A 56,922-nucleotide genomic window follows, 5' to 3' on the forward strand; every position below is an offset into this window, starting at 1 on the left:
AGTTAAAATCATTTTGCGTCTTTCTTAAAGAACAAGACGCCAATTCTGGCTCATCAATTACTGACAAATTCTCTCAAATAAACTTCGAGTAATTTAAACCAATTAATTAATGATAATATTTCGATCAATCAATTGGTAAAAATCCACACAAGTTGTTCTTCTATTTTCTTAATGATCTTCTTCATGCTTCGTCAGCATCAAGCTAGGTCGGCTATATTACTCTCAATCTCTTAAAAGTCAACAGGCAATTTAGATATTTTTAAAACTCATTTTACTCAACCAAAATATCAATCAAATCCTTCAAGACCCAATCAACACCCTGTTTTTCAACAAGTTTTATCCGCATCACCGCCGATGAGTGCGCATTCTACAGCATTCCATAACCAACGCAAGCCTTATTCTGGTTTTTAATTTTCAAGTGCTTATCTTTTAAACCAAATTACATATAAGCCAATGATTTTAATTGTTTAATTTATTTTAGTTTTTTAAGTAAGCTAAAATCATTTTCGATAGTTCATTCTTAAGTTGCTGTTCTTCAATCAAAAAATCATTATTACTGACGTAGCGCATCATAGTAAATAAAGTGCTATTAATAATCACAAAGGATTTATGTTTTAGGGTTTCAAAGTCCCACTCTCGATAAAAACGATTAAATACATACAAACCAACTTCAAAAAAATGCTGTTCTAAAACCTGAGCGGCTTTTGAATGGTTATAGCCATGCCAATGTTTAAGCACTTCAATAAAAAACCCCTGATCGGCTTTCATCATATCAAAACCAAATTGAACACTCAGTGGAATAATCTCTTCAATCGTGAGCTGTTCTTGCGTCACCACAAGTTGTTTAAGCGCCAGCCCTAATGTTTCACTTTTGCGCAACAGTAATTCCTGAACGATTTGTTCTTTATTTTCAAAATATTGATAAATTGATCCGACACTAATTCCTGAACGCTCTGCAATTTTAGGTGTCGTGAGTTGCAACAGACCATGTTCAGCAATACATAATTGGGCTGCATGTAAAACAGTATCAACCAAATAAATGGCGCGTTGTTGTTGTGGCTGCTTTCTCATGGGATGTTCTTTTCAAGATGCGAATTGAATACGAATAATTATTCGTATTAGAGTTTGATTAAACAATAATCAGGCACCAACTTCAAATGCAAAATACAACCCCCTCAAGATTGTCTTCTTTTGAACGCATGTCCGAGCAGAGCTGGTTGAGTCGTGTTTTATCACGCATCAATAAACGTCCGATTCAACCCAGCTTTGAGGAATACACCGCACTGGGTCAGGCCTTGCAGTCGGGCGATCATGAGATGGATCAGCTCATACTCTGGATAATGAAAAATCCACGTTTACATCGTCAGCTCTTTGAAACAGCCTTGTTTCAGGGCATTGAGCAACTGCCAGAGTCGATCCAAGAACTTGAGCATTTCTTCGCACATGTCACCCAAGCGCCTGTTTGGCTGGAACAAGATAAGATCGATGCTGCATTAGCTTTTACACATAAGCTAGGTATTAATAATGGTTTTATTCTTCGGGACTTATCGCTTATGGCGGGATATTTATATCCTGGATTTAATCAACCTTTGATGCTAACGGGGGCCTTAAAAAAACAGGCAGGAACACGTTTAGCTGAAACGACCAAGTGGTGGGTTGATATTACTGAACCTAATAGTTTACAACGTTTTAATGCAGGTTTTACCTCAACCATTTATGTACGGTTTATTCATGCATTAGTCCGTCATCAGTTAGGTAAATCAGAACGTTGGGATGCCAGTACTTGGGGCTTACCGATTAATCAGTTTGATCTGGCCATGACCAATATTGCTTTTAGTGGCGTGGTATTACTCGGAATTCGTGCGCTGGGAATTTTACCCAATCAACAAGAAGTCGAAAATTTTCTGCATTTTTGGAAATATATTGGTTGGCTGATGGGCGTCGATGAAAAATGGCTGGTGGATCAGGAAAGTCAGGGTTGGCGATTGTTGTATTGGATGCAGTTTGCCCATCCTCAATCTGATGATTCCAGTTTTGCACTTGGACAGAGTTTATCGAAAGAGCCTTTTGAACGGCGTTATCGTTATCTTCGCCCCTTACAACAAAAAATAGCTTATCGACAGCATCTGCAAGTGACTCAGTTTTTTATTGGTCGAAAGCGTATGCAAAAGTTAGGCTTAGAACATGGTTCAGCGGCTTGGTTTGCTTATTATCTGATGATTCGCAATTTGGTGTTATACACAGGGGCTAAATTTGTGCCCAAACTGGATCAAACTTTGCGAGCAAAAGGACGAAATATTCAAAAACTGGGACTCGCTTTATATCAAAGTGAATCGGAACAATTGGCCAGTATGCATCAATAAGACAAGAGGGAGTTTAAACTCCCTCTTGTCTTTTAACGAACGCTTTTAATGTGAAGATGATGGGTCATGTTGATGATCCATCGGCATATCTTTCATATCCATCGGCATAGCATCATTTTTTTCAGACTCAGACTGCATCTGATGCTGCATTTGCATCTGCTTTTGTTTGTGCATTGGCATATAGTCAGGCTCATTATTCATTGCCAAATAAAATACCCACATAAACAAAAAGGCTAAAATAATCGCGATGATCAGGAGTTTCCAACCCCAAATCGATTTTTCGGGTGACAGTTTTTCACGCATGGACATTCTCCATAAAATTGAAACGATGTTTATATCCAGAAAATCAGAATTTCATACTGACACGCGCCCAGTAGTTACGACCAATGTTATTAAACTGTTCATTGGCAGCATAACCGAACAAGGCAGCACCCGATTTATTCAAGTGTTCGCTATAAGCTTTATCGAATAGGTTATCAATCCCGACTGAGAAGTCGAGTGCTTCACTGTACTTGTATGTTGCATTCATGGCTAGCGTCGAAAAGGCTTTGCTTTTCCCCATATCATAGCCCACGATGTTACCGTCGTTTAGGCTAATCCGATTCTGTTCAGCTACTGCACGCCATAACAGACCTAAGCTGTATTTTTCCTGTACATAACGTAGATTCAAACGCCCTTCCAACGGTGCAATTTGGGGCAAAGGTTTATTGTCCGTGGTATTTTCACCCCATGCATACATTGCAGAAAGATCAGCCTGAAGATGCTCATTAAATTGATAACCCACACCTGCTTCTGCACCTGCAATCGTCGCATCAACATTATTTGCCAATGGATACATTTGGCTTGCGTTTGGCGCATTATACCTGACCAGAATAAAATCATTGATCAACCCCGCATACGCTGAAGCCCATGTGTTCCAAGCACCATGTTGCTGCTCAAACCCGATATCCAATTGAGCAGTTTTCTCGGTCTTTAAGTTATTTAAATTATTAACCATTAAATAAGAAGACTGACCCATCATATTGGTTGAACCGTTTCCATGATCCGTCGCGGTGCTATACAGCTCCCAATAATCTGGACTACGTTCAACATAACCTATTCCGGCATAGGTTTTAAAACCATGCTCAGGCAAGGTGCTTTCGATACGAATAAAACCACTTGGATTGGTATCGGTTCGTTCCTGATCATTTTCAGCACTGTCCGCTTTGACATGGTCAAAACGTGCACCAGCAACCAGTTTATTGTTTGGATTTAAACGATAGGTCCATTCGCTAAACGCACCATAAGATTCAAAGCGTAAATCTCCATCTAACGGTGGAATTGGATTTGCATCGCGCATGTACATATTGCCCGCATGCTTATTTTCCTGACGATCAACACCAGAAATCACACTAAAATTATCCCACTCTGTAGTGATCGCTGCTCGTGTATTAAGTGTACGGCGCGTAACTTCCATGGCCATAGGCATCATGGGTGGGGTACGCATTTTATAATTATCCATGATGTGATCGTTGTAGCTATAATCCACTTGAGCTTCAACTTTTTTAATCACATCGGTTAGGTTTTTTTGTTCTGCGTGTAATCCTAAACTTTCACGCTGAAACTGTGTTCCGTCCATCGTACGTCCAGCATATGCCGCTTCGCCATCGCCTTTTCCACCTTTCAGTTCAATCCATGAATCTTGTGTCGGTTTCCAACCTAGAGCTAAATCGGCATTCCAACGTTCCCAATTAGAATGAACTTTGTCACCATTGCCATCGTGATAATCATTGGCTACTGAACGATTGGCGTTAATACGCGCATATTTAGTTTCATCGCCAATCGCCGCTTCCACATTATGATCGAGTCGCCCATAAGATCCCATCAAGACACTGGCCTGTCCACGATAAGGTTGATTGGCCGTTAAATTTTCTGGTTCCCGATCAAAAATCACGGTTGCCGCAGAACCTGTATTGGCATATTGAACCGTTTGTGGCCCTTTGATCACAGTAATTCGATCATAACTTTCTGGATTAATATAGGAAGTGGGCGCATCCATACGCGCTGGACAAGCACCCAGATTTTCTGTGCCATCGGTCAAAATTTTGATGCGCGAACCAAACATGCCGCGAAAGGTGACATCACCATTAGTTCCACCATTTTTAATCGCATTAAAGCCCATAATGCTTTGTAAATAATCGGCACCATCGGTTGCAGGTACAGGCTGGATCGGCTGTTTAGGATCCGCTTGAACAATCAAACCATTTGATAGGCGATTATCCTGAGCCGTCACCACGATGGGTACCATTTTCTTGGTTTGAATATCATCTTCTGCAAACACGCCACTTGAGCTTAGGGCGATCAAAACCGCAGCCGAAAGCGGCTGTAATAAAAATTGAGTTTGAGTCATGTCTGTTTATCTCAAAACATAAATACGGAGTGGCCTAAACTGCGCAAAAACAGCTTAAGCATGATGTAAGCTTTAAAACCTAGAAAGCTAAAGGTATCTAGTTATGCGAAAACAGGCGGGGCTCGGCCCTGAGGTAGTAAAAAAAGTCGCTGAAGCGCGAAGTAAATATGCCGAAACGTTTGTTGATATGCCAATAAGCGAATCTGAATCCGGACTAAAACTTCTTTAACTTCGAGTTCAGGAGGTAACACCAGATTGCCATAGACCGTACAATACTGACATTGATGATTCAGATCATGATGGTCATGACCCTGTACAGGCTTGGATGGTGCAGACATATCATGATGCATATGCTGCATCGCTGAATGCGAGGAATGATCAGAAGAAGATGATGCAGTTAACCTTAACACTTGGGTAATAGTTTCACAGACCGGAGCAATTTGATATTGCTTCGGTAATAGCGGTTGTAAAAATACCGCGACCTGTAAACATACTGCGGTAAAACCCAGCAGCAACCCTGTGCGTAACAGCAAAACGTTCATCTCAACATTTTTTCGTCGGCAAGTATAACAAAGCCCAATCAAAATTGGGCTTTTAGTACAACAGCTTTTGCCAAAATTAGCGTTTTACCGCCACTTTTTCACGTTGACGCACTACTTTTTCAACTTTTTCACGCGCTCGTTGACGTTTTAGTGGCGATAAATAATCCACAAATAACTTGCCATTTAAGTGATCCATTTCATGTTGGATACAAACAGCGAGAAGTTCGTCAGCCTCCAACTCAAATGCTTGACCATCAAGGTTAATTGCCTCTATTTTGACACGTGACGGACGCTCAACTTTATCGTATATTTGAGGCACTGAGAGACAGCCTTCTTCGTACGGCTGAGTTTCTTCGGTGAGTGGGGTAACTTTGGGGTTAATAAATACCATGGGTTGGTCTTTATTTTCAGACAAATCCATGACAATCAGCTGAATATGACGATCTACTTGTGTCGCAGCCAAACCAATACCTGGTGCTTCATACATAGTTTCAAACATATCAGCTGCAAGTTGACGAATTTCATCGGTCACTTCTTCAACTGGCTTAGCAATGGTGCGCAGGCGGGGATCTGGGAAACTTAAAATAGGTAATAAGGCCATATGGTTATCCTCACTTATGCCATTGATCGAAAAACCAATGAAGAAAAAGCTTCATCAAAAAAATGTGTGTATTGTGCTGATTATAACGCAACTACACACATAATTTTTAGGAATTATGATAATGAAAAAGGTTTTGCACGGCATTCGATCATTTAATGCCTTGGGGTTGAAAAAACATTGTATCGCTGTGGCGATTTGCGCTGGACTCGGGATGACGGGACTCAGTGCAATCTATGCAGCAAGTCCAAACGTGAATCCACCTTCACTCAGAGCAAGCGCACCAAATGTTTATGTCGTTAAAAAAGGCGATACATTGTGGGATATTTCAGGAAAATTTCTGGATAAACCTTGGCGCTGGCCTGAAATCTGGGCAAGCAATAAACACGTTAAAAATCCGCACTGGATTTATCCGGGTGATCGCTTATTGTTATGTACGCTAGATGGACGTCCACTGGTAGGCCGTGACGAAGGTGATGGTTGTGAAGGTATTATCCGTCGTTATTCGGGACGAACTACTCTACAGCCTCAAGTTCGTATTGAACAACTCAGTAATACGATTCCTGTGATTCCACTGGACAATATCAAACAATGGTTAGATCGTACCGCCATTGTCGCGAGTGACAGTATCGAAAATACGCCTTATATTTTAGGGACAGCAGATCAGCGTGTACTGGCAGGGAAAGGGCAAAATGTTTACGTACGCGGTCAGGGTCTAACTTCGGGTCAACGCTATGCGGTCTATCGTAAAGGCGAACCTTATGTGCTGACGGATGCAAATGGCAAAAAACACACCGTGGGCTTGGAATTACTACAAGTCGCTTCAGGTATTGTGACTCAAGTCGACCATGATATTGCCACCATGGAATTGACCGATAGCTATAATGCCGAAGTTCGTCGTGGTGATCTGGTCATGTTTGAACAAGAAGCCATGTTACCAACTTTGTTCTATCCAACAGAAGCCAATCAGGTAACTCAAGGTGGACAAATCGTTCGGGTAATGGGTTCAATCGGTTCTGCTGCTAAAAATAGTGTAGTCACCATTGATCGTGGTCGTCTGGATGGTGTGCAATCAGGTCATGTTTTTGCAATTTATCAACAAGGTGAAACGGTTCAAGACCCTAAAACTAAAGAAAGAGTCAAATTGCCAAATCAGAAAGTCGGAACCTTGATGGTATTTAGAACTTTTGACCAACTAAGCTATGCCTATGTGTTAGAAAGTTCCCTACCAATTAAAGTGGGTGCTGAGATTTTGCCTCCCCGTCTTGACGATTAAAAATTCATCTTATGCTAAACAATTTGAATCCTCATCACTACCACACCATTGCGGTGTGGTATCTGGTGCAACATTCTCTTTCTGCATTTCAAAAAATCAAACATCATTTTGGTGATTGTGAACAAGCCATGTTGCCCCAACATTTGGCGCAGTGGTCACAGTTGGGCTTACATGCCAGTCATCTGAAACGTGTTCAAGAATATCAAAGCGATGCTGGACAACAGGTTTTTGCCAGACTGATTAATTTGGTAAAACAGTACACCGATTTTATTGTTACACCCGATGATACGCTATATCCATCGCAACTGCTTCCTTATGAAGATCGCCCACCGATTATTTTTGGGCAGGGTAAAGTTGATGCCTTACTACAACCGCAAATTGCAATTGTGGGAAGTCGAAAACCTAGTCCACATGGTCGACAGGTGGCTTATGATTTTGCTTTTTATTTAAGTGAAAAAGGCTTCTTTGTTAGTAGCGGTCTGGCACATGGGATTGATGAAGCAGCACATCAGGGTGGTTTACAGCATCAGCGTAGTATCGCGGTCATGGGTACTGGTCTGGATACGACTTATCCGACAGCCAATCAAGATTTACGCCAACAAATAGCACAACAAGGCGCAGTCATTAGTGAATTTTTACCGCAAACCTTGCCCTTACAACGTCATTTTCCACGGCGTAACCGAATCGTGAGTGGCTTAAGTCTGGGAGTACTGGTGGTTGAAGCCAAACAGCAAAGCGGCTCATTAATCACTGCCAATGAAGCAGCCAAACAAGGCAAACTCATTTTTGCGATTCCAGGTCATATTTATAGCGAATTTCATCAAGGTTGCCATCAACTGATTCGGGAAGGTGCAATTTTGGTTGATCATCCTGAACAGATCATTGAAGATTTAGCGCTGCCAACACAATGGCACATCAATCAGCAAGTGCAACCTGACTCAACTGAGCAAACTCATCATATCCCAGAGCATTTAATTGACTTATATCAACAACTGGACTGGATCGGACAAAGTATCGATCAACTCGCTCAAAACTTTACTGGATCAACTGCCGAATTAACTGGTCAATTGATGGAACTGGAACTCTTAGGTCTATGTCTCCAGCAAGCAGGTTTATATCAACGTTGCCGACCAAACTATTAACGTTCACAATATCCACTGTTTTTATCCAAGCAGGACATCATCATGCTGACCACCTCCGTTGTAGAAGCAGCACAAAGCTTAAAACAGGGCAATGTGCTTGCCTATCCTACTGAGGCCGTATGGGGATTAGGTTGCGATCCTTTTAATGAACAAGCCTTTCATAAAATTCTCAGCCTAAAACAACGCCCGATTGAAAAAGGGGTTATTTTACTGGCAGGTCATATCGATCAAGTTCGACCTTTACTTCTGAATCTTGATTCAAAACGACAACATCAGGTGATTCAAAGCTGGACCGATCGCAGCGTGACTGAACGTGCGACCACGTGGCTACTTCCGGTCAATGCAGCACAAATTCCCAAGTGGATTACCGGACAGCACAGCCAAGTCGCGGTAAGAGTTACGACACATGCCTTGTGTGTGGCACTGTGTCATGCATTTAATGGTTTTATTGTCTCCACCAGTGCCAATCCCGCGGGATTAGAACCTGCACGTTCTTTGCAGGATGCGAGTCAATATTTCGACTCAAAAGTTGATTATCTCAATGGTGATTTAGGCTTGAGTCAAGAACCAAGTCGCATTATTGACGCTCTGACAGGGCAAGTTATACGCGCTTAGAGCAACCCGAAGTACTGATCGTTAATTTGTCTAAGTCCAGTTTGCTTATTTAGTGCTGAAACATTGATCTTTGAAAATAAAAAAAGCTCAACCACATAGAATGGTTGAGCATAAAAAGGATGCATTTCAATTACATCCAGAGGGTAAACTAAATCTGATTGCAATGACTGATTAGAATTTAAGTCATATTTTGCAATGAATGTATTATGGATGATTCCTTTATCTTATACAAATATATTATTTATCTTATAAAAACCTATAAATAATGAGCATTATTATTCAATTATACTTAATAATTAAAATTATCATTCTATTTTCATTCATTTTTTTAAAATTTTGAATTTATTGTCATATTTCAAATTTATTTAAAAATCATATAGAAACAACAATTAAACGGCTCTTTAAGCAAATTATTTTAAAAGATTTAACTCTGATGAATAGATCTCAGAGTACGTGATCTATTCATCATTAGGGTTCTTGTTTTTAGAAACCTTAAGGAATAAATGATTTACCTAAAGAGGCAGGCAAATTCATTTGCAGCAATTTTTTATCTCGCGAAATGACCACCAACACTAAAATAGTTGCCAAATAAGGTAAGGATGCCAACAGTTCAACAGGTAGGTCTAAACCCAAAGCCTGTGCATGGAACTGTAAAATCGTAACACCGCCAAATAAATATGCACCAATCATCAAGCGTGCTGGCTTCCAGACTGCAAATACCACTAAGGCAATCGCAATCCAGCCACGACCTGCCACCATATTTTCCACCCACAGTGGCGTATAGACGGTCGATAAAAATGCACCGCCAATTCCCGCCATTGCACCGCCAAACAGAACTGCACCGTAACGAATCAATAACACGGGATAACCCATGGCATGTGCCGACTCTGGCGATTCTCCAACAGCTTTAAGCAATAAACCCAGCTTAGTTTTTGCCAAAACCCACCAGATCACAAAAAACGTTAAAATCGACAAATACACGACATAGTTTTGATGGAACAAAATCGGGCCAATAAAAGGAAGCTCGGAGAGCACTGGAATATCTAGCGCTTTTAAGCCTTCCAGACTGTTACTCACAAAATGTTGTCCTACAAATGCTGATAAACCTACACCAAAAATGGTCAGTGCGAGACCACAGGCTGCCTGATTGGCTGCTAGAGATAATGCCAAAATTGCAAAAATTAAGGCGGCTGCCATCCCTGCAATTGCACCTGCGATTAAACCCGCGGCAGGCCCTAATCCCGTGCTTGCACAAAAAGCAAAACCTGCAATTGCGCCAATCAACATCATTCCCTCAACGCCTAGATTGATCACACCTGTACGTTCTACCACTAACTCTCCCATCCCTGCAAAGATCAGTGGTGTACCTGCAGCCAGCGTTCCGGCCAAAATTGGAACTAAATCAATCATGTCTGACTCCTAAGCTGTTTCAGTTGATGCAAGGGAAGCTGTATTTTTTTTCATGGTTTTAGACTTGCCAAAACGATAGCGATTCTCAATAAAAGCATCGGCTGCCAATAAGAAAAACAACAACATGCCCTGAAATAATCCTGTAATTGCGGCAGGGAGTTGTAAATTGAGCTGGGCTGTTTCCCCACCGATATAAAGCAGAGCCATCAAGAAGCCTGACAGTACAATTCCAATCGGATTTAATCGACCTAAGTACGCGACAATGATTGCTGCATAGCCATAGCCTGGAGAAATATTAGGATTAAGCTGTCCGACAGGCCCCGCGACTTCCCCCACTCCTGCAATACCGGCCATAAAACCTGAAATCATCAAGCTAAACCAAATCGCCTGTTTGGCAGAAAAACCAGCGTAACGTGCCGCATCAGGCGCTTGTCCACCCACTTCGAGCTTGTACGCCAGAAAACTACGTTTACTAAACAACCAAAATGCCAAGACTGCAAAAATGGTAACCACGATCAAGGCATTAATCCGTGTGCCCTCAAATAAAATTGGAAATAAGGTTCCATCATCGAACATTACCGATTGTGGAAAATTCATACCTGCTGGATCTTTCCACGGCCCATTAATTAGGTACAGTAAAATGAAGGTCGCGATATAATTCAGCATTAACGTGGTCAGCGTTTCCTGTGCATTAAAGTGGGTTTTTAATAAAGCAGGAATGGCTCCCCACAACGCACCACCGATTGCCCCTGCAATCACCATACATGGCAATACCCAAAATCCTGAAACTCCCTGACAGGCAATGGCAAGTCCCCCCCCAAAGATCGCCCCTATAATCAACTGACCTTCGGCACCGATATTGAAAATACGGGCTTTAAATCCAACAGATAAACCTAATGCAATTAAAATTAAGGGACTGGCTTTAATTATCAATTCACTCCAGCCATACCAACTGGATAATGGCTCGATAAAAAACACCTGAAATGCTTCAAGTGGATTTTTCCCTAGTGCCATAAACAGCAAGCCACCAATAGTGAAAGTCGCGACCAGCGCAATGATAGGTGAAAGCCACTTCATTAATGTCGATGGATGATCACGTGGTTCGAGTAAATGCATATATAATCCCCGTTAAAATGAAATGGTCTAAGCTGTTGCGCTTAAAACACTTGAGTTTTCAGCTTGCCGATTTAATCCTGACATCATCAAACCAATGGCTTCTGCATTGGTTTCGCTGACAGGTTGAGCTTGGCTCAGGCGACCTGCCGCCAGAACAGCAATTCGATCACTGATCTCAAATAATTCTTCCAGTTCTTCAGAAATCACGATGATGGCAACCCCTTGACGGGATAAATCAATCAAAGTTTGCCGGATAAAAGCTGCGGCTCCGACATCGACGCCCCAAGTCGGTTGTGCCACCACCATGACCTTTGGCTGTTGTAAAATTTCACGTCCTACAATGAATTTTTGTAGGTTACCGCCCGATAAGGAACGAGCAGCAGCTTCAGTGCCAGAAGCTTTTACTGCAAATTTTTGAATACAGTCCTGTGCAAACTGACGTGCTTTTTCATAACTGACCAGTCCATAACGAACAAAGCCTTGTCGAAATGCAGTCAACAATGCATTTTGAGTTAAACTCATGGCAGGCACTGCACCACGTCCCAAACGTTCTTCGGGTACAAAGCCAAAACCCAGTGCACGGCGTTGTCCTGCATTTAAATTCCCAATCGCACGACCTTCTAACAGGACACAATCTTTGGCTGTAGTGATTTCACCAGACAAAGCGGTCAAAAGTTCAGCCTGACCGTTTCCAGAAATCCCTGCAATCCCTAAAATCTCACCTGTTTTTACACTGAGCTGAATATTCTCAAGGGATGTTCCAAAAATATCGGGTGCCTGTACATTGAGCTGTTTGATTTCAAATATAGGCAGACTTTCACCTGTATAAACTGGATGTTCGTAAGCAGGAAGATCACGACCTATCATCATTTTGGCCAGACTAGCGGTACTTTCTTGTTTTGGAATGGCCGTACCTGTAACCTTTCCACCACGTAAAATAGTGGCACAGTCACAGAGCGTTTGTATCTCATTGAGTTTATGACTGATATATAAAATTGACACGCCTTCGCTGGCCAGACGACGTAGGGTTTCAAATAAGGTCAACACTGCTTGAGGCGTCAGCACTGAAGTCGGTTCATCTAAAATGAGCAATGACGGGTTTTGTAATAAACAGCGGACAATTTCAACACGTTGCCGTTCCCCAACCGATAAACTATAAACCGTTCTTTTTGGATCAATAGGCAATCCATATTTTTCAGACACCTCAATCACGCGTTTGGATAAGGCGTTTAAATCAAATTTTTCATCCAAGCCCAATGCAATATTTTCCACAACGGTCAGGGTTTCAAATAACGAGAAATGCTGATAGACCATCCCAATACCCAAACGTCGGGCTGCGGCAGGACTTTCAATACTGACCGAGCGACCATTCCAGACAATTTCTCCTTCATCGGCTTTGACTGCCCCATAAATAATCTTCATCAGGGTGCTTTTACCTGCGCCATTTTCTCCAAGCACTGCATGGATTTCACCTGGTGCGACCTGTAAGCTAATTTGATCATTGGCGACTAAGCTACCATAGCGCTTGGTAATATTGATCAGTTCCAGACGATTTTGCTGCATAATAGGCGTTGACTTGTTGCTCGTCGTATTGAAGACAGGATCAACAGAGATTGTATCGGAAGGTAGTGCCATCATGTCATCTCTTTGGTTCAGGTGATTGAAATGAAGCAAGGGACATGCCATGCTAAAATCACATTGCTTTGGTAGATATAGATCATTTAAAAAATAAAATAATGATCAGCTTCAGGCTTGTATCAAGACCAGAACCCCTGATGGGCTTGTGCTGCTTCTTCACTTAAACACGGTCCAATCACTTGTATAGCTCGTTGTCCACTGGCAAAGACCTGTCGGCAAGGTAAAGATAAAGTTGGGTTTTCTGGATGATTACCCGTGATTTCGAGTAATTGCCCCTCACTCATGCCATAAACCACGCGACCAATGCCCGTCCAATAAATAGCACCTGAACACATCGCACAGGGTTCTGCATTGGTATATAACGTGCAACCTCGAAGCTGTTCTAAGGGTAACAGTCGCGCAGCCTGTCCTGCGGCTACAGTTTCTGCATGGCGAGTCGGATCACCTGTGGGTGGTAATGAGTTATTGCCTGCCTGTGTCACGATTTCCCCTTGTGCATTCACGACAATTGCAGCAAAGGGATGTAAGCCTTGTTGTTTGGTTTGTTCTGCCAGTTCAAAGGTTTTTCTTAAAAAAAACAGGTCTTGAGCTGTGGCCTGATCATGTGTTGTCATTTCGCTGTCCCTTGGGATTCAATGGCGTTTGAGCATGAGCATGGAGCGTAAACAAGCTAAGGTCTTGTTGCTTACGCTCAACCTGCATCCTCAATACATTTTAGAAGTGGTAGTCCACACGAACCATTGGAGTACTGGCTGTTGCGCCTTTTCCGGCAAAACCATCGGTATCATTGCCGAATTTATTTTTCCAGTACTCATAACCTGCACCAGCACGCAACTTACTGCCTTTAAGACCTATCACTGAACTTAGGTCATACATCACCCGTGCATCGATATGGGTTTCAGCTTTGGTATCGCCACCCGATTCATTTTTTCCTTTAGAGTCAATCCAGAGTGCATAACCTTCAAAAGATAACGGTGTTTTTGCAATTGGAATGCCCCAAGTGAATTGAGCTGCTGCATGTGTATCGTAAGTATAGCGACCAGAAGAATAGCCAAAACGTGGTGTATCTGAGGAAGGATCATTACTTTCAAATAATGCCAAGATGCTAAAATCTAGAAAGCCAGGCACATCAAATTGAATCGTTGGTCCAACCACCCACATCCGCTTTTTAGAACTATAGCTATCATTCTTGGTATTCCAGTCCAAACCTGCTGTTAAACCCGCGCCACGAATGTAGCCTGGTACAGATAAGTTGGTTTTGGTGATTGCACCTAAATCCAGATAGCGACGGATGACTACATAAGCTTCCTGAGTGCCTTTATTGTTGGATTGCGTGCTATTTGGCTCATCATTAGACTGAAGTAAATCGACATTAAAGAAATTTGAACCATATTTATCGCTACTGGCATGGGTCAGGTTAAAAATCTGTTTGGTAATATCAGTACGGCTGCCATCTGCATCATTTTTATACGGTTCAGCAAATTGAGTGCCGTAGCGCCAACCAATCGAAGTATCACTCCATGTTGCGGCCTGTGCAGATTGCATGGCACCTACTCCCCCTAGAATAGTCGCCATAGCAGTCATTAACGTTTTAAGTGCATTACCTTGTTGTAATACTTTCATTACACATTTCCCCTTATCACCTTGTTAAGATCAAAGCGCACAATATTCTTTTCAAGATACTGATTGATTGCTTTGTTAAAATCACGTTTGCCCCAATGCAAAACGATCTGACTCAGAGATAAAGGCAAATTTCCTACCAAAGATTGGCATATTAAAAATGTACAATGTTGCTTATGTTAAAATAGATATAAACCCGCCATTCAGTCTTTTTTTTAATCGAATTTCATGAAAATACAGAGCATTAAAAGCACAGGGCAATAGCTGTACGATTTCCCTGTGCTTGAACGTAAGTGATTGAGAGAAAGAAACTGCAAAGAATTAATTAATTGACCACATGACTATCGTTTCTCAGCACCGAAATCACCAAATCACGGAACCAGCGAAATTCAGGAGAGCGGTGCTGGCGTTCATGCCAAAGTAGATAATAAGAAATTTTAGGAAACTGAATCGGTGCTGTCGAAATCGTCAACGGTAATAATGCACTATAATGGCGAGAAAATGAGCGCGGTGCAGAGAAAATCGCGTCAAGTTGTAGCAACATGTACGGAATCATCCCAAAATACGGAATAAATGCCACAATATTACGTTTCAGTCGTTCTTTAGATAAATGTAAATCGATGACACCACGCTGGCCAACCGTATAGGGTGTGGGTGCAATATGATCAGCATTTAAATAATCATCCATGGATAAAGGTTTGTTGGCGAGTGGGTGTGACTTACGCATCAGGCAAACGACTTCATCTTCAAACAGTGGCGCAAGCCGTAAATATTCTGGAGGTTGCGGCCAATTGCCAATCACCGCATCATACATGCCACTTTCGAGTGCATGGGCATAATCCACATTGTGTCCCATCGAATGCATAATCACCGTACAATGCGGAGCTTCCACATGAATCCTACGCAGAATTTCACCAATCGCGATCGGATTTAAATAATCGGATGCCGCCAGATTAAAGACTTGGCGCGATTGCGCAGGATCAAAATTGACTTGCTGAGTCGCGATCAGTTCGAGTTGGCTGAGTACCTGACTCACAGGCTCAAGTAGAGATAATCCGCGCTCAGTTGGAGTCATGCCATTTCGACTACGCACCAAAAGTTGATCACCCGTAATTTCCCTGAGTTTTTTTAAAGCAGTACTAATGGCAGGTTGTGATTGATTCAGTCGTTTGGCTGCATTAGATACACTTTTTTCAGTCAAGAGCACATATAACACTTGCAATAAATGTGCATCCAACGCTTCCCATTTGTTTGTAGGATGAATCACCAAGCTGTCCTTATTTTACTAAAACGAAGTTTATAGGCAAAATTTATACCATCTCTGGCATACAATAGAACAGCACTATTCACAATGATGAAAATAAAAACAGTTTTTTTATGAATTATTTCAATTGACAGCCAATAAACCCGCCATAGGAATAAAGTGGCTTTGATGACGAATACGATTGATCCAGCGACGAATATGCAAAAATGGCACTAAGCTCAGTCCTGCATCCCATGCCAGCGCGACTTGTGGAAAGATCATCAAGTCGGCAATCGTGGGGTGTGAGCCCAATAAATAGCCCTGCCCAATAACGGTTTGCTCACATAAGTGATCATCTAATTCGCGTAATTGTTGCGTTGCCTGTTGGATTAGCTGTTCCTCATTAGATAAAAATTGATCGACCGACAAATTCGCCTGACGTAAGATTCCTAAACTGAGTTTAAGTGCTCCATTAAAATCAGACCAACCCTGTATTTGTGGTGATAAATTTTCAGGCATCCATTGCGATTGAGTTTGTGTTATTTCAAGCAGTTGTTTAAAAATAGGCATCAACCCAGAACGGTTTGACGTGGAATCGAACAAAACAGGACATTCAAATTTTTGATCGAGTTGCTCGACATCTGCATAGATGGATTGATAAGGAAGCTGTAAAAACTCAAGTAGCAAACGAATGCTGTAACAATCCGTAGATAATGGATCATCTGCGAGTTGAAAAGCCGCTTGTGATTGATTTAAGTTCATGCCACATGCTCCCTGTGGGTGTTTTGATGTACACCATAACTCCAGTTTTTCGCGATCAACCATTTACGATAGGCGGTCGCCAGTGCATCGGCTTTAGTTGGAATTTCCAATTTTTCAAGTGGAAGTTTCAAAGGCAGATGATTTTCCAGAATCGGTTTATCCTGTGTAAAAATTTTCTGCTGAAATAACACCATATCGGTCATGCTACTGGTCTGATCATCCAGAATCATGAGTAAATGCGCTCGAATATGAGTTTCACTCAAGGGTTGAATAAACAGACACACCACATCGGCAGGAATAATTCCCTCAGCCGCAGTATTCACTTTATATAAAATCGCATTTAAGGGGGAAGCAACACGATAAACATATTCAGTTTCCTGTGGCTGAGGAGAACTCGGTGCAGCAAGCGGTTGAGTAAAAAAACATTCCGTTGCCCAAATTTCATCGACCTCTTCACGCCATTCAACTTGATAAGGTTTGACGGCGGTTTCTGGTTCAGCACCCAATATGCCTGTATGTACGTAAGGAAAATGTGCCATATCCAGAAAATTTTCAATACCACGCAATGGCGAAGTCCTCACACCATAAGCGCCACAGGGTACACGGCGGGCGGCGGCAACATCATATTCTTGTAGCTGAAATAGTGGTTTTTTCTCAGTGCCAATACACAACCAGACAAAGCCATAAGCCGCTTGTACTGCAATATCTGATGGAGCAATATCGAGTGCATCAAATCGGATCTGATACACTTTTTCAGCATGGATAATATCTTGCTGGATCGTCAAATTATGGCCATCCAAACGAGTTTTGATCTGTTGCTGCTGAACAAACTCCTGTTCAGATGCCACCACAATCCACTCGCCAACCAAGCTTGGTGCAAGTGATGGAAGATGCTGCTGATTAGACATAACTCAATTGCTCCAACTCCAAATCCTGTCGCATCTGATTTAACAAAGGATGACGCTGGGTTGCATGTTCTTCTTGCAATAACATGGTATGTATCGTCACCACATTGGACTGAGTAGGTGTTAAATAAATGCGTAGTGCGGAATCTTTAGCATGACCTTGCCACACTAACCGATTGTGACTAACGCAGTCACTTACCCCCAGTTCAGATAGATAATCCTGTACCTGAGACAATGTCGTCGACAGTGTGACCGAACCTGCATAAACGAACGGCACCTCCTCCAAAGGAAGATCAGCACAATAATCAGCATCACCGCCATACCAAATCATGCCTGACTTTTCAGTGACAGCATAAGACTTGGCACATAAACTTTTCGGCGCACGTTGATCAGGTTGAGCAGGTATTCGCTGACAATGCCCATCTTCAGCAGCAAACTGCCAACCATGATAGGCACACACGAGACTTTCGCCTTGTACTTGTCCCAGACTTAAACGCACACTGCGATGCGGACAACGATTTTCCCAAATTTGGACATGACCTTGCATAGAGCGCCATACGGCAACATCTTTATCTTCCACCAGAAATTGTTCCACCTCACCCGCTTCGATCAACACCGAAGGAACTAAAGGGATCCATTGTCCTGTGATCATGTCCATCTTCCTCAGAAAAACCATTGACTTAAATTTTACAGTTTATTTTGGCAATACGCCCTGAACACCTTGTACATAGAAGTTCATCTTATCCAGTTGTGCTTCGGTATAAACACTGCCTGCCTTCACAAACTCTTTGCCAGCTTGTGTATACAGTGGACCTGCAAATGGATTCAGTTTACCTGCCTTAATGGCATCACGACGAGCCAAAACCATTTTTTTAGCGTCAACCGAAACTGCTTTTCCAATATTTTCCACATTGACCGTGCCTTCTTTGACACCATAATAAATCGGCGCATTGGTCCATTTGTTCGCAGCAACATCTTTCAGCACTTTTTCATAAATCGGATCCCAATGCAGTACCGCCGCAGCTAATTGCGCATCGCCACCAAATTTACCCATATCCGAATTCCAACCGAGACCCCAAACCCCTTTTTGCTTGGCCGCCTGTACCACTGCTGGCGAATCCGTATTTTGCAATAACACATCGCATCCTTGTGAAATCAAGGCTAAAGCAGCATCACGTTCTTTACCTGGATCAAACCAAGAACTGACCCAGACCACTTGGGTAGTAATTTTTGGATTGACACTACGCGCACCAATAGTAAACGCATTAATATTGCGCACCACTTCTGGAATTGGATAAGAACCTACAAAACCAATTTTACCAGTCTTGCTCTTACTTCCTGCCAACACACCAAGCAAATACGCACCCTGATAAGTACGAATATTATAGTTGCCCATATTTTTGCCAGATTTATAACCTGTGGCATGCATAAACACCGTATTTGGATAAGTACGTGAGACTTTCTCCATTGCATTCATATAACCAAATGACGTACCAAAAATGACCTTATTGCCTTGTTGCGCGAGGTTACGAAAAACACGTTCTGCATCACCTGTTTCAGGCACATTGGCCACAAAAGTGGTTTTCACCGCCCCTTTAAAATCTTGTTCGGTACGAATACGCGATTGATCATGTGCGTAAGTCCAACCATGATCCCCCGGTGGGCCTATGTAGACAAAAGCAGCTTTGAGCGGATCAGCGGCATGTGCAGTCGTTACGACTGTGGCTGTCGTCGATAAAGCACCGAGTGTGAGTAAACCGCTACTGGCTGCACAAAATGCAGTCTTTTTGAATTTTGAAAATAATTTGGAAAATAAACCCTGTTGGCTTTGATCGTGAAGCTGATTTGGATTTTTGTTCATTTCAACAGACATCGCACTACCCCATTTTTGTTATGGTATAAAGACACCAGAAAATAAACTTACGCTGAACCAAAGATTTATTTTCCAGAACACATCAAGCTAAAATGCAACCTTTGCGCCAACATGAGCTGTGTTGTTTTTAATTGATCATTTTTAAATAAAGGTTATATAAAAACTAAAATAGAGCCAATGAATCGATCAAATCAAAATTTAAATAAAACAAAAATAATCAATAGGTTATTTAATGCTTCCGTTGCAATGTGACTTTAGCTTATTGCTTGATAAACATTTAAGAATCGCCATCGTTTGGATAGCGTAGAGATTCTGCACAAGTGTGGAACATCCCTGTCCACCCCACTGTTTAAAAGCTATGTATCTAGCTTGGAATGATCTTTTTGGTTTTTATTGATGTTTTCTTTTGCGCCAAAATGATGCCCAACAAGATCATCACTCCACCCAGTGTATGATAAATCGTCCAGTGTTCTGACAACCACAGACTGGCAATAATTGCCGTAAATACAGGCATCAGATTCATAAAAATACTGGTTCGATTGGGTCCAATTTGCTGAACAGCCACCATCCACAATAATGGTGCAATCAGTGATGGAAAAATGCCCGCATAAAAAACACTTGGTCCATTTTGGAGATTAATCGGATCTAGTCCCAACCACACAATAAAGGGCAGGTGATAAATCAGAGCAAAACCGATTTGCACATATAGACTGATCAATAACGGAATCTGTAACTGCCATTTCTTTAAAAACACCCCATAAAATGCATAGAAAAACACCGCAACCACCATGATGGCATCGCCCCAATGCCCACCACTTTGCAATAAGTTGGCAAGATGTCCCTGACTCATGACATACATGAGACCGAAAAAAGAAATCAAACTCCCGATCACAGCAAATTTATTGGGAATATCCTTTAAAATAAACATTGAGACAAAAATGGTAAACACTGGAATAAAGGCATTGATAATCCCCATATTGGTCGCAGTGGTATAATGTGCAGCACTATAAGCCAGTCCTTGATATAGCACCATCCCAAAGGCACTTAACACCGCCAGTTGCCCCAAATGCCGCCGTACCAGCATCCGTTGTTTCCAGACTTGAGGCAGGATAAAAGGTGTCAATACTAAAAATGCCACCAGCCAGCGATAAAAACTAATGCTCACTGGAGAAATATAATCGGCCACATAGCGAGTCACTGTAATGTTCAGCGACCAAATTAATACAGCCAGCATAGGCAGTAACAATGCCCACCAATGAACTTTTGCAGCGTCTTTCATGAATTTTTCAAACTAAATGAGAATAAATCTATTTTATCCTTGTCGAGATAAATTGAAATATCGCAAATCAGACATTTGTATCGCAGTTAAGACATCACTTATTGATCAAAATCGGTTATTGATCAAATAAGTCCCATGCTTTCATGGCATGTTCCACCACATGATTCAATTCATCAATTTCTGCGCCATCCCGTGCCTGCACCGTTAAACCTTGAATCACAGTGCAATAAAAATCAGTCATCGTTGCAATAGGTGCATATTTAGATAAATCACCCTCCTTAACTCCTTGCTCCAGACGCTCACATAGTTTTTGTTTGGTCGCTAAACGCTTTTCAAGTAGGTTATGTTGTATATCCTGCGCTTGTTCCGAGCCATTCATGGCAGCAGTAATTAACATACAACCTTTGGGCTTATTGGGTTGAGCCAAACGTTTGACGTTGTCATATAGATACAGCTCAAATGCAACTTTAGCGGTTTTGGCTTCTAAAAAAATGCGGAGGATCGGACAAGCTTCATGAGCCAGATAATAATCAATACATTGATAGAACAGCCCAGCTTTGTCACCAAAACTACTGTATAGACTCGGTGCCGTCAGTTCCAACGCTTGAGTAAGATCACTGATTGAGGTGGCTTCATAACCATGCTCCCAAAACAACAACATGGCTTTTTCCAAGGCCTGTTGCTCATTGAAGCACTTTGGTCGACCGCGTTTTTTCTTTGCTAACGCAATCGGCTCATCCAAAACCAGTGTTTTATCTAATTTTGTCATAAAGCTCACAGCTATTTTTATAACAATCATTATTAAATTAATTGACGCTGATATTTTTTTCAACTATTTTTATTTTCATAGTGATCACTATGAAAATAAATTGACGCATTTCTATTTCCTACAAAAAGGCTGAAATTCAATGGATAGCTCAACACCCATTCCGCCCAGTCCTGCCCCACAAGGTAGCTGGCTGGCCATATTGGCAGTTTCGATTGCCGCATTTGCTTTGGTCACCAGCGAATTTTTACCGATTGGTGTGCTCAATAGTGTGGCCAGCGATTTAAATATTTCAACAGGTACGGCTGGGCTGATTATTACCCTTCCAGGTGTAATGGCTGCTTTTGCTGCGCCTTTACTACCTGTGGCAATGAAACAACTCGATCGTCGTTATGTGCTGATTTTACTCACCTTCATAATGGTCATTGCAAATACGATTACTGCATTTTCTGACAATTTTACCCTGCTGTTACTCAGTCGATTAGTTCTAGGGATTTCAATTGGAGGTTTCTGGGCGACTGCAATTGCCCTGAGTGGCAAACTGGCACCCAAAAGTTTACCTATTGCCAAAGCCACAGCCGTCGTCATGGCAGGTGTGACACTAGCCACCGTGCTAGGTGTTCCAATTGGCACATGGTTAAGTGAGTTTTATGGTTGGCGCAGTGCCTTTGCGATCACGGCAGTCATTGGTTTTATCGTGCTCGTGCTTCAAGTCGTATTTTTACCGCCATTACGCCCTGATGCTGCCATTCATTTACGTGACTTGCCTGCTTTACTTCGTATTCCGAAAGCTCGTAGTGGCATGTTAATTGTACTGCTGATTGGGCTGGCACATTTTTGTGCTTATAGCTATTTGGCACCATTTTTTAAACATATTGCAGGCTTTGATGGCACGACCATTGGTATGTTGTTATTACTGTATGGCATCGCGGGTGTTTTCGGTAATGCGTTTGCAGGTTATAGCGGTAATTTAAATATTCGTTATACCTTAGCATTTGTGGGAATCTGTTTTGCTATTGTATTCTTTGGATTTCCTGTGTTTGCCATTCATAAAACAGGCGCATTTATCTTAACTGCTTTATGGGGTTTTGCGTTTGGTGCATTTCCAACCTCAGCCAATATCTGGATGTTTGTACATGCACCGCAAGCCGTCGAAAAAGGAATGCCGTTATTTGTTGGCTTATTTCAGGTGATGATTGCCAGTGGATCATTACTTGGTGGTTTTGTGGTTGATCATTTTAATGAAAATATTTTAATTTATGGTGTACTCAGTTTTATTCTTTTAGCTTTGCTGTCTATTTTCACGTTAGCTAAAGGTTTAAATAATCCGAAAATCAGCTGTGAAAATGAAGCATGAATGATGTAATTTCTCCAACACAGAATACCTTACAAAATCTGGCTCAACAATTGGAAATTCACGAATTCTTTTTCCATCCGCATGACAGTGTGTGCCCGCATTCTTCACTGTGGGGAGATTTCAACTTCAGTTTAAATGGGGTGCTTGAAATTCAGGTGGGTGAACGTACCTTCTTGGCACCGCCTAATTATGGTTTGTGGTTACCGCCACAAACCAGTCATTTTTGTGTTACAGTCGATCAGCCGACGCATTTTATTTGTATCAGAGTCCATCCTGATCTTTGTTCACAGTTTCATGCTAATCCCAAAACCCTCGAAATCCGACCTTTTTTTCATGCCTTGGTGAAAGAGTTATTACATGATCAGTACTCTCCAGATTCGATAGAATATCTGCGGTTATTACAGGTCTTGTTCGATCAAATGTTGGCAGCAGATTGTTATGACCATTATTTACCCCAAACCACGCATCCAACTCTCGCGCCCATTTTGGATAAATTAGGGCAAGCCCAGTTGTTTAATTCTAGTTTGCAGCAGATTTTACAAAGCTTTCAAATTAGTGAACGTCATGCACTACGTTTGAGCCAGCAGGAATTACAATTATCTTTATCAGAATGGCGTAATCGCGCCAAAATTGTGTATGCGATTGGTCAAATTCAGCAAGGGACCGCGATTAAACGAATTGCACTGGATTTAGGTTATCAACATAGCTCCAGTTTTATTGAATTTTTTAAACGTTATACCGGTCAAACTCCCCTTCAAATGAAATAAACAGAGTGCATTGTGGATAACTTCACGGTTATACACAGAAATCCAGAGTAAAACACTTGCCTTTCTGCATAAATCTCCTTAAAACAAGATATCTCTTTTATGTATGCAACTTTAAGGACTTATATGAGCAATTCAGTCTACGACATTCCAGTCAACACGATCTCAGGGGAAGAAGCCACTTTAAATCAGTATCAAGGCAAAGTGCTATTGATTGTCAATGTAGCATCCAAGTGTGGTTTAACACCTCAATATGAAGGACTGGAAAAACTATACCAGTCACAAAAAGAGCATGGTTTAGAAATTCTGGGGTTTCCAGCCAATAATTTTTTGGAACAGGAGCCTGGTACAAATGATGAAATTCAACAGTTCTGCTCGTTGACTTATGATGTACATTTTCCCATATTTTCCAAAATTTCTGTCGTAGGTGAAGATAAGCATCCGCTTTATCAAACTTTAATCACTGCACAGCCTGAACGTATTGGTGAAGGACCGTGGTGGCAAGATTTAGTTGAATATGGCCTAACCCCAAATCCAAAGCCTGAAGTATTGTGGAATTTTGAGAAGTTTTTAATCAATAAAAAAGGTGAAGTGGTGGCACGTTTTGCACCCGATATCACTGCGGATGACTCTCGTTTAGTCGATGCCATTCAGGCAGAGTTAGCAAAATAAGATTTTACTGCAAAGATGACAAATCCTATGTTTTGTCATCTTTATTTTTATAAAAATAAAGTATATTTAAAAAGTAAAACCAATCACAAAATAATAAAAAACCAAATATTCAATCACATTAAAATATTATATTTCTCATTGATTTGTCGTATAAATAGATTAATTTATATTCAGATAATGACCTCTTAAAACAAAAACTGGAATGGCTAAAATGAAACGAATGCTACGCTGTTTACCACTCGCCCTGATCGGACTATTGGCACATACAACCCATTCGGCAAGTCCTGCTCAGGTAACTTATCTAATTAAATTTAATACGCCTGTGACCGATCGTTTATTAAACTCCATCAATTTTAACCAACAATTTCAGGGGAAAATTAAATTCATTTATCAAAATGCTTTTCAAGGCGTTGCTGTTCAAATTCCACAAAATGTAGAACAGGAATTCGTTCGTATTTTAAAATTAAATCCCACAGTCAGCCTGATCGAAAAAGATCAAGTATTTAAAAGCAATGCCACGACTCAAACCAATGCGACTTGGGGATTAGATCGCAGTGATCAGCGTAACCTTCCCTTAAATTCGACCTACAATGCCGATGGTAATGCTCAGGGTGTACCCGTCTATGTGGTTGATACTGGGGTGCTGGCTTCTCATCAGGATTTTACTGGTCGAGTGAAGGCGGGTTATACGGCAGTATCTGATGGTAATGGCACGACGGACTGTAATGGTCACGGTACACATGTTGCAGGAACGATTGCAGGTACAAAATATGGTATTGCCAAATCTGCTTCTATCATCCCTGTTCGGGTACTGGACTGTAATGGTTCTGGAACAACATCAACAGTCATTGCAGGATTAGATTGGGTTGCCTCTCAAAACCCAAAGAATGCGGTGGTTAATTTGTCACTTGGTGGTGGAACTTCAACTGCACTTGATGATGCAATTAATCGGGTTGTGAATAAAGATATTGTCGTGGTGGTCGCGGCTGGTAACAACAATGCCGATGCGTGTAACTATTCTCCATCACGAGTCCCGGCAGCGATTACAGTAGGCGCAACCACCAATCAGGATCAACGCGCCAATTATTCTAACTACGGAAAATGTCTGGATGTCTTTGCGCCTGGCAGTAATATTACTTCGGATTGGTATTCTAGCAATACAGCGACAGCAACGGCCAGCGGTACCTCGATGGCAAGTCCACATGTGGCGGGATTGGCCGCTATTTTACGAGCAATATATACAGGTGAAAATGTACCACAAATTACCAATCGTATTCTCAATAAAGCGACAACGAATAAGGTAACAGATAGCCAGACAGGCTCACCTAATCGCTTGCTTTACACGCGTTTATAACCTTTCTTATTTCTTGAATACAAACCTTGATAGATGAAGGTTTGTATTCAGGGTATTTTTGCTTTTGTTATAATTTTGCAAATCTCAATTCTCCCTCCATGTTTTCATCATATTCTAAGAAATTAAATACTGATTTTTTTGATTATGACATTTTTTTCTGGTCGATCTCTGCTGATCTCCGCTCTTATCGTAACCACTATGGTTTCATTACAAGGTTGTGATCAGCCTCCCACAAATAATGTGCAGGAAACGACGGCATCAGATCATGAGGCAACCAGCCAAATCACTGATCAAGCGGCTACAGACACCCCATCTTCCGATTTTAAAAGTGGTAATTTCTTTTATATCGCTCGTGATGTCGCAGATCTGCAACTACGCGCAGGTGATTACATTCAACAACTAAAACAAACTCAAACTGAACTACAGCAAGCCATTCAAGACAAAGATAGTCGTCAACTACAGCAAACCGCCATGACCTTGCAGCAGCAACTCCAAGGCTTTAATCAGGCATTAAACAGCTTAAATTTAAAAAGTCAGGAAATTGAAGATGTTCGTAAAAAAATACTGGAGAGCAACCAACAGGTATTAAAAAGTCCGTTTTTAAATGGACAAGTCAACTGGGATCAGATCAATTTTAAACAGATCGAACAGCAAATGAATAATGTTCAAACCGAAATGTTAAAGTTGGCAAGCATGATGATTCCGCAATCAGATTCCGCTCAATCTGAAACATCTCAAGAAGCTTCTGATACTGACTCATGAAATGATAAAACCCAGTCTTAAAAGAATGGGTTTTGATTCGATTCAGTGGTGAAAAATTTTATTTTTTAAAATCAATCACAATACGGCCATCGATTTTACCGTGTTCCATCCGATCAAAAATATCATTGATATTTTCTAGCGGCTCCACACTGATGTGTGCTTTGACCTTACCACGTGCTGCAATATCCAGTGCTTCTTTCAAATCTAGTCGTGTACCGACAATCGAACCACGCACGGTAATGCCATCCAGCACCATATCAAAAATAGAGAGATCAAATTTGCCCGGTGGTAGGCCATTCAAGACCATGGTTCCACCGCGACGAATAATCGAAACTGCTTGTTCAAACGCCTTCGGTGAAACCGCCGTAACCAATACGCCATGACAGCCTTCACCAGTGGCTTTTAATACTTCTTCTTTTACATCTACCTTAAGTGCATTAATTCCAACATCAGCACCTAATTCTTTGGCCAATGCCAGTTTACTGTCATCGACATCGATGGCAACCACATTAAATCCCATGGTCTTGGCATATTGCACCGCCACATGACCCAAGCCACCAATACCTGAAATAGCCACCCAATCCCCTGTTTTGGCTTCAGTCATTTTCAGGCCTTTGTAAACGGTCACGCCTGCACATAAGATTGGCGCGATTTCGAGTAAATCCACACCATCTGGAATCACACCGACATATTCACCATCCGCCAGACAATATTCGGCAAAACTTCCATTGACCGAATACCCTGAATTTTGCTGTTCCTTACATAAGGTTTCCCAACCAGCATAACAATGGTCGCAATGTCCACAAGCCGAATATAACCATGGGATACCGACTTTATCGCCCACTTTCAGGTGAGTAATTCCTTCACCAATCTCTACAACTTCACCCACGCCTTCATGACCTGGGATAAACGGTAGACTTGGTTTAATTGGCCAATCACCATGCATGGCATGTAAATCAGTATGGCAAACCCCAGTCGCAATCATCTTGACCAGAACCTTACCTGCGCTGACTTTTGGAATGTCTACATCCTTGATTTGTAGCGGTTGATTAAACTCGGTGACCACCGCAGCTTTCATTGTGCTTCCCATTTTATTATCTCCGTCTTATGTCATATTAAGAATTTGTTCATTATTATAAGAACCATTCTCAACTATAAATCACAATAAAATGACTAAGGTTGGAGTTTGGTAGGTTATTTGAGCGGGATGGGAATACAGTTACAGTTGCATAACAATTCGTTTGAATTGAAGTCGTTTAACGCTGTGTTTTTTGTTGCTGCCAAACCTTAAATGTCTCATGCATCATTTGCTGCTGTTGAGGAGAAACGCTACATTGTTCAAGACGAGTAGAATCACCGCGATAGATCTGTGCCACAAACTGCTCAGCCAGGGCTTGAATTGCATCACGACCTTGCATTTGATAGTGCAAGGTATCTTCATTGCTTAAAATGATATCCCAACAAGACACAACCGAACTTAGATCAATCGCAATACTCAAAAATAACTGTTCATCTTGCCGATACAGTTCCCAAAAATGTGGTTCAATTTCAATTAATTCCATGTTGATCTGATGATCTCTTATTCCTTTTAAACCTTATAGCATAAAAAAAGCCACCTTTCGGTGGCTTTTTAAAAACGGGCAACTTACATTGCACGGTTTTTAATTTTACGGATGGTTTCAAGCTGACCCGCAATCTCAGAAAGAGATGCCAGTGCAGCCGCAGAGTCCAAATCACTCTTTTGATTGGCAAGCAATTGTTCAGCCTGTTTACGGGCTTCTAAAATTGCTGCTTCATCCAAGTTGTCGGCACGAATTGCAGTATCTGCAAGAATCGTCACGACATGCGGTTGAACTTCTAGCACACCACCTGATACATAGACAATTTCTTCTGTACCATTTTCCAACTGAACACGAATCGGGCCCGGCTGGAGCAAAGTCACTAGTGGTGCATGTCCAGGTAAAATACCCAGCTCACCACCCGCACCTTTTGCGATCAGCATGGTCACTGTTCCAGAGTAAATTGACTCTTTAACACTGACTACGTCACATTGCATCGTCGCCATGAGAATCTCCTAAATTAGGGTTGCTAATTAAAGTTTCTCAGCTTTAGCAATCACTTCGTCAATACCACCCACCATGTAGAACGCTTGTTCTGGGATGTGATCGTATTCACCAGCAAGAAGACCTTTAAAGCCACGAATCGTTTCTTTAAGCGGTACTAATTTACCAGGAGCACCAGTAAATACTTCAGCTACGTGGAACGGTTGAGAGAAGAAACGCTGGATTTTACGCGCACGGTAAACCACCAATTTATCTTCTTCTGCTAACTCATCCATACCCAAGATCGCGATGATGTCTTTAAGCTCTTTATAACGTTGCAATACGTTCTGTACAGAACGTGCAATTTCATAATGCTCAGCACCAACAACTAAAGGGTCTAGCTGACGTGAAGTTGAATCCAGTGGATCGATCGCTGGGTAAATACCACTTGACGCGATGTCACGGCTCAATACAACTGTTGCGTCCAAGTGAGCAAACGTGGTTGCTGGAGATGGATCCGTCAAGTCATCCGCAGGTACATAAACCGCCTGAATCGATGTGATCGAACCAGATTTAGTTGATGTAATACGTTCTTGAAGAACACCCATTTCTTCTGCAAGTGTAGGCTGATAACCTACCGCAGATGGCATACGACCTAACAATGCGGATACTTCAGTACCTGCAAGTGTATAACGGTAGATGTTGTCAACGAACAAAAGAACGTCACGACCTTTACCATTTTCGTCTTTTTCATCACGGAAATATTCCGCCATGGTCAAGCCAGTCAACGCTACACGTAGACGGTTACCAGGTGGCTCGTTCATCTGACCGTAGACCATCGCTACTTTGTCAAGAACGTTAGAGTCTTTCATTTCGTGATAGAAGTCGTTACCTTCACGAGTACGCTCACCAACACCAGCAAACACAGATAAACCTGAGTGAGCTTTGGCGATGTTGTTGATCAACTCCATCATGTTAACGGTTTTACCAACACCCGCACCACCGAACAGACCAACTTTACCACCTTTTGCAAACGGGCAAAGTAAGTCGATGACTTTAATCCCTGTTTCCAAAAGATCAGTAGACGCTGCTTGTTCAGCATAAGAAGGCGCTTGACGGTGAATCGGTAAACGCGCTTCAGTTGCAACAGGACCTGCTTCATCAATCGGGCGACCAAGTACGTCCATGATACGACCCAAAGTCGCAGGACCTACTGGTACAGAGATTGGCGCATGGGTATTTGTTACATTCAAACCGCGTTTAAGACCTTCAGTTGATCCCATCGCAATTGTACGAACAACACCATCACCAAGTTGTTGCTGAACTTCCAAAGTCGTTTCAGTTCCGTCAACTTGGAGAGCGTCATAGATCTTAGGAACGCTGTTGCGCTCAAACTCGACGTCGATAACCGCGCCGATGATCTGAATGATATGACCGCTACTCATTGCTGTCTCCTCAATTCAAACTAATAATGTTAAACGGCAGCGGCACCACCAACGATCTCAGAAATCTCCTGAGTAATCGCGGCTTGACGCAGCTTGTTATAAATAAGTTGTAGGCTCTTGATCAGTTCGCCCGCATTATCAGTTGCTGCTTTCATTGCAACCATACGTGCAGACTGCTCACACGCGATATTTTCAATCACGCCCTGATACACCATCGACTCGATATAGCGAACCAATAAACCATTCAGCAGTTCTTCCGCTTCAGGTTCATAGATATAGTCCCAACCGTAAGTACGGTTTAAACTTTCGCTTTCTTCAGCCGCAGCCAAAGGCACCAGTTGTTCTACTTTCTGGTTTTGAGTCATGGCATTAACAAAGCCGTTTGATACCAGATAAATACGATCTAACTCGCCTTTATCAAACGCATCCAACATCACCTGTACGGAGCCAGTTAACTGTTCCAGACTTGGAGTATCACCAATATTGGTGGTTGCACCAAGTACTTTTCCGCCGTAGTTTTTAAAAAACGAAACCGCTTTTTGACCAATCAAAGCAAATTGAACTTCAATTGACTGCTCTTGTTGTTGCTGAACGTGTTTAACCACTTTTTTGAACAGGTTAATGTTCAAACCACCAGCAAGACCACGATCTGAAGACACAATGATATAGCCAACGCGTTTTACAGGGCGTTCAACCATATAACGGTGTTTGTATTCAGGATTCGCTTGTACCAAATGAGCAATTACACGGTGCATATTTTCGGCATACGGACGGCCCTGAGCCATGCGCTCTTGCGCACGACGCATTTTTGAAGCAGCGACCATCTGCATCGCACGCGTAATTTTCTGCGTGGATTTGATACTGGCTACTTTGGCGCGAATTTCTTTTAAATTTGCCATACGCTTAACCTAGTCGTCGAAGGCTTTTAACAGCCTTCGAAGGGTTGATTCCGTGAACCAAACTTAAGCTAAAAAATTAGTAAGTTTGAGTCGCTTTGAAGTTCTCGATACCGGCTTTGATTTCAGCTTCGATGTCTTTGTTATAATCACCAGTGTCATCAATTTTTTGCATCAATGCCGCGTGTTCTGAACGGAAGTACGCGATTAATGCAGCATCAAAGTCTACGATTTTCTTCACTTCAACGTCAGCCATATAGCCTTCGTTAGACGCGTAAACAGAAACAGCTTGGTCAGCAATTGAGTAAGGAGCATATTGTTTTTGCTTCATTAACTCAGTTACACGTTGACCATGTTCAAGTTGTTTACGCGTTGCTTCATCAAGATCAGAAGCAAACTGAGCAAACGCAGCCAATTCACGGTATTGCGCTAGAGCAGTACGGATACCACCAGACAATTTTTTGATGATCTTGGTTTGAGCTGAACCACCTACGCGAGATACCGAAATACCTGCGTTCACAGCAGGACGAATACCTGCGTTGAATAATGATGTCTCAAGGAAGATCTGACCGTCTGTAATCGAAATTACGTTGGTTGGTACGAATGCAGATACGTCACCCGCTTGAGTTTCAATGATCGGTAAGGCAGTTAAAGAACCAGTTTGACCTGTTACTGCACCGTTCGTGAATTTCTCAACATAATCAGCAGAAACGCGCGAAGCACGCTCAAGAAGACGTGAGTGAAGATAGAATACGTCACCTGGATACGCTTCACGACCTGGTGGACGACGAAGAAGCAATGAAATTTGACGGTAAGCAACAGCTTGCTTAGACAAATCATCATAAATGATCAGCGCATCTTCACCGCGGTCACGGAAATATTCACCCATGGTACAGCCAGAGTACGGAGCCAAATACTGCATTGCAGCAGGATCAGCAGCCGCAGCAGCGACAACAGTGGTATATGCCATAGCACCAGTTTCTTCTAGCTTGCGTACCACGTTTGCGATGGTCGATTGTTTTTGACCAATTGCAACGTAGACACATTTAATACCAGAGTTTTTCTGAGCGATGATCGCATCAATCGCCATTGCTGTTTTACCAGTCTGACGGTCACCAATGATCAACTCACGCTGACCACGACCAACAGGAATCATGGTATCTACTGATTTATAACCAGTTTGAACAGGTTGGTCGACTGATTGACGCCAAATAACACCTGGTGCTACTTTTTCGACTTTATCAGTCAATTTAGCATCAATAGGGCCTTTACCGTCAATTGGGTTACCCAAAGCATCGACCACACGGCCAAGAAGCTCAGGACCAACTGGAACTTCTAATACACGACCTGTACAACGAGCTTTTTGACCTTCTTGCAGGCTTAGATAGTTACCTAAAACAACGGCACCCACTGAATCCTGTTCTAGGTTCAGTGCCATACCAAATAAGCCGCCGTCGAATTCGATCATTTCACCGTACATTGCATCAGCAAGGCCGTGAATGCGCACGATACCGTCGGATACCATGACAATGGTACCTTCGTTTTTAGCGGTCGCGCTGGTGTCCAGATCTCCGATACGCTGTTTAATGAGCGCACTGATCTCGGATGGATTCAGTTGTTGCATTGCGCTATTCCTCAATCTTTTTTAAGTTCAGTCTTTTTGCGGTTAAGCAAGAAGACGAGTCCGCATTTTTTCAAGCTTGTTAAGCGCAGAGTCATCTATCACTTGATCGCCTGCACGAATAACCACACCTGCAATAAGCGCAGGGTTAACTTCTACTGACACAACCACAGAACTATTAAAACGCTTTTCCAAAGCATGGGTTAATAACTGCTCTTGTACAGAAGTTAAAGGAAATGCCGATTCAATCACGACATCTACTGTGTTGCTATTCTGTGATTTAAGCTGTTCGTACTCTACTGCAATCTCAGGTAACAGAATCAAACGATCATTTTCAGCAAGCAATGTCAAAAAGTTCGACACTGCCTGAGTTTGTTCTTCACCTAAAACTTTAGAAAAAAGTCCGACTTGCTCCACAGGAGTAAGCTCAGGGCGATTTAAATAAGCGGAAAATGCTTCGTCTTGCACCGTAGCACTGAGCACTTGTAACGCATTCGACCAATTGTCAGTTGCACCTTGCTCAGAAGCGTAAGCAAATGCTGCTTTGGCGTACGGGCGTGCCAACGTCAAGAGTTCAGCCATACTTCCCTCGCTTAAAGTTTAGCAGCCAGCTGAGTCAGCATGGCATTATGAGCTTCTGCGTCAACTTGTTGGTTCAGAATTTTCTCTGCACCATCAACTGCCAAGGCAGCGACTTGTTGACGTAATTCTTCGCGAGCAGAATTGATGTCTTGGTCAACTGCTTCTTTCGCTTGTTGACGAATACGCTCACCTTCAGCCGCAGCTTGGGTACGTGCTTCTTCGACCAATTGTGCTGCACGACGGTTCGCTTGTTCGATCAATTGAGCCGCTTGTGCTTTTGCTGCATCTAGCTCAGCTTTCACTTGTGATTGTGCATCAGCAAGATCCGCTTTCGCTTTTTCAGCAGCGTTTAAGCCATCAGCGATTTTACGCTGACGCTCACTAATCGCATTGATTAGTGGTGGCCAAACAAACTTCATGCAGAATGCGACAAAAATCGCAAATGCAATCGCTTGGCCAATCAATGTGAGGTTAATATTCATTGCAATTCCTCAATATGTGGATTTAGGAATTAAGCTGATTAACCTACAAACGGATTAGCGAAGATGAAGAACAAGCCAATACCGACACCGATCATAGGCACAGCATCAAGAAGACCTGCGATTAAGAACATACGAGTTTGAAGTTGCGGAGCAAGTTCAGGTTGACGAGCAACAGCTTCTAAAAAGCGACCACCCAAAAGACCAAAACCAATCGCTGTACCTAAAGCACCGAAAGCGATCAAGATAGCAGATGCAATTGCAACTAGACCTAAAGTGAGTTCCATGAAAAATTCCTCAGAGGTTAGGTTATTACCAAATTAAATAAAAATTAAACCTAACCGTTAACCTAACAGTTAGGCAAATACCATTAATGTTTTTCGCTTGCCATGCTCAAGTACACGATGGTCAGCATCATAAAGATAAATGCTTGCAAGGTGATTACAAGAATGTGGAAGATCGCCCAAGGCACAGACAACGCCCATTGAATCCAGAAAGGAAGTAACGCGATCAGGATGAAGATTAACTCACCTGCATACATGTTACCAAACAGTCGGAGTGCCAATGAGATTGGTCGTGCAAGGAAAGTAACCAATTCCAGAATTAAGTTCACTGGAATTAGCAACGCTTTTGCAATTGGGTTACTTGGGTTAAATGGGTTTAAAGCCAACTCACCAACGAAACCGCTGATGCCTTTCTCACGAATGCTATAGAACAAAATCAACACAAAAACAGACAACGACATACCAAGGGTAATGTTCGGATCTGTTGTTGGAACGATTTTGAAATAAACATGACGAGGGTCCATACTAAATACGTGCGCACCCACTTGTTGAGCCAGATAAGGAATCCAGTCAACAGGAATTAAGTCCATGGCATTCATGAGGAAAATCCACACGAAAATGGTTAATGCCAGTGGTGCAATAAGACGTGATTTACCATGGAAGGTATCGCGAACGCTGGAATCAACGAACTCGATAATCATTTCGATTGCAGATTGAAATTTTGATGGCACCCCTGCATTTGCAGCTTTAGCGGCACACCAAAAAATCAAACAAAAAATGACACCCAGTCCGATAGACCAACCCATTGAATCCAAGTGAATAGCAGAAAACCCCATCTGTTGAGCTTCACCCGCATTCTCAGCCAATTTCCAAGTCCCATCTGGCATTTTGCCATAGGTTAAATTGGTCAAGTGATGCTTGATGTACTCGGTCGAAGTAAGGGCATGTTCTTCAGCAGCCATAAATCACACCTGGTCAATGTCAATTACTAAATAAGGAAACGAATATCGCGCGCTGCCTGATATCTCGTAGTCCTCAAAAAATCTTCAATTTTGGATGTGTCTAGACTCGTTTCTGTAGACGTGAAACCCAAAATGGAGCGACCCACGACATGGTCTGAACGAGAATAAAACCACAAAACAATGCCGCTGGTGACAGCGGTTTAACATTGCTTAAAATCAAAATAAAACCCACGATCACGATTCCGAACTTCCCTAGCATGCCTCGATACATGTTCGATAGAACCTGTCTCGATGCTCTAGCCCCTGCCGTTCGAAATGACTGCCAGCTAAAATATAGGTTGGCAAGCCAGCAGACCAAGGCTCCTAAAGCGGCACTCATTGCGGCTACACCATCGTGGATAAGCCATGCCATAATCGCAGCTAAAGGAATCATTAATGCTTGTAAGAAGACCAGAGCTTTCGCTAATCGTCGGTCAATCAAGCGACTAGTTCGGCTCATTGTTTATCCACTTACAGCATGAATGCTTGACAAATTACGCTGATGATCGTTTTTAATCGCTGGCATTATAGAGTTACACCCCTGAACATGCAATCTTTTACCGACCTAAGTCGTGTTTTTTTAGATGATTTGTTTACACCCAAATCATCTGCATGCCAGGCATTTTGAGCTTATTTGCTTGCATTTAAGACACATTTTGTGGTTTGACTGGCGAGTTTCTTCCATGCATCAACAAAATCCTGATCTTCATTCATGCTTTCATCGACACGCTGGAATACGATTGGATTCAAGATTCGGTATTGATTTTGATTGGCATTTCCTTCAGCCAAAAGACACATACTCGGTTTGGGGCGGTTATCACTTAAATATTTGAGCTGAGAGGCAGTCGCTGCAATATGTGGATCATCTGTCAATGCCCCTGCAAATTTTAAATTTAGCGCGCGTTCCAGATATTGATAAGCATCATGATAAGACCAATAAGGTTGTACAAATTTACGCTCGTAGCCCTGACTTGCAACCAGCATTTCTTGAGCAAAGCGTCGTGCATTTTCCCAGTATTTGGCTTTGCTTTCAGGATGTTGTTGTGAGCGCAGCGCAGCAATAAAAAAACCAATACGCACAGCATTATTGGGATCTAACCAGACATGAGTGTCAATGGTGTTATCTAAAGGAACATTACGGGTACTTCGACGCGGTAAAATCGTCACAATTTGCGAATCTAGAATCGAAATCGCTTTAGGATTATTTTGTAATAAACTCGCCAATGGCGCTTCGTGGGCTTTGCCTAGCCATATTACCAAAGATGCATCTTGAATGGCTTTGCGATGTGCTGGGGTCAGTTGAATATCATGTCCAGATTGATTTGCCAGCAATAACTGAGGCTCTTCTATCCCTTGTGTAATTTCTTTGGCGATCAAATAAATCGGATGAGTTGCAATCACCAGCGGCGCTTGTGACCATGACAGCGTCGTTATAATAGAAAACAGGCAGAACACCGCAAAACGAAACATAACAAAATCGAACCTAGATAAACAACTCATGTTATAATATAACAAATTTTGAAAAACACCTACGCTTATTCGATAGCAGCCTGACTTCATGCTACTATTCAATAAAATAATGAGGTTTGTCTATGAGTGCTTGTTCACACGAACATCATAATGCCTTACATGGTGTACATGATCACCTGAATGTTGCCACACGTCTAGCTGAAGCGGAAAGCCTTTGCGCCTCGACAGGAGCACGTCTGACGCCTTTACGTAAAGAAGTTCTGGCTTTAATTCTAAACGCCTCTGGCCCAATGGGGGCATACGACTTATTGGCAAAAATTAAAAGTGGATCTGATCGTCCGGCAGCGCCACCTACGGTTTATCGTACCCTTGATTTTTTATTGGAAAAAGGACTGATTCATCGTCTGACTTCGATCAATGCCTATATTCCTTGCTGCCATCCTCGTGAAGGGCATCAAGCTGCTTTTTTGATTTGTAATGAATGCCATGTGGTAAAGGAAGCTTCTTCTGAAGGCTTACTGCAACAATTACATCAATTGGCAGGTTCAGATCATTTTAATGCTCAACATACCATTATCGAGATTTCTGGAAAATGCCAACAGTGCAGCAAGCTGTCACACTGATGCCTGAACTGATTCGACTAGATCGCGTATCAGTTCATTTGGATGATCGGGATATTCTAAAAAATGTCGACTTTTCATTACACAAAAATGAAATTGTCACCTTGATTGGCCCTAATGGTGCAGGCAAATCCACACTGATTAAAGTGCTGCTAGGGATTGTGCACCCTTCTCGGGGTAAGGTGATTACATCTAAAAAAAACAAAATGGCCTATGTACCACAAAAGTTTAACCCCTCTCACAGTTTGCCATTACGGGTAAAAGATTTACTCGATCTGGAAAAATGTGACCGTAAATTACGCAATGAGATTGTTCGTGATACTGGTATTTCCAAATTACAGGATTCCAAAGTACAACAACTGTCTGGTGGTGAGAAACAGCGTGTACTTTTAGCACGTGCTTTATTGCGCCAGCCCGATATTTTGGTACTGGATGAACCGATGCAGGGGCTGGATATCCAATCCGAAGCCGAGCTTTATGAATATGTACGAAGCCTGCCTGAACGTTATGGTTGTGCTGTACTTATGGTTTCGCATGATTTGCAATGGGTGATGCAAGGCACTCAACGGGTTGTGTGTTTAAATAAACACATCTGCTGTAGTGGTTTACCTGAAAGTGTTCAGCAGCATCCTGAATATCTGGCCATTTTTGGTGGGCAACGTGTCCCATATCAGCACCATCACGATCACTGTGCGCATGGTGATCATGTTGAGACATGTACACATATCGACCATCCTCATATCCACCCTGAACCGGAAGTTTAAGCAATGCTGGAATGGTTACAACTTTTACTTCCTGCGTGGACTATGGGGAGCCTACTGGTTTTTTTGACAGCACCCTTAGGCTGCTTGATGCTTTGGCGCAGAATGTCTTTTTTTGCAGATACAATGGCGCATGGAACATTACTTGGCGTCGCGGTCGCAGGAATTCTACAGCTCCCGCTTTGGCTTGGTGTCGCCATGCTGGCATTATTATTGGTTGGGATACTTTGGGTATTACATGACCCACGCTTACCAAATGATGCATTACTAGCACTGTGTTCAGCGACTTTACTCTGTTCAGGTTTATTACTGATCCAACAAATTCCTAGTTTACGACCTGAGTTATTGAGTTATTTATTTGGTGATTTGCTTGCAATTGGCTGGGAAGATTTACCTATCTTTGTCATCATTATTGGCTTGGCGCTTGCTGTGCTTTATCGCTACTGGCAAGCACAAATCCAGATTGCAATTGACCCTGATATCGCGATGAGCGAAGGGATCAATGCAAAATGGCAACGTTTGATTTTTATGTTACTGCTGGCGTTGTTTACCGTTTTGGCCCTACGTGCGGTAGGTTCATTATTAATGGGCGCTTTATTGGTCATTCCAGCTCTAACTGCTAGACTTCTAGCCAACTCCCCTAAACAAATGGTGATTTGGGCATTTATTTGCGCCCAGATTGGTGTGACTGTGGGACTCTGGTCTAGTGCGGTGATTAATATTTCGACAGGCTTAAGTATTGTGCTGTGCATGGCATTATTATTTGCGATCATTTTTGTGATACAAAAATTGAAAGCGATACACGGTCAAAGTATAAAACTTTAAACTCATTGATGAATCGAACTGAGCAGCAATGCAGCGACCGCAAACATGATGGCAAAACTACGATTTAAATATTTTTGCTGTTTTGGTGAGCGAAGTAGGCGAAGTACTTTCGCAGCGAGTCCTGTATAGCCTGCCATCACAATTAAATCGATAGTGATCATTGTGAATGCCATAATTGCATATTGTGGCCACTGTGGACGGTTCAAATCTAAAAATTGGGGTAAAACCGCTAATAAAAACACAATAGCTTTAGGATTACTCATATTCACCACAAAGCCATTTAACATCAGACTTCGGCGTGATTGATATATCGTTTCCTGCTTAATTTCAATATCTTGTATTGGTGCTATCCATTGTTTATAAGCCAAATAGAGTAAATAAATTACGCCAAACCATTTGACCACTAGAAATGCCCAAGAGGTCGTCGCAAAAAGTACGCCAACCCCCGCTGCAACGATCAAAATTTGTAAGGCAAGAGCAAGCTGTAAACCGATCGCATTCGAGTAACCATGTCGAAAACCGTAGTTTAGACCACTCGACATGGAGGCAATCGCACCTGCACCCGGTGATATGCTAATCGCCCAGCATGCGAGCATGAATCCGAGCCAGATTTGAAAGGACATCGATGAAAACCGCTAAAAATAATGTGAATAGTATAAGTTTTTTAGCGCGTAAATTTATATATTTTGAAATATTTTATTCACCCGCATCACTGCTTAGAAATTGAATTAAAAAAAGAGCCGAAGCTCTTTTTTTAATATCCCATTGATTTTTCTTGATTATAAAACCAAAATTAAAATGGTACGCGCTTATAGGTACGATATTCAGGTTGCCAAAATTCTTTTTCAATATTGATCTGAATTTGTTCATCCGTTAATGGAACTGCCACACCATCGGCAATGGCCGCTTGTGCAACTTTTAATGCAATTACTCTAGAGACTTTCTGAATATCGGAAAGTGGTGGAAGCAAATCTGCATCAGCATTTTCCAATAATGGCGAGCAATCTGCGAGTGCATTGCTAGACGCCATCAGCATATTATCGGTTACACGCTTGGCACCAGAGGCAATCACCCCCAAACCAATCCCAGGGAAAATATAAGAGTTATTACATTGTGCAATATGATAGAGTCGCCCCTGATAATTGACAGGGGTAAAAGGACTGCCTGTGGCAATTAATGCACGACCATTGGTCCACTGAATAATATCAGCAGGCACAGCTTCAACCCGTGAAGTTGGATTGGACAATGGCATCACAATCGGACGTTCACAGTTTGCATTAAGTGCTTCGATTACTTCTTGTGTGAATAGGCCAGGTTGACCTGAAACTCCAATCAAAACGGTAGGTTTGGCATTCTTTACCACATCCAGTAAAGAAATCACATCTTCAACCTTGGCCCAATCGGAGATGACATCCGCCTTTTGTGCAAGTTTGCGCTGAAAATCCAGTAAATTTGGCTGATTCTCTGTAATCAAACCAAAACGATCCACCATAAATACACGCGCACGAGCTTCGCTATCACTTAACCCTTCAGCCACCATTTGGGCAATAATTTGCTCCGCGATGCCGCATCCTGCCGAACCTGCCCCCAAAAAAGTGACAATCTGATCTTTGAGTTGTTTGCCCGCAGCACGACTTGCTGCAATTAAACTTCCCACTGATACCGCAGCTGTACCTTGAATATCATCATTAAAACAGCAGAATTTATCACGGTATTTGGTCAATAAAGGCATCGCATTTTTTTGTGCGAAATCTTCAAACTGAATCAAGGCATGTGGCCAACGACGGCGAATTCCAGTTAAGACCTGATCGATGAAATCATAATATTCTTCGCCAGTAATTCGCGGTTCACGCCAACCCATGTATAAAGGATCATTGAGTAATTGTTGATTATTGGTTCCAACATCAATGGTAATTGGCAAAGTATAAGCAGGACTAATCCCACCACATGCGGTATAGAGTGAAAGTTTTCCGATTGGAACCCCCATCCCGCCAATACCCTGATCACCCAATCCCAAAATACGTTCGCCATCGGTAATCACAATCACTTTAACGTTACGACGATTAATATTTTGCAAAATATCATCAATGTGTTCACGGTCTGGATAAGACACAAATACCCCACGATGACGACGATAAATATCAGAAAAACGCTGACAGGCCTCACCTACTGTTGGTGTATAAATAATCGGCATCATTTCTTCTAAATGATCTTCGATTAAACGATAAAACAGGGTTTCATTAGTATCCTGAATATTTCGTAAATAAATGTGCTTATTGATCGCATCATTAAAAGCTGTGAACTGTTGGTAAGAGCGCTGGCTTTGTTCTTCGATAGTTTCAATCACATGCGGCAGTAAACCATGTAAATTGAATTGGCCACGTTCTTGTTGGGAAAAAGCTGAGCCTTTATTGAGTAGCGGGAGTTCCAGAAGGGTAAAGCCAGCATAAGGAATATAAAGTGGATGTTTTTTTGCGGTGTTTTCAGCGGTCATTGCCTATCTCATTGTTCAGCTCAAGTGCCAAACGGTTATTCATTCAAATCATCGGTTCGATATAGCTTACGCGCTTTTTTAGCAAAATAGGTATTTCCAAAATTGATAGTCGAATAGATCACATTTTATGTTCAAATAGAATCTGGAAGGAGGTTTATGGCGCTTTTACATATCGTAGCGAATGAGATAAACACTTCTGGATATACTGAACATATTCTGAGCTTTTGATTCTATTGATCATAAATATGTTTATTGTAAAACCATCCTTTTTATCAATGTCTGGATTGGCGTTGATCCTTCTATTAACCGGCTGTCAAAGTGTTTCAAAAACAACCGATAAAGTCGGTTCATGGTTAGGCGTCAAGCCATCTGTTCCCGAAGTCAATGCCAAAGGCATGGTTGATCTTAGTCAAACCACCCTGAATCAACTGGAACAATTCAATACAAACATGCCGAAAAATCAATGGGTTTATATGAAAAATAAAACACAGGATGTCTATATCCTACAAAATAAATCTGATGATCAATCTATTTTATCATTTCGTTTTAACTGTCAATTGAGCACTCAGAAACCAACCTTTTATTTATACAATGCCAAAGGTGAGCAAATCTTGAGCGCATACGATGATAAACTTGGACAAATTCAATTTCTTCTCGATAATAAAAACTATTTAAATCCTTTTAATCTGTATTCCAGTCAAAAACTTGAGACCTTTAAAAAAGAGCTCGTGACAGCCAAGACCATCAAAATTTATCATGCAGGACATTTATATCGCTTTGAAAATCAACATGCTGAACTACTCAATAAACCTGTTTCTTGTCAGGAATAATCCAAAATAAAAGATTGGATCACATTCCTCTCAGCATTCATTAAAATTAAATCGGTGGTGAAATCAAACAGCCTCACCTAAAGCGGACAAAATTTGCTATATTGAGCGTTTTTCCGCGAACATTCGTTTTAGATAGATATGAATACCGCCATACAAGCAGCTCTTGATCATGCCGTGCAATCTCTTCAACAAGCAGGGATTCTTCCTTCGGATTGGACTAACAACAGTGTGTTAACCCGAACCAAAGACCGAAGTCATGGTGACTTTGCTTCCAACATTGCCATGGTTGGAGCAAAAGCTGCGGGTATGAAACCACGCGATTTGGCTGAAAAAGTATTGGCTCATCTGCCAGAAGTCGCAGACATTACCAAGGCTGAAATCGCTGGGCCTGGTTTTATCAACTTTTTCTTAAATGCAGATCAGCGTTACGCTGTACTCGATCAAATTCAGGCACAAAAAGATCAATTTGGCCGTAGTCAGGCCAATGGCGCACAAAAAATTCAGGTGGAGTTTGTCTCTGCCAATCCAACTTCAAGTCTGCATGTCGGACATGGTCGCGGTGCCGCTTATGGTATGACTGTAGCGAACTTACTAGAAGCGACGGGTGCCAAAGTTGACCGTGAATATTATGTCAATGATGCAGGTCGTCAAATGGATATTTTGGCGACTTCGACTTATTTACGTTATTTGGAATTACTTGGACAAGACCTTGTTTTTCCTAAGAATGCCTATCAGGGTGATTATGTCAAGGAAATTGCACAAAGCATTATCGACAAAGACAGCGATGCATATGTTCGTGCGGTAGCTGATGTTTATCGCGATGTGCCAGAAGATGTGCAATATGCCGCTGAACTAGATGCTGAAGGCAATAAAGTGGTTCTCTCTGGTGATAAAGAAAAACATATTGATGGGCTGATCGCCAATTCACAGCAGTTACTCGGCGAAGGATATCGTGTTTTTCATCAGGCCGCGCTAAAAGCCATTTTAGATGACATTAAAGATGATCTTGCCGATTTTGGTGTGACTTTTGATCGCTGGTTCAGTGAAGCATCACTGGCTGATAAAATTGAAGAAGCCTTACAAACCCTAGATCAACGTGGTTTTCTCTATGAAAAAGACGGCAATATCTGGTTTAAATCGACTGAATTTGGGGATGAAAAAGACCGTGTTGTGAAACGCCGCAATGGGCAAACCACGTACTTTGCATCTGACATCGCCTATCATTTAGATAAATTACAACGTGGTTATACCCATATCGTGGATATCTGGGGTTCAGATCACCACGGTTATATTGCACGGGTAAAAGCAGCAATTGATGCAATGGGTTATGACTCTGCCAAACTTACCGTACTTTTAGTTCAGTTTGTCAGTCTATGGCGTGGCGGTGAAATGGTACAAATGTCATCACGTTCAGGCCAGTTTGTGACTTTACGTGAACTCCGTGAAGAAGTAAGCAACGATGCAGCCCGTTTCTACTATGTGATGCGTAAATCTGAGCAACATATTGACTTCGACTTGGATCTTGCAGTATCACAAAGCAAGGACAATGCGGTGTATTACATTCAATATGCGCATGCGCGAATCTGTCGTATGCTAGAAAAAGCAGCGACCAGTGCAGTGAATTTTGATGCTGTTCAGGCACGTCAATATGCGTCACGTCTGGAACTGGATGCTGAAACAGAAATTCTATCGAAACTGGCTGCCTATCCAGATATTATTGTACGTGCCGCAAATGCTTACGAACCGCATCAAATTGGTAATTATTTGAAAGAGTTAGCAGCATTATTCCACGGCTGGTACAATGAACATAAAGTGTTAAATGATGATGCAGAACTCACTCAAGCGCGTCTTTTGTTGTCCGTCAATGTACAACAAGTGTTGCGTAATGGTTTGGAATTGCTTGGTGTATCTGCGCCAGAATCAATGTAAATCATCTATTGTTTGACTTGTAGCTCAGACCAATTCCTGTTTTTGGTCTGACGACCTAATTTGAAGAGGATTTCACGTGTTTGGAAAAACGCAGCGCGGTGTATCTGAGCGACCAAATAAACCCAAAAAATCACTGATTCCAAAGTGGTTAGGTACATTGGTGGCTATTTTAGCTCTGATGTGCATCGCCGTGGTGTTGATGCTTTGGAAACCGTGGAAGCCTGTTTCAACTAAAAATGAAGTGACTTCGCCGCATTATCAGGAAGAAGAAACCAATCATGACTATCGTTTCTACGATCTGTTACCACAGCAACAAGTTACGCCGATTCCTGAACAAGCAGTGCCCGAGACCAAGCCACAGCAACCTGTGGTGATTGTAGAAGCGCCAAGTGAAGCCAGCGCGCCTGTGAGCAATGATCCTGCTGCCGCAGTTGCCGCTGAAGAAAATCCACAACAGCCACATCAAGCGTCCTTTATCTTACAAGTGCGTAGTTATCCTGACCCAGACAGCGCCGATGCACGTCGTGCAGAAATCATTTTAAATGGTTTGTCTGCCGATGTGGTCAAAAGTGTCGAAAATGGCAAAATATGGTATCGCGTGGTTTCTGGCCCATATGATTCACAAGATGCAGCTGTTGCGGCTCAACAGACTTTGCAGCATAGTGGCATTGATTCTATTGTAGTGAAGCGTTAATACCTTCATAGCATCAAAAAAGAACGCTGATTGCGTTCTTTTTTATCTCAAATGTTTTGATCAAATGCTTACCAGCCCCAACATGTTCCCGTAGTCGGTTTACCGCATTCACGATAATGTACCGCATACCAGACACTACCACCTGATCTTGGCGTTCCATCTTTTTTTACTTCATCCCGATTCAATTCATCAAAAGTACTGATCGCATTGGCGGTCACAGAGCCTTTATCTGCATTTTTTTGCAGGTTTAAGCTTCCTAGACTTTTTGCCGTCTGATTCTGATAAATCACAGTTTCTGGCGCTACTGTTCCGATCAATAAAGCATAGTTGGCAACTGCCGCCGTATAACCTGTGGCGCTACCAGAAAGAGTTAAATCCTTTTTGATGCTGGTGCTTGCCAGCACATCTGCCCCGCCATATATTTTCGCATCAAGATGATAAAAACTTAAAGGTTGTACCATCCCTGTTTTAACCTGAGCTTCTAACCAGTCTTGCCATAAAAACTCCAGAAAGTCGGTGGCATTGTCAGGTTTGCTATAGCCAATATCTCGGACAAAATACATCAATGAACGATACTGATTTTCTTCCATACCCGTTGGATTGGTTGCTGATTTAAGTCCCAGATTTTTTGGTAATTGTTGATATGTAATGCTTTGGTTTTGTCCATTACGCAACCATGCACGACCATTGGCGACCATTTTTGTCCAAAACTCATCTGCTGTTTTGAGAGAGCTATAATTATCAACCACACGCACCCAAACTTTCAGCGTTTCACCACCATCGGGTAATTCACGTAACTGGGTCATGGTATGATGCCCATCGGTCAGATACAAACGACCATCGTAGCCAACCACGACCGTTTTCAAATCAGCAGTTTCTGTTGCTGGTTGTTCGGCACAACCAAAGCTATCGAGTTGTTTTAAATTTGCTGCTTTGAGTTGCTCCATGCTGCTAAAGTCATCGCGGCTTTTGGCACCAATTGCTTCACAGTAATCACTGAATTTTTTGCCTATGGTTTTATTGAGATAATAAAGCTGATTGGTTGGATCTGCTTGCCAAGTCTGACGATTCCAATCGCCTTGCCAACGGCCTAATTTATAATAAATCTGGTCATAGCCCACTGCGCCTTGAGTCGGAATCAGATCAGCAATCTGAACCTGAAGAATATCGCCAGCTTTGGCATTTAAAAAGCGTTGATCGCGCTGATCTTGCGGCTGAGTCGACGGCGTGTTCTGGCTTTGATCATCATTTGAATCATTGCACGCTGTTAATGCGAAAACCGCACAAATCCCCAGAGACAATATTGTCATATTTTTAGTCATCAATTTCATAAAACATCAATCATCTAAAGCTTGTTTGAAAAGACGCATATTGACGAGAAAATATTCAGAATAAATGACAAATTTCATTTTGATTGATGTTTTAAAATATAACAAGCATTGCCATGCTGCATCAGTTTGTCAGCAGGCAATATGGTTGGCTATCAAAACTGCCTTTATTCAATTCCTTTTTGCTTGGCACGTTGAAAAGCAGGACGAGATTGAATCCGAGTAAGAAAAGCCTGAATATACGGATATTGGCCTGTGGTACGGGTTAAAATAGCTTCAAGTGGAAAACTCATCTGAATGTCAGCAAAGCTAAACTGACCAGCAAAATAATCATGTTGAGATAAATATTCCTCTAAAAAAGCAATATGATCTTTTAAACGTGGACGAATAAAGCCAGCTTTAATGCCATCGGTAATTTTATTGGCAATCGGACGAATGATAAAAGGTACATTTTTACCGACATTGTTCATGACCAACTGAAATACCAATAATGGCATCAGTGAACCTTCGGCATAATGCATCCAATATAAATATTGAAAAGCATCTTCATCATTTTGTGGCTTAAACTGATTTTGCAAATCGTACTTACTTTGCAAATATTCCAAAATCACCGCAGACTCTGCAATCGCGCGATCATCATCCTGTAAAATGGGTGCCTTGCCCAAAGGATGAATCTGTTTCAGTTCAGGTGGTGCGGCATAGGTCGGTAAGCGTTTGTAATATTGAATTTGATAATCCTGTTCTAGTTCTTCCAAAGCCCATAAAATCCGAAAAGAACGCGATTGTTCCAGATGATGTAAAGTCAGCATATTGTTCTCTATTTCTCGCCAAAATTCTAAATTGATTGATCGCATTCAGCCCATGAGCATTGCATGGGCTGAATTGTAAAATCATGAGATTGCAACAGAATTAAGCTAAGGTGGTTTTGATTTCCACACTGCGTAATAAGGTCTTGGTTACTGGTGTTTTACTACAGACATTTAACACTTTTTCCTGCATTTCTTCAGATAATGGATTTTTAAAAGTCACACGACGTTCGATCCATTCCTGTTGTTCCTTATTCATAAAAAAATCAACTTCGACACTAAACTCACCAAAATCCATTTCTTTATGCTGTGCATACATACGCAAGGTAATCATAGTACATGACGCCAAACTTGCTGTTAGAAAGTCATAAGGTGCTGGCCCCGTATCATGCCCACCAAAAGATTCAGGTTTATCGGTAATAAAATGATGTTTACCACTGGTGACTTCACCTTTCCACGGTGCTGGATCGGTTTTAACAACGCTACGTGCAATCACACTCATTTGGATGCTCTCATTTGATCAGGAAAAGTGGGGGCTTCAAGACGTGGGCCATCATAATCTGGAATTTCGCCGAAGCGTGCATCATGATTAACCCATTGCTCACGTGCTTCGCGTAGTCCTTCCGTGGTTCGACCGACAAGATTCCACCACAGTAAAATCGGAGTTTCAAAAGGTTCACCACCAATCAGTAATACACGATGCCCTTTTGGAATATCAATTTCAATATGTTCAACCCCAGGCTCTAACACCACCAAATTGTCCTGATTCAACTCATGTCCATTCACCCAAGCGTGACCTTCTAATGCTAAAAAGCCATATTCAAATTTTGGATTGAGTGGAATACGAGTCTTCGCATCTGCCTGAGCGGTCATGTCGATACCGACCAATGGCGTATGCACCGCCACAGGAGAGCTTTGCCCCATAAACTCACCGACCAATACGGTAAATTCAACCTGATCCTGTTGTGTTGTTGGTAATACAGGATAGTGATCAAACTGTGGAGGCATATTGAGTTTGTCATCAGGTAAAGCAATCCAGAGCTGTGCCGCATGCATTTTAGTTTCAGTATCTGGCGCCACTTCAGTATGGGAGATACCATGTCCAGCAGTCATCAGATTAACCTGATACGGGCGAATCAATTGCTTGGTGCCTAAACTATCGGTATGCATCATGGTGCCTTCAATCATCCAAGTAAAGGTTTGCAAACCTGTATGCGGATGAGGCCCAACATCCAATCCATCGCCTTGTGGAAAAGTTACGGGACCTGCATGATCCAGAAAACACCATGCACCGATCATGCGTTTTTGCCGACTGGGTAAAGCACGTTTAATCACGGTTCCTTTACCAATTTCTGCGCTGCGAATTTGAAAATCCTGAATAAATTGATTGATGTAACTTTCACAATCCTGTGAATCTGAGATTTCCGTATAATTGGTATTGGTCATTATCTTTGTCCTGATGTGTGCTTAAATCATATGAATGGCTAGCCAAACTGAGCGCTGCGCTTGCTGATCAAAATGCTATTCACCACTTGGATACGCTTAAAATTCAGAATAACGTGTCTCAGAGCATTGTTGTTTTATCATTGCGTAAACAGCGCGTTCTAAACCAACTGTTTGTTTTGTTAGCTTTCATAAATGACTTATCTTACTGATTATGTTTATATTACCAAACTTAACTCAAGATTTTATGCACAACTTTAAGACAGTGTAGTGCTATTTTTAAGACAATCCTTGTCAAAGCCTTACTCAAAGATTATTTGGACTGCGGAATCTGACTTTTCATGTGTTTCATAAAATCTCGGAAATGCGGTGCAAATTCTGCAAATAAAGGATGATTACGCTGCTCTAACATCACTTCACTAAATAGTTTGAGCCCAACCGCAAAGGATTGTGTGGTTTGCTCGTCAAAGAATGCTGCGCTTTTTAATTTTTCTACAATCTGAAAAATATCATCATGATTGCGTGTATAAAACTCAAGTTTTTCAGCATAAGTTGATACCTCACCTTTGGCATCTTTTAAATGTTGAACAGTGACAAAGTATTGATGTTGTTTCATAGATCAATTCCAATTCTATTTTAAAATTAAATACTTTCCCGAATTTCAAGTTGCATCACCTCTACTTGAAATTGTTGAAAAACCGCTTGTAAGGACTGTAAAAATTGCGTTTGTTTCGCCTGCGTTAAGGCCGCACACTGGATCTGGAGGAGCTGTTTTTTGCTACGATCAGGTAGGTTAAATTTTGTTTCTGCACGATGAAATTGATAACTTGCAATTAAACCCGCATCCACCAAATCACTGACGACGCGATAAATTGTTGCCAAACTGAGCTGTTGGTGCTGCACATGTAATTTTTGATAGATCTGTTTGATGCTTAAGTCATCAGGTTGTTGTTCAAGTAAATTTAGAACTGAAACTCGTGAATGGGTAACTCTTAAACCCGCCTGTTTGAGTCGATATTGTGCGTCCAACATCTTAAAATCCTCCGTTATAAACGCCCGATTTCAACGGCTGCCTGATCGATCTTTTCCGCAATCTGATGAATCTGTTGTGGATTTAAATCTGTAACATTCAGTTTTAATCGCAAGGCCGTTTTCAGATTTTCCATCGCACGGTGTATATCTATCAGTTGATCATTGCCATGAATCTCGCGTCGAAGACGTAACTTTTCCAGCAAAGCATTCAGCATGTCTTGCTGTTGGGTTAAATACACTTTTCCTTCTTCAGTAACTTGATATTGCTTACGTTCAGCATCGAGCAGTGCAATAAAATTCATGTCTTCAAGTGTCGTTAATGTCGGATAGATCGTACCCGCACTCGGGCTATAGTCTCCTCCGACTAAGTCACTAATTTCTTTAATGATTTCGTAACCATGTTTGGGGCTTTGCTGAATCAGATATAAAACCAAAAGTTTCATTCGACCTGCTTCAAATAGACGTCCGCGACGGCCTCTACCGTGAGTATGATGTTCACGCTCATGTGAAGCCCGCTCTGAATGTCTAGTATCTCGTTCAGATTGATTTCTCATATTATTTTTCTCAGATTAGGTAATTTATAATTGTTAAGATATATCTTAATATGTCTTTTAACAAGCTAAGATCTAGCTTAAATTTTTTATAATATTGATATTGAATGGATTATTTATTTTTATGATGAAATTTTAAAAAAGTTAAGTAATAAAAAAGAGCAAGTAGGTAGTCGTGTTATTAGCAATAGCTATTTAACTTGATCACAAATACAACCAAATTATTTTCGATTTAGCTTTATCACCGTTTCAACGAATTGTTAAATACATAATTGTTTGTAAAAACATATTCTTATATCAATCATACATAACAGTAATTACATTAAATAAAAGATTAATAAGTGTATTTTATGGATGAAATATCACTTTTTTCTTATATATTTTTTGGGGATTTTCTTTGCCATATATAACTCCTTGACCTCATCTAAAGAGAGAAAAATTGATCTTAAATACTTCATTTTTTAGAGTTTTTTTTGTACATAATTTCAAATCATTTAAGGTCAATTGAGCTCATTTTTATAAGGTGGGCACAATTTGGTCACAAAAGTTTTTTAATATGACTTCGTGATATCGAGAATACAAAGACGATCACGGCTTTATTAAGAAGAAAAAAATTATATAAATCAAAAATAAAAAGCCCCTATCTTTCGATTGAGGCTTTTTAGAATATGGAGCGGGAAACGAGACTCGAACTCGCGACCCCAACCTTGGCAAGGTTGTGCTCTACCAACTGAGCTATTCCCGCAAATATTTGAGCAGTTTTATAAAAAACTTTCACTAAAAACAATCTGGAGCGGGAAACGAGACTCGAACTCGCGACCCCAACCTTGGCAAGGTTGTGCTCTACCAACTGAGCTATTCCCGCAAATATTTGAGCAGTTTTATAAAAAACTTTCACTAAAAACAATCTGGAGCGGGAAACGAGACTCGAACTCGCGACCCCAACCTTGGCAAGGTTGTGCTCTACCAACTGAGCTATTCCCGCAAATATTTGAGCAGTTTTATAAAAAACTTTCACTAAAAACAATCTGGAGCGGGAAACGAGACTCGAACTCGCGACCCCAACCTTGGCAAGGTTGTGCTCTACCAACTGAGCTATTCCCGCGTGCCGCTTATAATACATTAAGCAAATCAAGGGTCAACCACTTTATGCAAATAATGCTGCTGATTGCATAAAATAAAATCATATTCGCGCTCTGATCGCCTGAGTTATTCTATTTGACTCACTTTTTATGTGTTTTTCAGTGTTTTAATCTTAGGCACGTTATACTTCCATCCATCTTTCTATGTAAATAGGTAACTGATCATGACGCTCGAACAACAACTGATTGAACGTTTAAATACATTGCAACCCACGCATCTTGAAGTGATCAACGAGTCTGCGGGTCACGGTGGTTACTTTCCGGGTAAAGAAAGTCATTTTAAAGTCGCTATTGTAAGTCCAATTTTTCAGGGACTTCGACTGGTGCAACGTCACCAAAAAGTCTATGCAGTCGCAACAGATTTAATGAATCCTGGTAAAATTCATGCATTGGCGATTCATGCCTATACGCCAGATGAATGGCAAGGCCAAGTACCCGATAGTCCTGAATGTGCGCATGCACCTAAAAATTAAACAAATTGATAGATAAAAATGGATATACATTTATTCGTCCTTGTCATTCATCTGGTTGCATTGGCACTTGCAGCAATAGCTGTGCTGATTCGTTCTATGCCTTTATGGATGACTACGCCTGATCAGTCTGAGTCTCCTGCGACCAATAAACTCTGGATTGCCCTGCAACATTCAGGATTTACGCTTGTTGTCATTACGGGACTTGTTTTGTTATCGCTGAATCATTTTCAAATGCAGCCGTGGTTTTATGCCAAAATTATTCTGTTTGTGGTAATGCTTTCGTCTTTCAGTAAAGCATTTAAAAAGGATCAGTCTATTTTAGTGGTACAGCGCAAAGCAGGTCTGGTCATTGGCTGTGTGGCATTTGTTGCTATTTTGGGTTTAGTCATGATCAAGCCAGTTTTTGGTTAATTGTTTGACATTCTTTGCATTTATATCGATTGGCTAGGTTAAACTCTAAACAAGTTTGAAAAAATAGTGATGAGGGAAGCATGTTTACACGGGTGGTTTTCAACCAAAAAGGCGGTGTGGGTAAATCAAGTATCACGGTAAATCTGGCAGCAATTAGTGCTGCGCAAAACTTAAGAACACTGGTGATTGATTTAGATCCACAAGCCAATTCTAGCCAATACCTATTAGGTGAACAGGCGACTTACTCCGCAGATAAAAATGCCTTAGAGCCGAACATCGAAAACTTTTTTGATGATGTCTTAGGTAATAATCAACCAAAAGGGTTGATTGGTAATGCCATTGGTTCAATTTTAAAATCACGCGCCAAAGGCTTGGAAAGTTTTGTGCATCATACGGCTTTTCCAAAGCTGGACGTGATTCCAGCCAGCCCAACACTGGGTGCATTAGAGCATGCGCTTGAGTCCAAACATAAGATTTATAAATTACGCGATTCTTTGCAACAACTCAGCAGTCAATATGATCGGATTTATATCGATACGCCACCTGCTTTTAATTTCTTTACTTTGTCGGCGCTCATTGCCGCTGATCGCGTCTTGATTCCATTTGATTGCGATGTGTTTTCCAAACGTGCGTTACAAACTTTGATTGAAAATGTGATCGAAACCCAAGATGATCATAATAATGGTCTGGAAATTGAAGGGATTGTGGTCAATCAATTTCAGGCACAGGCAAAATTGCCAAGAGAAGTGGTACAACAATTAAAAGATGAAGGCTTACCTGTATTAAACAGCATGTTACCGCCTTCAATTTTAATGAAAGAATCACATCAGAAAAATTTACCCTTGGTTCATCTATCGCCAGAACACAAGCTGACACAAGCGTATCAGACACTGTTCGCAGAAATTGAACCCAATTAATTTGAGAAAAGCGATGAAAGGCTTATATTTCCTTCCTCTAAGCGTATTAACATTATTGCTGGGTGCTTGTGCGACCACAGTTAAACCGACCTATGTCTCTCCAACGCAATACCAGTCGTTGAATTGTCAGCAATTACAAAGTGAATATAATCGTATTCAACTCTATATTGAAAATGGTGTGCAGACACCGAAACGGACAGGTGTGGGTGTAGGCGTTGGACTTGGCGGTGGCTGGGGACGTGGTGGTTGGGGCTTCGGCCCGAGCGTTTCAGTCAACATGGGACAATCTTCAAACACCAAAAATACGGAACTTTCTCGCGTATTAGGTCAGCAAGAAGCGATTGTTCAGGCAGCACAATTTAAAAATTGTCCTATTGTGGTCAAGAAAAAAGCCAGTTAAAATCCTAAAAACGAGTCCTGCTTCACATTTTTTGAATCAGGACTGAATAAGTGTTTGTCAAAATGTTTCGTGATATGTCTTTTTAAATCATATTGTTAGTTTTCTTTGCATCGATATTTCATCATCTATGCTCAGGCTTAAACGTCAATAAAACTTGTCAGTTAAATTCAATTTCATATAAGGTGTGCCCACCTTAATCGCGATGGATACTTTATGATTGAAAGCTGGTTTTTTGTATTGGCGATGCTAGCCGTGCTACTTATTCCTGGTCCAACCAATGCGTTGTTTGCCAGTGCTGCACATCATCAGGGTATTACAAAAACGGCTTCTTTTATTCCAGCAGAATGGTTGGGTTATCTGTATGGTATTGCGATTTGGGCATTGTTAATTCATCTTGGACAACCGATCTGGCCTGCACTGACTCCGCTTTTGCATGTGATTAGTGCTTTGTATGTCATTTGGTTGGCGTTTAACTTATGGAAAAGCTCACATTTACAAAAACATAGCCAAAGTCATAAAACGATTCGCCCTAAACAGATATTTTTCTCGACCTTAAAAAACCCTAAAGCGTTATTGTTTGCCGCAGGAATTTTTCCGCCAGAGACATGGGATTCTTTAGAACATGCCATTTTAGTACTAGGCGTATTTAGCTTGATTCTATTTCCAGTGTCATGGTTCTGGATGGTGTTTGGTCGAGCTTTACTGGCAGGCAATATTAAGGGATTACAAGCCGACCGTTTATATAAAGGATCGGCAATGTTGCTGTTATTATGTATGTTACCCGTGATTTTTCGATTCTTTTAAACTTACTTTTTAGAGTTTAAAACTTGACGCTTATTGCTGAGTTTCTGACGAATAAAGGCAAAAATTCCCGGTAACACACTCAAAATAATAATGCCAAAAATTAAGTGGGTAAAATTATCTTTAACCATCGGCATATTGCCAAATAAATAGCCCAATGTAATAAAAGAAGCCACCCAACACAGCGCTCCAATCACATTATAGGTCAGAAAAAACTTATAGTTCATGCTGCCTGCACCTGCGACAAAAGGCGCAAAAGTACGGGCAAAAGGAATAAATCGAGCAAAAATGATGGTTTTACCGCCATGACGTTCAAAAAACTCATGGGTTTTGCTCAGATGTGCTTTATTAATAAAACGTGAATTCATTTCAAAAACACGCGGGCCGATGAAACGACCAATATGATAATTTAGGGTATCCCCCAATACTGCTGCAATAAATAAAAGAATACCCAGAACCCAGGGATCCATTGCACCCGTAGATGCTGCCAATGCCCCTGCTGCAAAGAGTAAACTGTCGCCCGGTAAAAAAGGCATGACTACCAGACCAGTTTCCACAAAAATAATCAGAAACAAAATTGCATATATCCATACGCCATAATTGCGAATAAACTCAAGAAGGTGATCATCAACGTGCAAAATAAAATCAAAAAGTTCCATGACAGGCTACAGCGCAAAATTGTGATCAAATCCTAGCAGTGCCTTATGTGAAAGTCAGTATGATTCAGTAAAAAGTTACATCTTTTATTGTCTTTTATTCGGAACGATATGTCTGAAAAATGAATATTTATTGCAAAAATAAACCAGATTAAGATCATCTCATCAAAACAACATACGTTGAAATCAATCTAAAGGGCTTATTTATGTTTAATCCAAATGTAGTCGTAAAAAACATCGTCACTCAATCTGGTGCGGATGCTGTTATCTCATTGGTCGCACGAATCCTGATGGCCTATATTTTTCTGGTTGCAGGCTGGGGCAAAATCACCGCTTATTCGGCAACTGTGGGTTATATGGAATCGATGGGGGTGCCAGGTGGCTTGTTACCTTTCACGATTTTAGTTGAATTTGGTGATGGACTAGCTTTGCTTTTTGGTTTTCAGACTCGTTTAGCGGCATTGGGACTTGGCGTTTTTAGTATTATTACTGCACTGATTTTCCATGAAGGTTCAGACCAATCTCAAGCCATTAATTTTATGAAAAACTTAACTATGGCGGGCGGTTTATTTTTCTTGATGTTACATGGTGCGGGGAAATTCAGTCTAGATGCAGCGATTGAAAAATAAATTATTCAGACCTATGGGGTAAATTAACTTTTACCTTATATTACAAAACTCTAGCCGACATCTTTTTCACTTTCTGCTTAGATAAAACTGAATATATTTAACATCAAGAGAGAATAATGAAAAAGTTTATCCTGACTGCTTCTATCGCCGCGACAGTCGTTTTATCTTCTAGTGCATTTGCTGGCAAGGATGATCATGTGATTATTCAGGAAGCTGCAAAAAATATGGTGACTGTTCAGCAAGTAGCAAAAATCAAAGATGAAACGGGCGTAACATTGACAGGTCAAATTACCAAACATATTAAAAGTGATCATTACGAATTTAAAGATCGTTCTGGCATAATTAGTCTGGAAATTGATGATGATCTTTGGCATGCAGCAGGCTTAAAAGTCGGTGATCATGTCCGTGTTGTGGGTGAGGTAGATACTCATCGCTATAAACCTACAGACATTGAAGTCGTGAAAATCGAAAAAAATCAGCACTAAATAGAAGGCACTCATTTAGTGCCTTTTTTAATACTGTTTTTATTAAGTTTTTTGGCAATGGAAAGAACGTGCGTGGCATCATGAAAAATGCTAGAATATTGCGCTTCTCTCGTTGCCTTGCATAGTTGCGTAATCATGACAACCAATACTCACATTACTGATGACCGTATCTTAATTTTGGATTTCGGCTCTCAATACAGCCAACTGATTGCACGTCGTGTACGTGAAGCGGGTGTATATTCTGAAATGTATGCTTTTGATATGTCTGAACAAGACATTCGTGCTTTTAATCCGAACGGTATCATTTTGTCTGGTGGGCCTGAAAGCGTGCATGAAGAAGGTAGCCCACGCGCACCACAAGTAGTATTTGAGCTTGGTGTACCTGTCTTAGGGATTTGTTATGGTTTCCAAACCATGTCTGAGCAATTAGGTGGAAAAGTTGAGCCGGGCAAGGTACATGAGTTTGGTTATGCCGAAGTCGACATTCAACAACGTGATCAATTGATTGGCAATTTGCAGGATCGTGAAGATCAACTCCATGTCTGGATGAGTCATGGTGATAAAGTAGGACGTTTACCAGAAGGTTTTCAGACTACTGCTAGCACGCCAAGTTGTCCATTCGCAGCAGCATCTGATGAAACTCGCCGTTTCTATGGAGTTCAGTTCCATCCGGAAGTCACGCATACCGCCAAAGGTGCAGAATTACTGTCTAACTTTGTGCATAAAATCTGTGGTTGTGGCGGTCTTTGGACGCCAGAACACATTATCGATTTGCGCGTAGAACAATTACGTCAGCAAATTGGAGATGAAAAAGTATTACTCGGTTTATCTGGTGGCGTAGATTCCTCTGTTGTGGCTGCACTTTTACATAAAGCGATTGGTGATCAATTGACTTGCGTATTTGTAGACAATGGTTTGCTTCGTTTAAACGAAGGCGACCAAGTGATGCAAATGTTTGCAGATAACATGGGGATCCGTGTCATTCGTGCCGATGCCGAAGAACGTTTCTTAACTGCACTTGCGGGTGAAGTTGATCCTGAGAAAAAACGTAAAATTATTGGTCGTGAATTTATCGAAGTCTTTGCAGAAGAAGCGCGTAAACTTGATGGCGTGAAATTCTTGGCGCAAGGTACGATTTATCCTGACGTGATTGAATCTGCTGCAAGTAAACAAGGCAAAGCGCATGTGATCAAATCCCACCACAACGTGGGTGGTTTACCAGAAGATTTAGCGTTTGATTTGGTCGAGCCATTACGTGACTTGTTTAAAGATGAAGTGCGTAAATTGGGTACAACGCTTGGCTTGCCACACAGCATGATTTATCGTCATCCATTCCCGGGTCCGGGTCTGGGCGTGCGTATTTTGGGTGAAGTGAAAAAAGAATACGCCGATATTTTACGTCTGGCAGATGATATCTTTATGCAGGAAC

At 41.5% G+C, this 56,922-nt stretch carries 62 protein-coding genes and 4 tRNA genes (1 of these 66 only partly in view); 23 read left to right on the forward strand and 43 right to left on the reverse strand.

Annotated elements, in window-relative coordinates; genetic code table 11:
- Positions 1-477 precede the first annotated feature (477 nt).
- Complete coding sequence (locus J500_RS12345) at positions 478-1,071, reverse strand: TetR/AcrR family transcriptional regulator (RefSeq protein WP_004995411.1); 594 nt, start codon at positions 1,069-1,071, stop codon at positions 478-480.
- Positions 1,072-1,157: 86 nt separating this feature from the next.
- Between J500_RS12345 and J500_RS12350 the strand changes: the two genes are divergently transcribed.
- Positions 1,158-2,363: an oxygenase MpaB family protein gene (locus tag J500_RS12350; protein WP_004995412.1), complete on the forward strand. Its 1,206-nt coding sequence runs from the start codon at positions 1,158-1,160 to the stop codon at positions 2,361-2,363.
- A gap of 45 nt (positions 2,364-2,408) precedes the next feature.
- On the opposite strand, the gene J500_RS12355 is transcribed toward J500_RS12350, so the two are convergent.
- The 4 genes from J500_RS12355 to def form a co-directional block, all read right to left on the reverse strand.
- Positions 2,409-2,666: a hypothetical protein gene (locus tag J500_RS12355; protein ID WP_004985566.1), complete on the reverse strand. Its 258-nt coding sequence runs from the start codon at positions 2,664-2,666 to the stop codon at positions 2,409-2,411.
- Positions 2,667-2,709: 43 nt separating this feature from the next.
- Positions 2,710-4,752 (reverse strand): TonB-dependent copper receptor, encoded by a 2,043-nt coding sequence (locus J500_RS12360; RefSeq protein ID WP_004995413.1) that lies wholly within the window; start codon positions 4,750-4,752, stop codon positions 2,710-2,712.
- 101 nt (positions 4,753-4,853) lie between these two features.
- Complete coding sequence (locus tag J500_RS12365) at positions 4,854-5,285, reverse strand: DUF2946 family protein (protein WP_373866500.1); 432 nt, start codon at positions 5,283-5,285, stop codon at positions 4,854-4,856.
- 85 nt (positions 5,286-5,370) lie between these two features.
- Entirely contained in the window at positions 5,371-5,895 is a 525-nt protein-coding gene (gene def, locus J500_RS12370; RefSeq protein WP_004985572.1) for a peptide deformylase, read from the reverse strand.
- Between the two features lie 121 nt (positions 5,896-6,016).
- Between def and J500_RS12375 the strand changes: the two genes are divergently transcribed.
- The 3 genes from J500_RS12375 to J500_RS12385 are packed head-to-tail and all read left to right on the forward strand — an operon-like array spanning position 6,017 to position 8,925.
- Entirely contained in the window at positions 6,017-7,168 is a 1,152-nt protein-coding gene (locus tag J500_RS12375) for a LysM peptidoglycan-binding domain-containing protein (protein ID WP_004995419.1), read from the forward strand.
- Positions 7,169-7,179: 11 nt separating this feature from the next.
- Positions 7,180-8,310, forward strand: a complete 1,131-nt coding sequence (gene dprA / locus J500_RS12380) for a DNA-processing protein DprA (RefSeq protein ID WP_004995422.1) — start codon at positions 7,180-7,182, stop codon at positions 8,308-8,310.
- Between the two features lie 42 nt (positions 8,311-8,352).
- Complete coding sequence (locus J500_RS12385; RefSeq protein WP_004995425.1) at positions 8,353-8,925, forward strand: L-threonylcarbamoyladenylate synthase; 573 nt, start codon at positions 8,353-8,355, stop codon at positions 8,923-8,925.
- Between the two features lie 492 nt (positions 8,926-9,417).
- Here J500_RS12385 and J500_RS12390 read toward each other — a convergent pair whose 3' ends face one another.
- The 12 genes from J500_RS12390 to J500_RS12445 form a co-directional block, all read right to left on the reverse strand.
- Positions 9,418-10,335, reverse strand: coding sequence for an ABC transporter permease (locus J500_RS12390; RefSeq protein ID WP_004995427.1), 918 nt, complete (start codon positions 10,333-10,335; stop codon positions 9,418-9,420).
- A 9-nt stretch (positions 10,336-10,344) separates the two neighbouring features.
- Positions 10,345-11,451 (reverse strand): ABC transporter permease, encoded by a 1,107-nt coding sequence (locus J500_RS12395; RefSeq protein WP_004995428.1) that lies wholly within the window; start codon positions 11,449-11,451, stop codon positions 10,345-10,347.
- 27 nt (positions 11,452-11,478) lie between these two features.
- Positions 11,479-13,089 carry an ABC transporter ATP-binding protein gene (locus J500_RS12400; RefSeq protein ID WP_004995431.1) on the reverse strand — a complete coding sequence of 537 codons (1,611 nt, stop codon included), beginning with the start codon at positions 13,087-13,089 and terminating at the stop codon, positions 11,479-11,481.
- 119 nt (positions 13,090-13,208) lie between these two features.
- The gene (locus J500_RS12405) at positions 13,209-13,703 is read right to left on the reverse strand and encodes a nucleoside deaminase (RefSeq protein WP_004985588.1); all 495 of its coding nucleotides are present in this window, start codon (positions 13,701-13,703) and stop codon (positions 13,209-13,211) included.
- A gap of 100 nt (positions 13,704-13,803) precedes the next feature.
- On the reverse strand, positions 13,804-14,712 hold the full coding sequence (locus J500_RS12410) for a hypothetical protein (RefSeq protein WP_004995434.1): 909 nt from the start codon (positions 14,710-14,712) through the stop codon (positions 13,804-13,806).
- Between the two features lie 322 nt (positions 14,713-15,034).
- Positions 15,035-15,976: a LysR substrate-binding domain-containing protein gene (locus J500_RS12415; RefSeq protein WP_004995435.1), complete on the reverse strand. Its 942-nt coding sequence runs from the start codon at positions 15,974-15,976 to the stop codon at positions 15,035-15,037.
- Between the two features lie 120 nt (positions 15,977-16,096).
- Positions 16,097-16,714 carry a glutathione S-transferase gene (locus tag J500_RS12420; protein ID WP_004995439.1) on the reverse strand — a complete coding sequence of 206 codons (618 nt, stop codon included), beginning with the start codon at positions 16,712-16,714 and terminating at the stop codon, positions 16,097-16,099.
- Positions 16,711-17,622, reverse strand: coding sequence for a hypothetical protein (locus J500_RS12425; RefSeq protein ID WP_004995442.1), 912 nt, complete (start codon positions 17,620-17,622; stop codon positions 16,711-16,713). The genes J500_RS12420 and J500_RS12425 overlap by 4 nt, the downstream gene beginning before the upstream one ends.
- Entirely contained in the window at positions 17,615-18,271 is a 657-nt protein-coding gene (locus tag J500_RS12430) for a Rieske 2Fe-2S domain-containing protein (RefSeq protein ID WP_004995443.1), read from the reverse strand. Before J500_RS12430 ends, J500_RS12425 begins: the two co-directional genes overlap by 8 nt.
- Positions 18,272-18,313: 42 nt before the next feature.
- Positions 18,314-19,492: a BMP family ABC transporter substrate-binding protein gene (locus tag J500_RS12435; RefSeq protein ID WP_004995445.1), complete on the reverse strand. Its 1,179-nt coding sequence runs from the start codon at positions 19,490-19,492 to the stop codon at positions 18,314-18,316.
- A gap of 364 nt (positions 19,493-19,856) precedes the next feature.
- Positions 19,857-20,771 (reverse strand): DMT family transporter, encoded by a 915-nt coding sequence (locus J500_RS12440; protein WP_004995448.1) that lies wholly within the window; start codon positions 20,769-20,771, stop codon positions 19,857-19,859.
- 115 nt (positions 20,772-20,886) lie between these two features.
- Positions 20,887-21,540: a TetR/AcrR family transcriptional regulator gene (locus J500_RS12445; RefSeq protein WP_004995450.1), complete on the reverse strand. Its 654-nt coding sequence runs from the start codon at positions 21,538-21,540 to the stop codon at positions 20,887-20,889.
- Positions 21,541-21,679: 139 nt separating this feature from the next.
- On the opposite strand from J500_RS12445, the gene J500_RS12450 reads away from it, so the two are divergent.
- The 5 genes from J500_RS12450 (at position 21,680) to J500_RS12470 (ending at position 26,446) form a co-directional block, all read left to right on the forward strand.
- Entirely contained in the window at positions 21,680-22,894 is a 1,215-nt protein-coding gene (locus J500_RS12450; protein WP_004995453.1) for an MFS transporter, read from the forward strand.
- Entirely contained in the window at positions 22,891-23,661 is a 771-nt protein-coding gene (locus tag J500_RS12455; protein WP_004995455.1) for an AraC family transcriptional regulator, read from the forward strand. Before J500_RS12450 ends, J500_RS12455 begins: the two co-directional genes overlap by 4 nt.
- Before the next feature lie 123 nt (positions 23,662-23,784).
- On the forward strand, positions 23,785-24,330 hold the full coding sequence (locus J500_RS12460) for a glutathione peroxidase (protein ID WP_004985611.1): 546 nt from the start codon (positions 23,785-23,787) through the stop codon (positions 24,328-24,330).
- Positions 24,331-24,541: 211 nt separating this feature from the next.
- Positions 24,542-25,684 carry a S8 family peptidase gene (locus J500_RS12465; protein ID WP_004995456.1) on the forward strand — a complete coding sequence of 381 codons (1,143 nt, stop codon included), beginning with the start codon at positions 24,542-24,544 and terminating at the stop codon, positions 25,682-25,684.
- A 144-nt stretch (positions 25,685-25,828) separates the two neighbouring features.
- Positions 25,829-26,446, forward strand: a complete 618-nt coding sequence (locus J500_RS12470) for a hypothetical protein (RefSeq protein WP_004995457.1) — start codon at positions 25,829-25,831, stop codon at positions 26,444-26,446.
- A gap of 58 nt (positions 26,447-26,504) precedes the next feature.
- On the opposite strand, the gene adhP is transcribed toward J500_RS12470, so the two are convergent.
- From adhP to J500_RS12530, 12 genes are all read right to left on the reverse strand, one after another.
- Positions 26,505-27,536, reverse strand: a complete 1,032-nt coding sequence (gene adhP, locus J500_RS12475; RefSeq protein ID WP_004995458.1) for an alcohol dehydrogenase AdhP — start codon at positions 27,534-27,536, stop codon at positions 26,505-26,507.
- A gap of 166 nt (positions 27,537-27,702) precedes the next feature.
- Positions 27,703-28,008: a hypothetical protein gene (locus J500_RS12480; protein ID WP_004995459.1), complete on the reverse strand. Its 306-nt coding sequence runs from the start codon at positions 28,006-28,008 to the stop codon at positions 27,703-27,705.
- 83 nt (positions 28,009-28,091) lie between these two features.
- Positions 28,092-28,511, reverse strand: coding sequence for a F0F1 ATP synthase subunit epsilon (locus J500_RS12485; RefSeq protein ID WP_004995460.1), 420 nt, complete (start codon positions 28,509-28,511; stop codon positions 28,092-28,094).
- A 27-nt stretch (positions 28,512-28,538) separates the two neighbouring features.
- Positions 28,539-29,933 carry a F0F1 ATP synthase subunit beta gene (gene atpD, locus J500_RS12490; RefSeq protein WP_004985622.1) on the reverse strand — a complete coding sequence of 465 codons (1,395 nt, stop codon included), beginning with the start codon at positions 29,931-29,933 and terminating at the stop codon, positions 28,539-28,541.
- 29 nt (positions 29,934-29,962) lie between these two features.
- The gene (atpG, locus tag J500_RS12495; RefSeq protein ID WP_004985623.1) at positions 29,963-30,832 is read right to left on the reverse strand and encodes a F0F1 ATP synthase subunit gamma; all 870 of its coding nucleotides are present in this window, start codon (positions 30,830-30,832) and stop codon (positions 29,963-29,965) included.
- Between the two features lie 76 nt (positions 30,833-30,908).
- Entirely contained in the window at positions 30,909-32,453 is a 1,545-nt protein-coding gene (gene atpA, locus J500_RS12500) for a F0F1 ATP synthase subunit alpha (protein ID WP_004985624.1), read from the reverse strand.
- A 42-nt stretch (positions 32,454-32,495) separates the two neighbouring features.
- Complete coding sequence (locus J500_RS12505; RefSeq protein WP_004985625.1) at positions 32,496-33,032, reverse strand: F0F1 ATP synthase subunit delta; 537 nt, start codon at positions 33,030-33,032, stop codon at positions 32,496-32,498.
- A gap of 11 nt (positions 33,033-33,043) precedes the next feature.
- Complete coding sequence (locus J500_RS12510; protein WP_004985627.1) at positions 33,044-33,514, reverse strand: F0F1 ATP synthase subunit B; 471 nt, start codon at positions 33,512-33,514, stop codon at positions 33,044-33,046.
- Between the two features lie 38 nt (positions 33,515-33,552).
- Complete coding sequence (atpE, locus tag J500_RS12515) at positions 33,553-33,798, reverse strand: F0F1 ATP synthase subunit C (protein WP_000424060.1); 246 nt, start codon at positions 33,796-33,798, stop codon at positions 33,553-33,555.
- 83 nt (positions 33,799-33,881) lie between these two features.
- A complete protein-coding gene (gene atpB, locus J500_RS12520) occupies positions 33,882-34,757 on the reverse strand; it encodes a F0F1 ATP synthase subunit A (protein ID WP_034699874.1) in 876 nt (291 codons plus the stop codon).
- Positions 34,758-34,857: 100 nt separating this feature from the next.
- Positions 34,858-35,256, reverse strand: coding sequence for an ATP synthase subunit I (locus J500_RS12525; RefSeq protein WP_004985632.1), 399 nt, complete (start codon positions 35,254-35,256; stop codon positions 34,858-34,860).
- A 170-nt stretch (positions 35,257-35,426) separates the two neighbouring features.
- Positions 35,427-36,266, reverse strand: coding sequence for a metal ABC transporter solute-binding protein, Zn/Mn family (locus tag J500_RS12530; RefSeq protein WP_004995463.1), 840 nt, complete (start codon positions 36,264-36,266; stop codon positions 35,427-35,429).
- Positions 36,267-36,388: 122 nt separating this feature from the next.
- Here J500_RS12530 and J500_RS12535 point away from each other — a divergent pair, with 122 nt between their 5' ends.
- From J500_RS12535 to znuB, 3 genes are read left to right on the forward strand one after another with little or no spacing between them, the layout of a single operon-like run.
- Positions 36,389-36,889 (forward strand): transcriptional repressor, encoded by a 501-nt coding sequence (locus J500_RS12535; RefSeq protein ID WP_004985636.1) that lies wholly within the window; start codon positions 36,389-36,391, stop codon positions 36,887-36,889.
- A complete protein-coding gene (znuC, locus tag J500_RS12540) occupies positions 36,859-37,650 on the forward strand; it encodes a zinc ABC transporter ATP-binding protein ZnuC (RefSeq protein WP_004995465.1) in 792 nt (263 codons plus the stop codon). The genes J500_RS12535 and znuC overlap by 31 nt, the downstream gene beginning before the upstream one ends.
- 3 nt (positions 37,651-37,653) lie before the next feature.
- Complete coding sequence (gene znuB / locus J500_RS12545) at positions 37,654-38,472, forward strand: zinc ABC transporter permease subunit ZnuB (protein ID WP_004995468.1); 819 nt, start codon at positions 37,654-37,656, stop codon at positions 38,470-38,472.
- Positions 38,473-38,474: 2 nt separating this feature from the next.
- On the opposite strand, the gene J500_RS12550 is transcribed toward znuB, so the two are convergent.
- Together J500_RS12550 and J500_RS12555 are read right to left on the reverse strand one after the other, a co-directional pair.
- Positions 38,475-39,095 (reverse strand): LysE family transporter, encoded by a 621-nt coding sequence (locus J500_RS12550; protein WP_004985646.1) that lies wholly within the window; start codon positions 39,093-39,095, stop codon positions 38,475-38,477.
- Positions 39,096-39,265: 170 nt separating this feature from the next.
- Positions 39,266-40,966 (reverse strand): NAD-dependent malic enzyme, encoded by a 1,701-nt coding sequence (locus J500_RS12555; RefSeq protein ID WP_034699876.1) that lies wholly within the window; start codon positions 40,964-40,966, stop codon positions 39,266-39,268.
- 275 nt (positions 40,967-41,241) lie between these two features.
- Between J500_RS12555 and J500_RS12560 the strand changes: the two genes are divergently transcribed.
- From J500_RS12560 to J500_RS12570, 3 genes are all read left to right on the forward strand, one after another.
- A complete protein-coding gene (locus J500_RS12560) occupies positions 41,242-41,796 on the forward strand; it encodes a hypothetical protein (RefSeq protein WP_004995471.1) in 555 nt (184 codons plus the stop codon).
- A gap of 138 nt (positions 41,797-41,934) precedes the next feature.
- Positions 41,935-43,725: an arginine--tRNA ligase gene (argS, locus tag J500_RS12565; RefSeq protein WP_004995472.1), complete on the forward strand. Its 1,791-nt coding sequence runs from the start codon at positions 41,935-41,937 to the stop codon at positions 43,723-43,725.
- Between the two features lie 76 nt (positions 43,726-43,801).
- Positions 43,802-44,419, forward strand: coding sequence for an SPOR domain-containing protein (locus J500_RS12570; RefSeq protein WP_004995473.1), 618 nt, complete (start codon positions 43,802-43,804; stop codon positions 44,417-44,419).
- A gap of 68 nt (positions 44,420-44,487) precedes the next feature.
- Here J500_RS12570 and J500_RS12575 read toward each other — a convergent pair whose 3' ends face one another.
- The 11 genes from J500_RS12575 to J500_RS12625 all read right to left on the reverse strand — a co-directional run bounded on the left by J500_RS12575 (position 44,488) and on the right by J500_RS12625 (position 50,684).
- The gene (locus J500_RS12575; protein ID WP_004995474.1) at positions 44,488-45,750 is read right to left on the reverse strand and encodes a ParB/Srx family N-terminal domain-containing protein; all 1,263 of its coding nucleotides are present in this window, start codon (positions 45,748-45,750) and stop codon (positions 44,488-44,490) included.
- A 164-nt stretch (positions 45,751-45,914) separates the two neighbouring features.
- The gene (locus J500_RS12580) at positions 45,915-46,556 is read right to left on the reverse strand and encodes a glutathione S-transferase (protein ID WP_034699878.1); all 642 of its coding nucleotides are present in this window, start codon (positions 46,554-46,556) and stop codon (positions 45,915-45,917) included.
- A gap of 100 nt (positions 46,557-46,656) precedes the next feature.
- Positions 46,657-47,055, reverse strand: a complete 399-nt coding sequence (locus tag J500_RS12585) for an OsmC family protein (RefSeq protein ID WP_004985679.1) — start codon at positions 47,053-47,055, stop codon at positions 46,657-46,659.
- Positions 47,052-47,999: a pirin family protein gene (locus tag J500_RS12590; protein ID WP_034699880.1), complete on the reverse strand. Its 948-nt coding sequence runs from the start codon at positions 47,997-47,999 to the stop codon at positions 47,052-47,054. The genes J500_RS12585 and J500_RS12590 overlap by 4 nt, the downstream gene beginning before the upstream one ends.
- A 310-nt stretch (positions 48,000-48,309) precedes the next feature.
- The gene (locus tag J500_RS12595) at positions 48,310-48,612 is read right to left on the reverse strand and encodes a DUF3861 domain-containing protein (RefSeq protein ID WP_004985683.1); all 303 of its coding nucleotides are present in this window, start codon (positions 48,610-48,612) and stop codon (positions 48,310-48,312) included.
- Positions 48,613-48,638: 26 nt separating this feature from the next.
- On the reverse strand, positions 48,639-49,028 hold the full coding sequence (locus J500_RS12600) for a Fur family transcriptional regulator (RefSeq protein WP_004995477.1): 390 nt from the start codon (positions 49,026-49,028) through the stop codon (positions 48,639-48,641).
- Between the two features lie 14 nt (positions 49,029-49,042).
- Complete coding sequence (locus J500_RS12605) at positions 49,043-49,582, reverse strand: PadR family transcriptional regulator (protein WP_004995478.1); 540 nt, start codon at positions 49,580-49,582, stop codon at positions 49,043-49,045.
- Positions 49,583-50,248: 666 nt separating this feature from the next.
- A tRNA-Gly gene (locus tag J500_RS12610) sits at positions 50,249-50,324 on the reverse strand.
- Positions 50,325-50,368: 44 nt separating this feature from the next.
- Positions 50,369-50,444, reverse strand: a tRNA-Gly gene (locus J500_RS12615).
- A 44-nt stretch (positions 50,445-50,488) separates the two neighbouring features.
- Positions 50,489-50,564, reverse strand: a tRNA-Gly gene (locus J500_RS12620).
- A 44-nt stretch (positions 50,565-50,608) separates the two neighbouring features.
- Positions 50,609-50,684 (reverse strand) — tRNA-Gly (locus tag J500_RS12625).
- Positions 50,685-50,885: 201 nt separating this feature from the next.
- On the opposite strand from J500_RS12625, the gene J500_RS12630 reads away from it, so the two are divergent.
- The 5 genes from J500_RS12630 (at position 50,886) to J500_RS12650 (ending at position 53,726) form a co-directional block, all read left to right on the forward strand.
- On the forward strand, positions 50,886-51,194 hold the full coding sequence (locus J500_RS12630) for a BolA family protein (RefSeq protein ID WP_004995482.1): 309 nt from the start codon (positions 50,886-50,888) through the stop codon (positions 51,192-51,194).
- 18 nt (positions 51,195-51,212) lie between these two features.
- Positions 51,213-51,605 (forward strand): SirB2 family protein, encoded by a 393-nt coding sequence (locus J500_RS12635; RefSeq protein ID WP_004995485.1) that lies wholly within the window; start codon positions 51,213-51,215, stop codon positions 51,603-51,605.
- An 80-nt stretch (positions 51,606-51,685) separates the two neighbouring features.
- Positions 51,686-52,522 (forward strand): ParA family protein, encoded by an 837-nt coding sequence (locus tag J500_RS12640; protein WP_004995487.1) that lies wholly within the window; start codon positions 51,686-51,688, stop codon positions 52,520-52,522.
- A gap of 13 nt (positions 52,523-52,535) precedes the next feature.
- Positions 52,536-52,922, forward strand: coding sequence for a hypothetical protein (locus J500_RS12645; RefSeq protein WP_004985706.1), 387 nt, complete (start codon positions 52,536-52,538; stop codon positions 52,920-52,922).
- A 213-nt stretch (positions 52,923-53,135) separates the two neighbouring features.
- Positions 53,136-53,726, forward strand: coding sequence for a LysE family translocator (locus tag J500_RS12650; RefSeq protein ID WP_004995490.1), 591 nt, complete (start codon positions 53,136-53,138; stop codon positions 53,724-53,726).
- A 2-nt stretch (positions 53,727-53,728) separates the two neighbouring features.
- Here J500_RS12650 and J500_RS12655 read toward each other — a convergent pair whose 3' ends face one another.
- Positions 53,729-54,382: a DedA family protein gene (locus tag J500_RS12655; protein WP_004995492.1), complete on the reverse strand. Its 654-nt coding sequence runs from the start codon at positions 54,380-54,382 to the stop codon at positions 53,729-53,731.
- A 203-nt stretch (positions 54,383-54,585) separates the two neighbouring features.
- On the opposite strand from J500_RS12655, the gene J500_RS12660 reads away from it, so the two are divergent.
- From J500_RS12660 to guaA, 3 genes are all read left to right on the forward strand, one after another.
- Positions 54,586-55,008 carry a DoxX family protein gene (locus J500_RS12660; RefSeq protein WP_004995494.1) on the forward strand — a complete coding sequence of 141 codons (423 nt, stop codon included), beginning with the start codon at positions 54,586-54,588 and terminating at the stop codon, positions 55,006-55,008.
- 116 nt (positions 55,009-55,124) lie between these two features.
- A complete protein-coding gene (locus tag J500_RS12665; protein ID WP_004995495.1) occupies positions 55,125-55,493 on the forward strand; it encodes a NirD/YgiW/YdeI family stress tolerance protein in 369 nt (122 codons plus the stop codon).
- A gap of 135 nt (positions 55,494-55,628) precedes the next feature.
- Positions 55,629-56,922: the 5' portion of a glutamine-hydrolyzing GMP synthase gene (guaA, locus tag J500_RS12670; RefSeq protein WP_034699884.1), read on the forward strand. It continues 275 nt past the right edge of the window; only the first 1,294 of its 1,569 coding nucleotides appear in the window; it begins with the start codon at positions 55,629-55,631; the stop codon falls past the right edge of the window.

This window comes from Acinetobacter sp. 479375, from assembly GCF_000581715.1.
GTDB lineage: Bacteria > Pseudomonadota > Gammaproteobacteria > Pseudomonadales > Moraxellaceae > Acinetobacter > Acinetobacter ursingii.

What these genes read in the sequence shown, in the direction of transcription:
- J500_RS12345 (WP_004995411.1), bottom strand. Translation starts at nt 1,071, where the DNA reads ATGAGAAAGCAGCCACAACAACAACGCGCCATTTATTTGGTTGATACT.
- J500_RS12350 (WP_004995412.1), top strand. Translation starts at nt 1,158, where the DNA reads ATGCAAAATACAACCCCCTCAAGATTGTCTTCTTTTGAACGCATGTCC.
- J500_RS12355 (WP_004985566.1), bottom strand. Translation starts at nt 2,666, where the DNA reads ATGCGTGAAAAACTGTCACCCGAAAAATCGATTTGGGGTTGGAAACTC.
- J500_RS12360 (WP_004995413.1), bottom strand. Translation starts at nt 4,752, where the DNA reads ATGACTCAAACTCAATTTTTATTACAGCCGCTTTCGGCTGCGGTTTTG.
- def (WP_004985572.1), bottom strand. Translation starts at nt 5,895, where the DNA reads ATGGCCTTATTACCTATTTTAAGTTTCCCAGATCCCCGCCTGCGCACC.
- J500_RS12375 (WP_004995419.1), top strand. Translation starts at nt 6,017, where the DNA reads ATGAAAAAGGTTTTGCACGGCATTCGATCATTTAATGCCTTGGGGTTG.
- dprA (WP_004995422.1), top strand. Translation starts at nt 7,180, where the DNA reads ATGCTAAACAATTTGAATCCTCATCACTACCACACCATTGCGGTGTGG.
- J500_RS12385 (WP_004995425.1), top strand. Translation starts at nt 8,353, where the DNA reads ATGCTGACCACCTCCGTTGTAGAAGCAGCACAAAGCTTAAAACAGGGC.
- J500_RS12390 (WP_004995427.1), bottom strand. Translation starts at nt 10,335, where the DNA reads ATGATTGATTTAGTTCCAATTTTGGCCGGAACGCTGGCTGCAGGTACA.
- J500_RS12395 (WP_004995428.1), bottom strand. Translation starts at nt 11,451, where the DNA reads ATGCATTTACTCGAACCACGTGATCATCCATCGACATTAATGAAGTGG.
- J500_RS12400 (WP_004995431.1), bottom strand. Translation starts at nt 13,089, where the DNA reads ATGATGGCACTACCTTCCGATACAATCTCTGTTGATCCTGTCTTCAAT.
- J500_RS12405 (WP_004985588.1), bottom strand. Translation starts at nt 13,703, where the DNA reads ATGACAACACATGATCAGGCCACAGCTCAAGACCTGTTTTTTTTAAGA.
- J500_RS12410 (WP_004995434.1), bottom strand. Translation starts at nt 14,712, where the DNA reads ATGAAAGTATTACAACAAGGTAATGCACTTAAAACGTTAATGACTGCT.
- J500_RS12420 (WP_004995439.1), bottom strand. Translation starts at nt 16,714, where the DNA reads ATGAACTTAAATCAATCACAAGCGGCTTTTCAACTCGCAGATGATCCA.
- J500_RS12425 (WP_004995442.1), bottom strand. Translation starts at nt 17,622, where the DNA reads ATGTCTAATCAGCAGCATCTTCCATCACTTGCACCAAGCTTGGTTGGC.
- J500_RS12430 (WP_004995443.1), bottom strand. Translation starts at nt 18,271, where the DNA reads ATGATCACAGGACAATGGATCCCTTTAGTTCCTTCGGTGTTGATCGAA.
- J500_RS12435 (WP_004995445.1), bottom strand. Translation starts at nt 19,492, where the DNA reads ATGTCTGTTGAAATGAACAAAAATCCAAATCAGCTTCACGATCAAAGC.
- J500_RS12440 (WP_004995448.1), bottom strand. Translation starts at nt 20,771, where the DNA reads ATGAAAGACGCTGCAAAAGTTCATTGGTGGGCATTGTTACTGCCTATG.
- J500_RS12445 (WP_004995450.1), bottom strand. Translation starts at nt 21,540, where the DNA reads ATGACAAAATTAGATAAAACACTGGTTTTGGATGAGCCGATTGCGTTA.
- J500_RS12450 (WP_004995453.1), top strand. Translation starts at nt 21,680, where the DNA reads ATGGATAGCTCAACACCCATTCCGCCCAGTCCTGCCCCACAAGGTAGC.
- J500_RS12455 (WP_004995455.1), top strand. Translation starts at nt 22,891, where the DNA reads ATGAATGATGTAATTTCTCCAACACAGAATACCTTACAAAATCTGGCT.
- J500_RS12460 (WP_004985611.1), top strand. Translation starts at nt 23,785, where the DNA reads ATGAGCAATTCAGTCTACGACATTCCAGTCAACACGATCTCAGGGGAA.
- J500_RS12465 (WP_004995456.1), top strand. Translation starts at nt 24,542, where the DNA reads ATGAAACGAATGCTACGCTGTTTACCACTCGCCCTGATCGGACTATTG.
- J500_RS12470 (WP_004995457.1), top strand. Translation starts at nt 25,829, where the DNA reads ATGACATTTTTTTCTGGTCGATCTCTGCTGATCTCCGCTCTTATCGTA.
- adhP (WP_004995458.1), bottom strand. Translation starts at nt 27,536, where the DNA reads ATGGGAAGCACAATGAAAGCTGCGGTGGTCACCGAGTTTAATCAACCG.
- J500_RS12480 (WP_004995459.1), bottom strand. Translation starts at nt 28,008, where the DNA reads ATGGAATTAATTGAAATTGAACCACATTTTTGGGAACTGTATCGGCAA.
- J500_RS12485 (WP_004995460.1), bottom strand. Translation starts at nt 28,511, where the DNA reads ATGGCGACGATGCAATGTGACGTAGTCAGTGTTAAAGAGTCAATTTAC.
- atpD (WP_004985622.1), bottom strand. Translation starts at nt 29,933, where the DNA reads ATGAGTAGCGGTCATATCATTCAGATCATCGGCGCGGTTATCGACGTC.
- atpG (WP_004985623.1), bottom strand. Translation starts at nt 30,832, where the DNA reads ATGGCAAATTTAAAAGAAATTCGCGCCAAAGTAGCCAGTATCAAATCC.
- atpA (WP_004985624.1), bottom strand. Translation starts at nt 32,453, where the DNA reads ATGCAACAACTGAATCCATCCGAGATCAGTGCGCTCATTAAACAGCGT.
- J500_RS12505 (WP_004985625.1), bottom strand. Translation starts at nt 33,032, where the DNA reads ATGGCTGAACTCTTGACGTTGGCACGCCCGTACGCCAAAGCAGCATTT.
- J500_RS12510 (WP_004985627.1), bottom strand. Translation starts at nt 33,514, where the DNA reads ATGAATATTAACCTCACATTGATTGGCCAAGCGATTGCATTTGCGATT.
- atpE (WP_000424060.1), bottom strand. Translation starts at nt 33,798, where the DNA reads ATGGAACTCACTTTAGGTCTAGTTGCAATTGCATCTGCTATCTTGATC.
- atpB (WP_034699874.1), bottom strand. Translation starts at nt 34,757, where the DNA reads ATGGCTGCTGAAGAACATGCCCTTACTTCGACCGAGTACATCAAGCAT.
- J500_RS12525 (WP_004985632.1), bottom strand. Translation starts at nt 35,256, where the DNA reads ATGAGCCGAACTAGTCGCTTGATTGACCGACGATTAGCGAAAGCTCTG.
- J500_RS12530 (WP_004995463.1), bottom strand. Translation starts at nt 36,266, where the DNA reads ATGTTTCGTTTTGCGGTGTTCTGCCTGTTTTCTATTATAACGACGCTG.
- J500_RS12535 (WP_004985636.1), top strand. Translation starts at nt 36,389, where the DNA reads ATGAGTGCTTGTTCACACGAACATCATAATGCCTTACATGGTGTACAT.
- znuC (WP_004995465.1), top strand. Translation starts at nt 36,859, where the DNA reads ATGCCAACAGTGCAGCAAGCTGTCACACTGATGCCTGAACTGATTCGA.
- znuB (WP_004995468.1), top strand. Translation starts at nt 37,654, where the DNA reads ATGCTGGAATGGTTACAACTTTTACTTCCTGCGTGGACTATGGGGAGC.
- J500_RS12550 (WP_004985646.1), bottom strand. Translation starts at nt 39,095, where the DNA reads ATGTCCTTTCAAATCTGGCTCGGATTCATGCTCGCATGCTGGGCGATT.
- J500_RS12555 (WP_034699876.1), bottom strand. Translation starts at nt 40,966, where the DNA reads ATGACCGCTGAAAACACCGCAAAAAAACATCCACTTTATATTCCTTAT.
- J500_RS12560 (WP_004995471.1), top strand. Translation starts at nt 41,242, where the DNA reads ATGTCTGGATTGGCGTTGATCCTTCTATTAACCGGCTGTCAAAGTGTT.
- argS (WP_004995472.1), top strand. Translation starts at nt 41,935, where the DNA reads ATGAATACCGCCATACAAGCAGCTCTTGATCATGCCGTGCAATCTCTT.
- J500_RS12575 (WP_004995474.1), bottom strand. Translation starts at nt 45,750, where the DNA reads ATGAAATTGATGACTAAAAATATGACAATATTGTCTCTGGGGATTTGT.
- J500_RS12580 (WP_034699878.1), bottom strand. Translation starts at nt 46,556, where the DNA reads ATGCTGACTTTACATCATCTGGAACAATCGCGTTCTTTTCGGATTTTA.
- J500_RS12585 (WP_004985679.1), bottom strand. Translation starts at nt 47,055, where the DNA reads ATGAGTGTGATTGCACGTAGCGTTGTTAAAACCGATCCAGCACCGTGG.
- J500_RS12590 (WP_034699880.1), bottom strand. Translation starts at nt 47,999, where the DNA reads ATGACCAATACCAATTATACGGAAATCTCAGATTCACAGGATTGTGAA.
- J500_RS12595 (WP_004985683.1), bottom strand. Translation starts at nt 48,612, where the DNA reads ATGAAACAACATCAATACTTTGTCACTGTTCAACATTTAAAAGATGCC.
- J500_RS12600 (WP_004995477.1), bottom strand. Translation starts at nt 49,028, where the DNA reads ATGTTGGACGCACAATATCGACTCAAACAGGCGGGTTTAAGAGTTACC.
- J500_RS12605 (WP_004995478.1), bottom strand. Translation starts at nt 49,582, where the DNA reads ATGAGAAATCAATCTGAACGAGATACTAGACATTCAGAGCGGGCTTCA.
- J500_RS12630 (WP_004995482.1), top strand. Translation starts at nt 50,886, where the DNA reads ATGACGCTCGAACAACAACTGATTGAACGTTTAAATACATTGCAACCC.
- J500_RS12635 (WP_004995485.1), top strand. Translation starts at nt 51,213, where the DNA reads ATGGATATACATTTATTCGTCCTTGTCATTCATCTGGTTGCATTGGCA.
- J500_RS12640 (WP_004995487.1), top strand. Translation starts at nt 51,686, where the DNA reads ATGTTTACACGGGTGGTTTTCAACCAAAAAGGCGGTGTGGGTAAATCA.
- J500_RS12645 (WP_004985706.1), top strand. Translation starts at nt 52,536, where the DNA reads ATGAAAGGCTTATATTTCCTTCCTCTAAGCGTATTAACATTATTGCTG.
- J500_RS12650 (WP_004995490.1), top strand. Translation starts at nt 53,136, where the DNA reads ATGATTGAAAGCTGGTTTTTTGTATTGGCGATGCTAGCCGTGCTACTT.
- J500_RS12655 (WP_004995492.1), bottom strand. Translation starts at nt 54,382, where the DNA reads ATGGAACTTTTTGATTTTATTTTGCACGTTGATGATCACCTTCTTGAG.
- J500_RS12660 (WP_004995494.1), top strand. Translation starts at nt 54,586, where the DNA reads ATGTTTAATCCAAATGTAGTCGTAAAAAACATCGTCACTCAATCTGGT.
- J500_RS12665 (WP_004995495.1), top strand. Translation starts at nt 55,125, where the DNA reads ATGAAAAAGTTTATCCTGACTGCTTCTATCGCCGCGACAGTCGTTTTA.